The organism is Coprococcus sp. OM04-5BH, from assembly GCF_003482105.1.
GTDB lineage: Bacteria > Bacillota > Clostridia > Lachnospirales > Lachnospiraceae > Coprococcus.
In genome coordinates this window covers 1-57,671 of the sequence record NZ_QULM01000002.1, presented here as the reverse complement: position 1 = coordinate 57,671, position 57,671 = coordinate 1, and the positions used below count along the sequence as shown (strand labels likewise).

Here is a 57,671-nt window from a genome sequence, read left to right as displayed (position 1 = left end):
CCTTTATCATGTCAGGATTAAGATAGTATCCTGCTGGAGCCTGGGTCTCCTTAAGGTAATAAGTACCTGTCCTTAATATACCTGAGTATACATATCCGTCGTTTCCTGCAAATACACTTCCGCTTCCATAGGTTTTCTTTGACTCCCAATATCTGTCATGGACCTGCCTGCTTACAAACATTCTCACATTATTACCGTACACATCCTTCGCCATCTCCCTGCAGTTGCTGTCATTGTATAATATATAGCAGCCGCTGGTCCTGTAATCACTTCCTGCATCGTTTACAGGCTGTCCATTTTCGGAATCTGTCTTTTTAATGCCAAACCTTCCCACATCTGAATACTGGTCTTCCACTTTTATACTGCCGGTATCCTGAAACAGCTTGTAAACTGTCTCATTAATCTTATATCCCTTTGGAGCCTTTATTTCCTTCATGTACAAGCAAGCTCCGTCTGAAAGTAAGTCTATATAAAACTGTCCCTCAGAATCGGTCACATACTTTTTGAGAAGTGATCTATTGCTGCAATCGTTCTCTGAATATACACCAAACTCAGCTCCCGGAAGCTTAACATCCATTACAGCCTTTCCGTAAAGTCCACATTTATTTACTTTGATATGATATACTTTTTCCTTATAATTTCCGGTAATAAGTCTCTGGTTTTTCTCGTTGGGATTTTTCCAGTAGTAAACCGAGCAGCTATTTCCGGAATTAGCTGCAGTAACTATCTCTCCTATGTATTTCTTCACGGCCTGTCCGTCAAGCATAGTATCATTCCCCAGTATATCTACAGCAGCCTTATAATAATTGTTATAGTACTCGGCATATTCCCTGGTATGGATATCCTTCGGTGTCTTAACTCCACTGCTGTATACCCAGAAAAATAAAGACGCTGCAGCATAGGCATTGTCATTTCTGTTGTTAAAATACCAGTAGTAAACTTTTCCATACACATAATTTCCTGCGTCCTTCTTATAACAGGAATATTTGTCCCCGGCCCGTGCACGCATACCGATATCTATGCAAAAAGCCTCTGTGTCCCCTGTCTCAGACTTCATGATAAGCTTATTGATCCTTCCATGATAATTGCAGCCAAGGGCAGACATGCTATCCTTAAGGCTTTCTGAGGATATGGGCACTACCTCTGATATAATGGATGTTCTGCTTGTATCTGATATACTTTTTATCCCTGACGCATCACTTCCTGTGGCTACAACAGGGCTCTCAGGAATATACCTTATGTCCGGCGACATGCCACTGTAGATATCCATAACTTGATCCGCCTTGGCATATCTTACTGACAATTCAGACATAATATCTTCCATGGTATTACCACCGGCTTTATATGCCTTTAAGTCCTCCAGGGAAAGTCCATAATATATGCTTCCCCAGAAGAAATGATCAAGATCGCCACCATTATCACCATACCGGATTATCTCCTCCAGTGACTCACCATCGTACTCACGCATATCTTTGTCATCATCTTCTCGCACATCTTCGCCGTCGTATGCCGGCTTATCTTCACTGATATATTCTGTTTTATCTTCATCGTCTTTGGCTTGTTCATTACCGAAAGATACCTGTTCCTCCTCTGTTTCAGCCTCCACCGTAAGGCTCGCAGGAATATATAATGTAATAATGGAAATACATACGATCAGGGAGATCAATGCTCTTAATAGTTTGGATTTTTTTAATGAACCTGTTTTTACTGAACTGGTTGAATGTTCTTTCATATTACGTTCCTCCATATTTTGAACATCAGCCCATTTAAAATTTAATAAAGGGCTGACACTTAATGTCAAGTTCTCAGATAAAACCTGACACAATCACTTGAAATATGGATGAAAACCTGTAATCTGTTCAGTTGTATGAAACCAGCGACCGCCGTCGCCAGCTATAAAGAATGTTGTGAAGCCTATTGTATACTATTTTGATTTGACATATGTTACACAAGTATAAAAAATCAGTAAAATAAATTATCTATCATGTAAAAAAAGAGCCCCAACACCGCTCCCATAAAAATGGCAGCTGATGTTGCGACTCATATATTAATGTGCTTATGCTTCTTAATAATTCCTAATCTCGTAATAAGGTATTACAATGCTTGTTCCGCTTACAATATCTGATGAAGTAAGACCGTTAATGCTCATAACCTCATCTATGTACTGGTTCACTGAGCTGTACTCTTCTGTCATATGATCCTCTGCGATACTCCAGAGGCTGTCGCCTGACTGTATTGTGTAGCAGGTAAAATACTTCTCGCTGGCGTTTCCTGCCTTTGATCTGCTCTTGGTACTTCCTGCAAAGAATATTATTCCAAATGCAAGTGCAAGAACAGCAACTGAAAATACTGTAACCTTTCTTATTCTTGCTCTGCGTCTCTTCATTACTCTGTCATGATATCTATGTCCTGTTGCCTTTTTTGTTCTGTTCATATCTGCCATAATCGTCCCTCCGCTTTAGTGTACTGTGATAATTTCAATACCTATATAAGATCAACTCTTTAAATGTGTTCGCGAACATTCGTTTGTTTTCATGTTATGATTATATAACCCGAACATTCGTTTGTCAATATTTTTTCAAACGTTTGTTCTTTTTTCTTTGCATTAATAGAACACATGTGCTATACTTGTTCATATAAGGATGAATTATCCACCACGAGGAGGAATACATATGGGCACAGGAAAGCTTACAGACAAGCAGACAGAGATTTTGGAATTTATAAGAGAAAAGATACTGGCGAACGGATATCCACCATCAGTAAGAGAGATATGTCAGGCAGTGGGACTTAGATCTACATCTTCAGTTCACTCTCATTTATCACAGCTTGAGGAGAAGGGATACATAAGACGTGACCCTACCAAGCCAAGAGCCATTGATATAATTGACGAGGAATTTGCTCTCACAAGAAGAGAGCTTGTGAACGTACCTATAGTAGGAACAGTTGCAGCAGGTGAGCCTATACTTGCAACAGAGAATATTACAGATTACTTTCCTATTCCGCCTGAATTTCTCCATAATACCAATAAACAGACCTTTATACTCAAGGTAAAAGGTGAAAGTATGATAAACATAGGAATAAACAACGGAGATCTGGTTATTGTTGAGCAGTGTAACACAGCGTCAAATGGTGATCTTGTGGTGGCTCTTGTGGATGACTCCGCTACTGTTAAAACCTTCTACAGAGAGAACGGTTATATCAGACTCCAGCCTGAGAACGACGCAATGGATCCTATCATCGTGGAATCCTGCGATATCCTTGGAAAGGTCATCGGGCTGTTCCGTTCATACCGATAATAACCACAGCGATAAAACACGCTTTGCGAGTTTTATCCGCTGATTAGCAGTCGTCAAATGCAAACACGCAAGCGTGTTGCGCTTGACTCGTTGCTATAACAAAAAAACAACCCTGAGACGAACCTTGCTATTGTAATACATTCGTTCATCTCAGGGTTATTTTTGTACTATCATTTACTAAAGTATCCGGACTTCCATACCATTATTATGGTTTTCTAACATATCTTCTTGCTGTATTTCCAGAATATAATTTGATTTTAATAAATAGACTTATCCGGATTTTGCTGTGATACCTTCTTGAACTTGTCGAAGTTCTCCTTAAAGAGCCCCACAACCTTTGGATCAAAGGATCTGCCGCTTAAGGATACGATCTCATTGTAGGTTTCCTCAAGGCTCCAGCCCCGCTTGTAATATCTCTCTGACGTCAGGGCATCAAATACATCACATACCGACATAAGACGGCTTATATAGGCAATCTCCTCACCCTTCATACCAAGATATCCTGTGCCGTCCCATTTCTCATGATGCTCCTTGGCGATTATCCTGGCTATCTTCATGATCTCTCCCGGACACTTCTCAAGAAGTGCATCACCATAGAGTACGTGGCTCTTCATAATGGCAAATTCCTCATCGGTAAGTCTTCCCGGCTTATCAAGAATCTCTTCGGGGATCATCAGCTTTCCTATATCGTGCATCATGGCTGCTGTCGAAAGCATATCCACATACTCTTCATCGAAGCCTGACGCTTCTCCCAGTATCTTCATGTACTCGGCAACTCGCTTGATATGCTCACCGGTATACTTGGATTTGCTCTCTGAAAGCTCTGCAAATGCAAATATAAGCTCTTTCTGGTTACTCTTCATTTCCTCCGAGCTTGAGATTATGTTCCTTAACATATCGGAATTTCTTGCCACAATAAAATATGCCACAAATGACAGGATACATATTGTAAGAACACATGGAAAAATGGTGAACAACATCTGATCGTTTATATCGTTATATATAGGCGCCACGGTGAACTCAGGCAGATAAAAATTATAAAGATTTGCCGCAAGCACACCTATTATGGAGAACAGGGACGCATACAGCACCAGTGTCCTGTTATAATACAATGAAGAAATCAGTATAGGGAATATCCATACAACCAGACATGTATGGGACAGGATACTGTTCATAAGAGTACAGTCTATAACAGCAATGGCTATTACGATGTACTTTATATGGGTACTCTTATCATACTTAAGAAAATCTATGACAAATGTGGGTATGAACGCAATAACTGCTGCAGCAGACATGACATATGAAAGGACTACCCTGTTGCAGTTACCGCTAAAAAAAGAAAAACACCACAGGGCAACAATAAGCACTATAAAAATCCTCATACACTTTGAGGCGATATGATTGATCTTTATATAATTGTTGTCAAGTAATGTTTTCTCTCCCATGTTCCATAACTCCAAGAACTATAATTCAGATATATCCACGTACTTCCCATCACTCCAGATACGCTCAATGTCATAGAACCTTCTGGCCTCATCTGAGAATATATGAATGATTATATCATAATAATCCAATAAAATCCATCCACCTTCTGAATATCCCTCAATACTTTTTGAAAGAAATCCTGCCTTACCCATTTCTTCCGTAACAGCATCGCACATGGCCTGGACCTGGTTCTTATTTGTACCGTCAGCTATGACCATATAATCAGCTATGGATGATATCTTCTTTATATCAAGGATCTTTATATCATATGCTTTCTTATCATCAAGGGCTTTATAAGCCGTTTTTAACATATTTATTGCGTCTGTCATATTATCCCCTTTTTTTAACATAATACTCATAAGTCTTCACAGACATTTCATCGGTCTGAGCAGTTGATGTTTCAAGATATGAAAGGGTATTCTTTAAAATATGCACTATACAGGTATCTATATCTGTAAATGCTTCCTTTCTTATCTCCGCAATCTCATTTAACGGACGTCTGTTAGGCTCAATATAATCTGCAACAAATACTATCTTTTCAAGAACGTTCATATCCGGCTTACCGGTAGTGTGAAACTCTATTGCAGATAATATATTCTCATCTGTAACTCCATACTTTGTTCTGGCATAATAGGCTCCAAGCTTTGCATGGAGAAGCTCAGGATTTTTTTTCTCCACATCAGATACAGGAAGTCCCAGCTTAGTACATCTGGCAATCTTCTCATCGCCGGTCAGACACTTGGCACAATCATGCAGAAGTCCTGCCGTAAGTGCCTTTTCCACGTCAGCACCATAAACCATGGCAAGACAGCCTGACACATATTCTACACCAAGAGAGTGTTCGTACCTTTTCTGCGTAAGCTTCTTCTCAAGCTTTTCTCTCATTTCTGTTCTATCCATTGTAATCTTCCTCTTTTCCGGTCAAAAATCCAAGTCATATAAATAGTACATATTCTCATCCCTGATACAGGTGATTGTCCATAATATAGGAATATACTCCTTCCGGCAGGCTATCCGACATATCTTTACCTGATTTTATGCCCTGCCTTATCTCACTTGAGGATACGTTTATATTATCTATCCTGGCGATCTGTATGTCTATACCTGAAAATATAGCTTCAAGCTCCCTGATCTTTTCATAAAGACTGCTATAGTCAAGATCATCCCTTATAGTGATCACCAGGGTTGCAAGGCCTGCAATAACCTCAGGCTTCTTCCATTTTTCAAAATACATGATGGAATCCGCCCCCATTATAAAATACCAGTGTACCAGAGGGTACATTTCATGGAGCATCGTCAAGGTATTTGCAGTGTATGTATACCCGGACAGCTTCAATTCGAAATCCGACGCAAGAATAGCCTCATGCCCCATACAGGCTATATCTGCCATGGCAAGACGATGCCTTCCCTCAACGATTCCATGATTTTCCTTGTAATCCGGCAGGTTGTTTGGCATTATATAAACTCTGTCCAGATTAAACTGCTTAAGAGCCTTCATTGCCAGCTCCATATGTCCTATATGGATGGGATTAAAGGTTCCTCCAAGGATTCCTATATTTAATGTCTGTTCTCTTGATATATCCATCTTACTTACTCTTAGGAAGCTCTATCTTTTTCTTGTCCTTTGATTCCTTGTAGAACACTATCTTTCTGCCTATTACCTGTACAATCTCTGATTTTGTACGCTCGGCGATTATAGCTGCTATCTCTCTTGGATCATCCATACAGTTCTTTAAAACATTTATCTTAACCAGCTCCCTGGCTGCCAGTGCCTCTGCCACGGAATTGGTGAATTCCGGCGTAAGGCTTGCTTTGCCAAGGCTTAAGATAGGCTCAATATTCATAGCAAGTCCCTTAAGATATGCTCTCTGCTTACTTGTCATAATCAATACTCCTTACTTATAGTAGTCAAGTTCCAGGAAGTACATCTTAACTGTATCTCCCTCACCTATTCCCAGATCCTCTAACTGCTTTAATATACCATTATCTCTTAAGAACTTCTGGAAGAAATCAAAGCCCTTCTCAGATTCAAGATTGGTATAACCTAACATCTTTTCTATACGAGGTCCTTCAACAATATATACGCCCTCTTCCTCATCGGACTTTCGCACCTCAAACGGAAGCTCAGGATCATCCATTGTTGAAAGGTCTATCTCTGCTTCAAATTCATTCACATCTGCAGGTGCCTGCTTAACCAGGTCATTTACATACCAGAGAAGCTCCTTGACTCCCTTTCCGGTCACTGCAGAAATTGGGAATACCTTAACACCCATCTTGTCCTCAAACTCCTCACGGAGCATGGTGATAACAGTGTCATAGCCTACCTCGTCAAGGACGTCAATCTTATTTGCAACTATAACTGTAGGGCGGTTCTCAATATCCTTATTATACTTCTTTAGCTCCTCGTTGATGACCTTTATGTCCTCAATAGGATCCCTGCCTTCAACCGAAGCGGCATCTACTATGTGCATTATGACCTTTGTTCTCTCAATATGTCTTAAGAACTGGAGTCCCAGACCCTTGCCTTCAGCAGCCCCTTCAATGATACCCGGAATATCTGCAATGACAAATCCGTTCTTGTCCCCAAGGTCAACCACACCCAGGTTCGGTGTAAGGGTTGTGAAATGGTACTCTGCGATCTTAGGTTGTGCATTTGTAACACGGCTTAAGAATGTGGACTTACCTACGCTTGGAAATCCCACAAGTCCCACGTCTGCTATACACTTTAATTCAAGCTCAACTGTAAGCTCCTTGGCAGGCTGTCCCGGCTGGGCATACTTTGGTGCCTGCATGGTAGCAGTTACATACTGTCTGTTACCACGGCCGCCGCGACCACCCTTAAGAAGTATCACCGGCTCCTTCTTGTAAGCCATATCCATAATGACCTTACCGCTTTCTGCGTCCTTTATGACTGTTCCGGGTGGAACCTTAAGAACAACATCCGCTCCGTTGCTGCCGTGACAATTACGCTTTCCACCGGCTTCACCGTCTTCTGCCCTGTACTTGGTCACATGACGATAATTTGTAAGGGTGTTCATACCTTCATCAACTACGAACACTACATCGCCGCCGTTACCGCCGTCACCGCCATCAGGACCGCCGTCAGGCACATATTTCTCACGACGGAATGAAACATGTCCGTCGCCGCCCTTGCCGGCTCTGATATATATCTTAGCTCTATCGGCAAACATTGCATTTACCTCCTTAATATTTTGTACAATATAGTAAAAAAGACCGGAATATTTAATACTCCGGTCTTGATAATAGCCTGTTAAAAGCCATAGGCATCACAGATTACTCACTTACAACTGGGTAAATTGAAACCTGCTTCTTGTCTCTGCCCTTTCTCTCGAATCTTACGATTCCATCAGCTGTTGCATATAATGTATCATCTCCACCGATGCCTACGTTAACACCTGGATGAATCTTTGTACCACGCTGTCTGTATAAAATGTTACCAGCCTTAACGAACTGACCGTCAGCTCTCTTGGCACCAAGTCTCTTTGACTCGGAATCTCTACCGTTCTTAGTAGAACCTACACCTTTCTTATGAGCGAAAAACTGAAGTTCCATCTTCATCATGATCTCTACACCTCCTTAAAGGTTATCAAAATATAATCGCCGTAGGACTCTTCAAGCCCCATCATACCACATCTGAACAGCCTTAATATTATAAGTGCCGTATCTGATGGCTCTCCGTGAAAATGAAGTGATATGTACCCGGTCTCCTGATGGAAGTCCGAATAAAAATCGTCATCACACTGCTCCTCAATGGAGTTTATCACAGTAATGGTAAGTGCGGAAACTGCACTGCATACTATATCCATTCCCGGATCCGCATACTCAGCATGTCCACTGACCTCAAAGCCTACAACATTCTTATTACTGTCTTCAAATAACGATACATTTATCATATTAACAAATTAAGCGTTGATCTTCTTGATCTCAACCTTTGTATATGACTGTCTGTGACCATTCTTCTTGTGGTAACCGGTTTTTCTCTTATACTTGTAAACGATTACCTTCTTTGACTTTCCGTCACCTACAACTGAAGCTGATACTGTTGCGTTAGCAACCTTATCACCACATAAAACGTCTGAATCAGTACTTACTAAGATAACATCATCAAAAGTAACTTCGCTTCCTGCCTCTGCATTAAGCTTCTCAACCTTGATAACATCTCCTTCAGCTACCTTGTACTGCTTTCCGCCTGTTGCTATAATTGCGTACATAGGGTTATCCTCCTTAATCAAACTCGCCAGTTATGGTGTTGCATGAGCAAACTTATACCTCACTGTGCGGCATACTCATATAATCTAACATCCAATAAGACATTTGTCAACAGTTTTATATCATTTCTTTCAGGGATTTTCTGATTTTCTTTCTGGTGAGCTCTACCAGTCCCAGCTTAGTTATGTCAACAAACTTTGCAGGTACGGAATCCTTTTCCAGCTCCTCTGTAAGGACATTTTTTATATTGTTCATATACATCGGATCCTTCATGTTAATGAAATCTATTATTATGATCCCAGACAGATTTCTGAGCCTTAACTGCCTGCAGCATTCATAGGCAGCTTCAAGATTTACCTTATAAAGGTTCTCGTCAAGGCTCTTTCCCTTAACTGCCTTTCCGGTATTCACATCAATTACCACCATGGCCTCTGTCTGTTCTATTACAAGATACGCTCCTGACTTTAGCCACACCACAGGCTTTAATGCATTTTCCAGGTTCTTGTTAAGGTTATACACTGCCTTAAGAGAGCAAATACTGTCATCATAGAATGTAAGCTTCACATCAGTAATGTCATGCTCCAGAAAATGCTCATTAAATTCATCATATATATCCTTATTGTCAGTAACCACTTCTTCTAAACCGGCACCTCTTTTTGATATAAAGAAGTTAATATATTCATTCTCAGGCCTATAAAGCAGGCTGTAGAGCTTCCTTGTTGCAGCAGTGTCAATGATGGTTCTAAGCCTTTCGTTTAATTGCTTAAGCTCCGGGATCACCGTATTAATATCAGCATTCTCTGCTGAGGTTCTGAATATACAGCCGAAGCCCTCTGAAAGTACCCCAGCGGCAGCAGTCTTAAACTCATCCCTGAGCTTCTTATCCTTTATCTTGTTTGATACGCCTATATTGCCGCTTAAATTTACTATCAGATATTCACCCTTAATATTCAGATCGGCACTTGCCACAGGGTTCTTGGTCTTTATGCCCTCCTTGCTTATCTGTATAAGAAGCTCGTCTCCCACCTTTGGTGTTGTCCTGTTTCCGTGTGGGCTTAAGAATATATGCCTGTTGTCATCCATGCTGTAATATGCAGGCTTGTCTCCACCGTAATTAATGAAACAGGCATTAAGATTATTTACCACATTTGCCACCTTACCCACATATATGCCTCCAAGGGATGATGCCCCATCAGAGCAGGACAGTTCCTTAAGCTCCATATCCGAATAGAATGCCGACACTATTTTTTTGCTGTAATCAGTTATGATCAGTTTGTTCATATTAAGTCACTTTCAATCACTAAAATCTTGTTCCTGCCATGTAAAGTGGAACAAGCTCTCCCCTATCATCATCCATATATGTCTCAAGCCGGTGGATATGGTAGTCAAAAAAGCTGTAAGTAACCCCTGCAGATGTACACAGTGCCTGCATAACAAGGTCAGGCTTCAGGTTATACACGCTTCCTGTACTTAACAGCATGTATATCTTACCATCCCTTACCTCAAGCTTCATGATTCCGGGCTTGATATTTTCCTCACGTTCACTTTTCTTGGTCTTCTTGAGAATGATTATCTCCGGCTGTGCCATAAAATCCTCCACAGCATTAAGCAGCTTATCTTCCTTGTCATTTCCTTCATTAAAGGATATTACATAGTCTGAGGCAGCTACTACCGACATGGAATTTCCCGCATTATCAGGAAGAAGCACAATCTCAGACACCCGCATTTCATCAACGGATACGGCGTTTAAGGCATTTATCATGTCCTCCGAGGTGGTTATCTCGTCAAACTCACCGTCGAAATATTCGCCGTCAGATGTAACTCCCATGGCAAGGGGAGCTGCAAATGATATTATCTGGTGAGGTGAATATCCCTTTGAGTAGGAAACCTTTATACCTGCTCTTCTTATCTCCTTCTGAAAATATCTCATAACATCAAGGTGTCCGATAAAACGAAGATTCCCAAGCTTTGAGTATTTAATTCTGAGCTTCAAAACAGACACCTCCTCCGTATCTTGCGGCACCACAACCGGAACATTTCATTCTGCAGTTAGGTGTAACCTCTTCATTTACGGCACGATGCCATTCATTCTTCATGAAATTCTTGGTCACTCCGATATCTATAAAATCCCATGGAAGGATCTCGTCAAGGCTTCTGTCCCTGTATACATAGAAGCCTATATCAATGCCGTGTTCCTCCATTGCCTTGTCCCAGTTCTCCTTGTGGAAATACTCCGTCCAGGCATCATATATCTGTCCCTTCTTATATACATCATATATAACGTCGCACAGCTTTCTGTCGCCTCTGGCAAGCAAGCCCTCAAGGATGGTTATGTCAGCCTCATGATACTGGAATTTCAGGCTCTTGTGGTTCTTCTCGGTCTTAAATCTGTCCTTTACATAGTAGGCTCTCTTGACAAATTCCTCAGGTCTTATCATAGGTGCCCACTGGAACGGGGTAAATGGCTTCGGGACGAAGTAGGAAGCTGACGCAGTCACCATTACTCGTCCGTTTCTCTCCTCCTTTGGAACATTTGCAAAGTAAAGCTCTGTGATCTCCTCGGACAGATCTGCTATGCCGCCGATATCGTCATAGGTCTCCGTAGGAAGTCCCATCATGAAATAAAGCTTAACCTTGTCCCAGCCTCCCTTGAATGCCTTTAAGGCTCCGCCAAGTATATCTTCCTTGGTGAGACCTTTGTTTATGACGTTTCTGAGTCTCTGGGTTCCTGCCTCCGGTGCAAATGTCAGTGAGTTCTTCTTTACATCCTGTATCTTGCTCATTACATCAAGTGAGAACTCATCAATTCTTAAGGATGGCAGGGATATATTCACATGGTTGTTGTTCATCTGTTCAATAAGACAATCTGTAAGCTCGGGAAGACCTCTGTAGTCACTGGAGCTTAGAGAGCTGAAGGTAATCTCCTCCTGTCCGGTATTCTTAAGCATCTCCGTGGCGTAATTCTTTAAGACCTCCACGTCCTTAGGTCTTGTTGGACGGTATATCATTCCCGCCTGACAGAACCTGCAGCCCCTTATACAGCCTCTCATTATCTCAAGGACAACTCTGTCCTGAGTCACCTTCATAAAGGATACCACAGGCTTTATAGGATATACTGAGGAGGACATGTCCTTTACCACCTGCTTCACTACTTTTGCAGGAACTTCATCATACATCGGTTCAAATGATTCTATGGTACCATCCTCCTTATATGTCACCTCATAAAGAGATGGCACATATAAGCCCGGTATGTTAGAGGCCTTGATCAGGAACTCTTTTCTTGTCATTTCTGAGTGCTTGTATACCTTATAAAGATCAAGCAATGCGTCATAGGAGGTCTCTCCCTCACCGATATATACAATGTCGAAGAAATCTGCTATAGGCTCAGGATTATAGGCACATGGACCGCCGCATATGACTATGGTATCTCCCTTCTTTCTGTCCCTTGACCTTATAGGTAAGCCTGACAGATCAAGAATCTGAAGTATATTGGTGTAGCACATCTCGTACTGAAGTGTTATTCCAAGAAAATCAAAATCTTTTATGGGGTCCTGGGACTCAAGGGCAAATAAGGGTATATCCTTCTCCCTCATTATCTTGTCAAGATCCGGCCACGGTGAGTACACTCTCTCACACCAGGTATCCTCTCTTCTGTTAAACATATCATATAGTATCTGTATTCCCAGATGAGACATTCCAATCTCATATACATCAGGAAAACACATGCAAAATCTTATATCTATATCTTCCAGACTTTTCATTACACTGTTGTACTCACCGCCTATATATCTGGCAGGCTTCTCAACAGACATAAGTATCTCGTCCGATAAAGCTAACTTTCTCATTAATTAAAAATATCCTTTTCAAATTCTTTTCAGATTCAAATATTTTTCCACATAATCGAACGTCAGCCCACTCCGTAACCGGCAGGGCTGACGTATGATCTTGCAGTATATATTATCAAGCCTTATGCTTAATTCTTAAAGCTGTGGATAGGAGCAGGTATTCTTCCGCCTCTGTTGATGAACTTATCGCAGGCAAACTGATTTACAGGCATTATAGGTGCATAACCTAAGAGTCCGCCAAATTCAACTGTATCGCCTACTGTCTTGCCTATAACAGGTATAAGTCTTACTGCTGTGGTCTTCTGGTTGATCATTCCAAGAGCCATCTCATCAGCAATGATACCGGAAATAGTTGTAGCCTTTGTATCACCCGGAATTGCTATCATATCAAGACCTACTGAACATACGCAGGTCATAGCCTCAAGCTTCTCCAGTGTGAGAGCACCTGCCGAAACAGCATCTATCATTCTCTGATCCTCACTTACAGGTATGAAAGCACCGCTTAATCCGCCTACATATGATGAAGCCATAACTCCGCCCTTCTTAACCTGATCGTTCAACATAGCAAGAGCTGCTGTTGTTCCAGGGGCGCCGGCATACTCAAGACCGATCTCCTCAAGGATTTCACCTACACTGTCACCTACTGCAGGAGTTGGAGCCAGGGAAAGATCTACGATTCCGAAAGGAACGTCAAGAAGCTTTGAAGCCTCCTTTGCCACCAGCTGACCTACTCTTGTAACCTTAAATGCTGTCTTCTTTATTGTCTCACAGAGAACCTCGAAGTTCTCTCCTCTTACCTGCTCAAGGGCACTCTTAACGACACCCGGACCGCTGACACCTACATTTATGATACAGTCAGCTTCTGTAACACCGTGGAATGCACCTGCCATGAACGGATTATCGTCAGGGGCATTACAGAACACTACGAACTTACAACATCCAAGGGAATCCTGTTCCTTTGTAAGCTCTGCTGTCTCAAGGATCATCTCACCGATAAGCTTTACAGCGTCCATGTTTATACCGGTCTTTGTGGAGCCTACATTTACAGAACTGCACACAACATCTGTAGTTGCTAAAGCCTTAGGTATGGAACGGATGAGAAGCTCATCTGCAGGAGTCATTCCCTTACATACAAGGGCTGAATATCCACCGATGAAATTAACGCCCACCTTCTTGGCAGCCTTATCAAGAGTTTCCGCAAGCTTAACAAAATCATCAGTTGTCTTACATACAGAACCGCCCACTAACGCTATAGGTGTAACGGAAATTCTCTTATGTACAACAGGTACGCCGTACATCTCTGAAATCTTCTCACCTGTGGCAACAAGGTGCTCTGCCTTTGTTGTTATCTTCTTATATATCTTATTACAAGTATCCTCCACATCTGCACCTACGCAGTCAAGAAGACTGATACCCATTGTTATGGTCCTAACATCAAGATTCATCTTGGAAACCATTGCATTCGTCTCCAAAACCTCATTTATACTGATCATATCTTTCCTCCGGTTATATATTATAATAGTGATTAGATTCTGTGCATTGATTCAAATATTGATTCATGCTGTATCTTGATCTGAACACCGATTTCCTCACCGATTTTATCGAGGTCAGAAGCGATTGCAGCTGTTCCCTTTGAAGACTTCTCAATATCTACTACCATCATCATATTGAAGTACCCCCCGACTATTGTCTGAGTAATATCCAGTATATTGATCTCATTGTCAGCAAAGTATACACACACCTTTGCAATAATACCTACAGAGTCCTTACCTACTACAGTTACAATTCTCTTCTTCATGAAAGCATCCTCCATTAATTCTTTGAGTAATTTATTTAAACTTAAAATTAATTAGTTTCTATAATATGTCCCGGCATATCTCTTCTGGCAACACATAAGCCAAAATCTCTTACGTCATTACTGAAGCTGTTTCCTGCCATCTCAAGCTTGACAGTTTCATAGGCAAGCTCCTCGAAGTTATTCTCCTTGCTAAGATGACCAAGCAATATGCCCTTGATATGATCATTGAGCAGTTCCTTTATGAGCTGACCTGATCTTTCGTTTGACAGATGGCCGTGGGATCCAAGTATCCTCCTCTTAAGGTAATAGGGATATGATCCCGCCTCAAGCATTCTCACATCGTGATTGGCCTCAATGACCATTATGTCTGAATTTTTCAACTTGTCAACTATATAATCGTCATAATCTCCCAAATCTGTTGCAATGGATATCTTTTTCCCATCATTTGACATGGAATAGCATACCGGATCATTTGCGTCATGCCATATGGCTGTAGGATCCACAGATATGTCATTTATCTCAAAGACCTGATCCGGTGATACGGTACGATAAAGTTCTTCATCTATCTGTCCCAATGTTTTGTTGGCTGTTATGCCCTCTATGGTCCCCCTTGTGGCATATATGGGGACACCGTATTTCCTGGCTATTATCCCAAGCCCCTTTACATGGTCTATATGCTCATGGGTTACAAGAACACCATTTAACTCTGATGGCTTTATGCCTATCTCCCTAAGTCCGTTTTCTATCTTTTTTCCGCTTACCCCTGCGTCCACAAGGATATGTGTATCTGAATTTCCGACGTAATAGCAATTTCCGCTGCTTCCGCTGGCTATACTTAACAGTTTCACAAAATATACCTCTTTAGTATTCTGACAGGCTATATCTGTACAAGCCTCATGCTGTCTACGAACACATTATTGAAGTGTTCATTTGCGGCAAGATTTATATATTCTGTCTTTTTATTATTTCTGATGATATCTTCTGTTATGTCTGATCTGAATAACATTAGATATGAGCCTGCCAGGGATGTGTTTCCTGAAATCTTTGTCTTTCCCGAGAAATATCCCGGGAACATCCCAAGCCTTATGGCCTTGTCTGTATCCAGATGAAAACCAAATCCACCTGATATATATATATTCTCAATGTCCGAAACGGACACACCGGCTTCTTTTATGAGGGTACATATGCCCCCTGCTATGGCAGCCTTTGCAAGAAGAAAATCGTGCACCATGTCCATTGTGAGAACATTGTCCCCGGTCAGTGGAAGGCCCTCATCGAAATACTCAGGGCAGATGATACCATTTTCATCTATCTTACCGGATCTCCTGTAGAGATCTATATAGTCAAATAATGTAGAACCATAAAGTCCTCCGCTGAAGGCTCCCTCAAAGGCAGGTCCGCAGGCTGTGGATACTGCAAATCCCCCATCCCTGCCGGCAAGAAGTATCTCGCCATTTGTTCCAAGATCTATGAGCAGCCTGTACTTTTTACTGTCATAGAGTCCAAGCGTCGCTGCACCGGAGGAGATATCTCCCCCTACAAATGCGCTTATCTCCGGTGCAATATAATACGGGATCCCGGAAAGGCTGACACCACCGGTTCTGCTATGCCCCAGTATATCCGACACGTCCTCTCCGTGATACATTATTTTTTTTGTTTTAAAGGGATATGAAGCAAAACATTCCGTTCCGGTTCCTACCAGGATATAGGTCATTGCCGTATTGCCCGAAAAGCATATCCTGCTGATCTCGGTATCAGATATACCTGTCTTTTTTATAAGCTCATCTACACCCTTTAATATATCTTCTGCCACCATGTTATGGAGCAGTTCAAGTCCCGATGCCTCCGCCGCAAGATTAATACGGCTTACCACATCGGCCCCGGTTGCAGTCTGTGAATTGATAGTCTTATATACAGAAGCCCTTGAACCGTCACTAAGCTTAATAAGCTCCATGGCTATTGTGGTGGTTCCGATATCAACGGCTATTCCATACCCCTGCGGCATTTTGCTGTCACCTGCAGCTATTGCATCTTTAACAATCCCCGGATCAACTGAGTGATCTGCCAGAATATTTGTTTCCTTTATATCCATGTATATCTCAATATCTTCCGTAACCTCATACCGGCAGCTCTTCACAAACTGTCCCTTGTTTGTTATAAGCACGTTACATGCGTTACATCTTCCATTTCCTCCACAGTTTCCCTGAAAGAAATATCCGTTGTCACACAAAAGCTTATACAGGTTGGTCCCCGGCTCGCAGGATATGCTGTTTTTCTTATTCACAGTTACTATGCACATAAATATTAATAAATTCCCTTGGTCATTACTTCCTTAGGCTTATATCCTTTCTCTGAAAGAGTATTGATTATAAGCTGCTTGTGCTCAGATCCGAAGGCCTCCATTGTAATAATAAGTTCAACGGCAGAGCTTCTGTTGATAGATACGAACTGGTTGTGCTCCAGCTTGATGATATTACCGTTAAGATCAGCAATAACCTTCGATATGTTCATAAGAGCACCCGGCTTGTCAGGAAGCAGTGTTGATACGGTGAATATTCTGTCTCTTGCAATAAGTCCATGCTGTACTATTGAAGAGAAGGTGATCATATCCATATTTCCGCCACTTAATATGCTGACGACTTTCTTTCCCTTGACATTAAGGTGCTTAAGAGCCGCTACTGTAAGAAGTCCCGAATTCTCCACAAGCATTTTGTGGTTCTCTAACATGTCAAGGAAAGCAACTATAAGTTCACTGTCCTCAACAGTTATTATGCCATCTATATTCTTCTGTATATATGGAAATATCTTGGTTCCCGGTGTCTTAACTGCTGTACCGTCTGCTATTGTATCAACCGATGGAAGAGTTGTCACCTTCTTATTCTTTAAGGACACCTGCATACAGTTGGCACCGGCAGGCTCAACACCTATTACCTTGATGTTAGGATTCATCATCTTGGCAAGGGTAGACACACCTGTGGCAAGTCCGCCACCGCCGATAGGAACAAGTATGTAATCAACAAACGGAAGTTCCTTTATGATCTCCATGGCTACTGAACCCTGTCCTGTTGCAACGTCAAGATCATCAAACGGATGGATAAATGTATATCCCTTATCCTCTGCAAGCTCTAATGCATATGCACATGCCTCGTCATATACGTCTCCGTAAAGGATAACATCAGCTCCGTAGGATTTTGTTCTGTTTACCTTAATAAGCGGTGTTGAAGCAGGCATTACAATAGTAGCCTTAACTCCGTATGCCTTTGCTGCATAGGCAACACCCTGGGCATGGTTTCCTGCTGACGCTGTGATAAGTCCCTTCTGTCTCAGTTCATCACTTAATGTGCTGATCTTGTAGTATGCACCTCTGATCTTGTATGCACCTGTAAGCTGCATGTTCTCAGGCTTGAAATATACTTTGTTTCCTGTCTGCTTGCTGAAATATTCGCTTTCAACAAGATTGGTAGGAAGTACAACCTTTTTTATTATCTCATACGCCTCTTCAAATTTCTTCAATGTAAGTTCTTCAGCCATGTTTTTTCTGTCTCCTTCACATCCATAAGTACTCTGTCATTCATGTTATATTTTTCTAGGATTATTCTTCTCATATTCCTATTTTATTTCATCTCCCATGAGAATATCCAACTCACTTCTGTCCTCATCAAAATCTGCAAACAATGCGTCTACATATGCTGATGGGTCAAATCTCTGGAGATCACTGATCTTCTCACCGATTCCGATAAACTTAACCGGAACATTAAGCTCCTCCTGGATGGCAATGGCAATACCGCCCTTAGCTGTTCCGTCAAGCTTCGTTATGACTATACCGTCTATCTCTGTTACATTTGAGAACTGTCTTGCCTGCTCTAAGGCGTTCTGACCTGTGGTTCCGTCAAGGACTATAAGGGACTCCACATGGGCATCCGGATAGTCTCTTCCTATTATCCTTCTCATTTTGGCGAGCTCATCCATAAGATTTTTCTTGTTATGGAGTCTTCCTGCTGTGTCTATAAGAAGAATATCTGTATTCCTCGCCTTGGCAGCAGCAACTGCGTCATAGACAACAGCGGAAGGATCAGCCCCCTCGCTGTGGGATATCATATCAACCTCTGCTCTGTCTGCCCATGTCTTAAGCTGATCTATGGCAGCAGCTCTGAAGGTATCTGCGGCAGCTATAAGAACTCTCTTGCCGGCTCTCTTATACTGGGCAGCTAACTTTCCTATGGTTGTAGTCTTTCCTACACCATTTACACCTATTACCAGCACAACTGTCTTCATGTTCTCAAAATCATATGCTGATTCCTCTACCATCATCTGATCTCTGATTATATTGATGATAAGCTCCTTGCAGGCAGCAGGATCCTTTATCTTTGCTTCCTTTACACGCTCCTTAAGGTTCTCTATTACCTTCTCGGTGGTCTCATAGCCCATATCTGCCATGATAAATGTTTCCTCAAGCTCCTCATAGAAATCATCATCTATCTTTGAGGCTCCGAATACCGAAGCAAAGCTCTCTGCAATATTGTTTCTGGTCTTTGTAAGACCGTCCTTAAGTCTCTTAAAGAAACCTTTCTTTTCTTTTTCTTCTGCCATAACCTGTTCCTCCTTTATCTGGGTCTGATACCATTAAACATATCTGTCAAAATAAATATGTATCTTATTTGTCAAGGTCTCCCTCGATCATATTAACTGAAACAAGTGTTGAAACACCCTTTTCCTGCATTGTTATTCCGTAGAGGATGTCCGCAGCCTCCATGGTACCCTTTCTGTGGGATATAACAATGAACTGGGTGTCCTTTGTAAGTCTGTTCAGATACTTTGCAAATCTTCTTACATTAGAGTCATCAAGTGCCGCCTCTATCTCGTCAAGGAGACAGAAAGGTGAAGGCTTAAGACTCTGTATTGCAAATAACAGTGCAATGGCCGTAAGGGATTTTTCTCCACCTGACAACTGCATCATGTTCTGCAACTTCTTTCCCGGTGGCTGAGCGATTATCCTTATTCCTGTTTCAAGAAGGTTTGTATCATCCACCAGCTCAAGCTCTCCCTTTCCACCGCCAAAGAGCTCCTTGAACACCTTGTCGAACATGGTCTGTATCTCTTTAAACTTAAGGGCAAACTGCTCCTGCATTGCCTTGTCAAGATCATTTATAACGGAAATCAGGTTATGCTCCGCAGCCACAATATCGTCATGCTGTCCCTTTAAGAATTCATATCTTTCCGATACTTCCTTGTAGTCCTCAATGGAATTAACATTTACGTCCCCAAGAGACTTTATCTTAGACTTTATGGCTCCAATCTCCTTCTTAAGGGAGTTTAGATCCTGAAGGTCTTCGTCAAACATAGGAAGGGCACTGCTGTAAGTGATCTCGTACTCCTCCCACATGTAATTGTTCAGGGCGTCGGACTTCTCCGTATTCTTCTCAATAAGTGAATTAAGCTTGTATGCAGCCTTTTCAAGACCGCTTATACTTTTGCTCAATTCTTCTCTTCTGTTGAAGAACTCCTTATTTCTGTTTATATTCCCTTCCCTGTCCTTATTATAGGACTCAAGCTTTTCTGAATCCTGCTTAAGGACGGCATTGTTATCCTCAATAAGCTCTTTGTAATGGGTTATATCCTCATCCAGCTTCTTGATCTCCTGGGATTTCTCCGTAAGCCTTGACATATAGTCTTCCTTTTCTCTTGTGTAGGAATCTATGTCCTGCTTAATCCTTGAGATATTGCTGGTAATAAACTCTTCCTGCTGAGTGATGGCATTATTGTCTACCAGAAACGTCGATACCTTTTCATTTGCTCCGGTAAGAGCCTCCCGCTCTTTTGCTATCTTCTCTGTCAGCTCATTTATACGCTCCTCACAGGACGCCTTGGCATCCTCATGCTTCTTACTGTCATCATAAAGTTTACTTTTATTACTGTTTATCTCGATAACCTGATTGTTTAACTCATTTATCTCCTTCTGGATAGACGAGAAAGCATTATTGGACTCTGATAATCTTGAGGATACCTGCTCTATATTAAGAGTGAGGGTATTCTTCTCAATATATGCCTTCTGGAGGTATACATTAAGGCTGTCGATCTCCGCTCTGAATGACTCTCTCTGGGTCTTTAACTCCTCGTCAAGCCTTGATGCGTCAAGGGCAGTCTTGTTAAGCTTGTTGATAAGCTGCTTTAATTCATCAAGCTCTCTCTTTCTTCCAAGAAGATTACTGTTATTCCTGTAGGCTCCACCTGTAAGGGAACCGCCCGGATTAAGAAGCTCTCCCTCAAGGGTAACTATCCTTAAGGTGTGATTATATTTTCTTGCAACAGCCAGGGCGTTATCAATATTATCCGCAACGATTATCCTGCCAAGAAGGTTCTTCGCCAGTGGCTCGTACTTCTTATCCACTGTAACAAGCTCTGAGGCAACCCCGATCACACCTCGCTCAGACAGTACCTCGCTTCTTACAGAGCCTCGGTCTGAAATATTATTAAGAGGTAAGAAAGTGGCACGTCCCAATCTGTTATTCTTAAGATATGCTATCATCTTCTTGGCTGTGGTGTCATCCTCTGTAACGATATTCTGGATACTTCCTCCAAGGGCTGTCTCCACAGCTATCTCATAATCCCTATTTACAGATATAAGATCGGCAACAACTCCAAGTATACCCGGATTGTTCGTTTTTTGTTCCATAACCTTCTTGATACTGTTGCCGTAACCGTCATACCGCTCGGTTATGTTCCTTAAAGCCTCACGCTTTGACTTGGTTGCCGAAAGTCTCTCGTTGGTGTTGTGGATGAGAAGTCTGTTTTCCTTGTTTCTCTCCTGATTGTCGGCAAGCTGCTTCTCTACTTCATTAAGTCTGCTTACCTTCTCCTCGATCTGAGCTTCAAGGGTTTCAAGGTCACTGTTTAACTTGTTATATTCCTGACGGTCGTGGGCTTCATCGCTCTTAAACTGGAGAAATCTCTGGTTAAGCTTAGTCTTCCTGAAATTAATATTTTCAAGCATGGCATCATATCTGCCCACTTTAGCCTTAACAGAACCGCTCTCGCTGATATACTCTATGATATCACTCTTGCAGTCCTCGATCTCCTGCTCCATCTTTTCTATGTCAGCACTGATCCCGGCACTCTTTTTCTTTGCTTCTGACAGGTCATTGTCTGAGGCATTCTTCTTCTCAAGAAGTCCGTTCTTCTGATCTATGTATGAGAGTATGGCAGCCTTGCTGTCCTCTATCTGTTTCTCCAGCCTTTTTATCTGATCATTAATATTCTCATCATTCATCCTGTAATTAATGATCTGCTGATCAAGGATACCTATATCACCTGTAAGCTTCTGATTTTCCATTTCCTTTTCATGGATATCATTCTTCACAGACTCAATAAGCTCATTTAATTCCTCGATGGTCTGTTCTATCTTCTCATACTCTTCCTTGGTAGAATCGTACGCCTGATTTTTCTCCGCCAGATCGTCATTTATTATATTAAGATCCGCCGTCTGCTTCTCGATACCTTCCTTGATTTCTTTTTCTTCTATAAGATAAGCATTTATATCAAACTTCTTTAATTCTTCTTTGTAAGCAAGATATTTTCTCGCCTTCTCGGACTGAGCCTTAAGGGGACCAACCTGCTTCTCTAACTCGTAGAGTATATCATTCACACGGTTGAGATTATCTCTCTCCGTCTCCAATGACTTCTCTGCGGCAAGCTTATTCTTCTTAAACTTAACTATACCAGCAGCCTCATCAAAAAGCTCACGTCTCTCCTCCGGCTTACCGTTAAGTATCTTCTCGATCTGTCCCTGTCCGATAATGGAATAGCCTTCTTTACCTATACCTGTATCAAAGAACAGCGAATGTACGTCCTTAAGTCGGCTTACGGTTCCGTTTATGAGGTATTCACTTTCTCCGGAACGATATACACGCCTTGCCACCGTAACCTCATTGTAATCCACAGGTAGACTGTGGTCACTGTTGTCAAGGGTGATTGCAACATAGGCAGAGCCCTGTGGCTTTCTAAGCTCAGTTCCCGAAAATATTACATCCTCCATCTTGGAACCTCGGAGACTCTTGGCACTCTGCTCACCAAGAACCCATCTCACCGCATCACCTACGTTACTCTTACCTGAACCATTAGGACCTACTATACATGTGATACCATGATTGAATTTAAAGACTATTTTATTTGCAAATGATTTGAAGCCGTTTACTTCTATGCTTTTTAAATACATTGTTAATCCTGCTTTTTATTTATTGTTAATAGTGCATTATATGCCGCCGTCTGCTCTGAAGCCTTCTTTGAGTGGCCCTTTGCCACTGCAAGCTGAATGCCGTCAAGCCTTACCTCGGAACAATACTCCTTGTTGTGATCGGGACCATTCTCGGAAATGAGATTATACTCGAGAACACTGCCCCTGCTCTGGGCATACTCCTGAAGCGTGGACTTGGCGTCATAAAACAACATTTTTCCTTCTATATCATTTAACAGGAATGTTCTGACATATTTCTTCGCAGGCTCTATGCCTCCATCAAGATATATGGCTCCAAGCACTGCCTCAAAAAGGTCACACATTATGGAGCTTCTGTTCCGCCCACCAGTGAGCTCCTCACCCTTGCTGAGTCTCACATAATCTCCATATCCTATATCCCTTGATACCTGGGACAGGGTAAACTCACACACAAGGCTCGCTCGGAGCTTTGTAAGCTGTCCCTCTGTATAATCAGGATATTCCTTATATAGATATTCACTTACTATGTATTCAAGTATGGCATCTCCCAGATACTCACTTCTCTCATAGGATTCCACCTTGTTTATCTTCATGTCATTGGAATATGACTTGTGGATAAGGGCTGTATCCAGATAGGATATATTATTAAATTTATAATTTAATCTGTTCTCTAACTGCTTTAAATCTCTTGCCGGCATTATTCTGCCTCACCGCTTATATTGCTTGATATTTTGTTAAGTACCCCGGTCTCATTAAATGTAATACACTGGAATATGGCACTCTTAACCTCTTCGTTGTGAGAATTGCCATGGATCTTTATAACAAGTCCCTTAAGGCCAAGAAGTGGCGCACCACCCTTTGTTTTGGCATTAAATCTCTCCTTAAGTCCCTTAAGTGAGCTGTTTATAAGTGCTCCACCGATCTTACTCTTAAATGAAGACATGATGGCTTTCTTTATCTCTGACAGAAGCATTTTGGCAAGTCCTTCATAGAGCTTTAAGATAACATTTCCCACAAACGCCTCACATACTATAACGTCTGCAGCACCATTAGGTATCTCTCTTGCCTCTATACTTCCAATGAAATTAATATCCTTACATTCCTTTAATAATGGATAAGTCTCCTTAACCAGGGCGTTACCCTTTTCTTCCTCATCTCCGATATTTACTATGGCAACTCTCGGATTTTTGATCTTCTCTATGTTCTCCATGTAGATAGATCCCATCTTGGCAAATTGTACCAAGTGCTCCGGTCTTGCGTCTACATTTGCACCGCAGTCAATAAGCAATGAATATCCTGTGGTTGTAGGGAGTAACGGAGCCAGGGGTGATCTCTTGACACCCTTGGCACGTCCCACAAGAAGCTGTCCTCCTGCAAGAATGGCACCTGAGCTTCCTGCTGATATAATGGCGTCAGCTTCACCGCCCTTAACCATGTTCATTCCAACTACAAGGGATGAGTCCTTCTTCTGTCTTATTGCTGTAACAGGAGCGTCATGACATGTGATCTCCTCTGTTGCATTAACAACTCTTACTTTATTCTTATCATACTGATACTTAGCCAGTTCTGCATTTATCACATCTTCTTTTCCTGTGAAAATGATTTCTGCCTTTGCACCTTCATTTATAGCTTCAACAGCACCTCTTATGATCCATTCCGGAGCATAATCTCCGCCCATAGCGTCTACAACAATTCTGGTATCACCCATTTTTCTATCTTCCTCCTCAACCGGTATAAAAACCCATTTAAACATACAAAGTCATTATATGTTTAAATTAAATCAAAGTCAATTCATATGAAAATTTATGCCTGTATAATTTTATCGTTATATAACAACGATATAACGTCTTTGCAAGTTTTATTCGCTGACCAGCAGTCGTCAAACGCAATCATATATGCTTGTTGCACTTGACTCGTTGCACAATAAAATAAAGGGCCACGACATGGTCGCAACCCTTTATTTTATAAGTCTGAAAATTATTCAGCAACAGAGATAATCTCTTTCTTGTTGTATGAACCGCAGTTCTTACATACTCTGTGAGGAACCATTAATTCTCCACACTTGCTGCACTTTACTAATGCAGGAGCTGTCATCTTCCAGTTAGCTCTACGCTTATCTCTTCTTGCCTTTGAACTTTTATTCTTTGGACAAATTGACATTCTTCTTACACCTCCTCTAATTTTTCAAGATGTTTGCAAAAACTGATAATCTAGGATCAGGAACTGAATCATCACATGAACACTCTTCATAATTATGATTAGCACCACACACTTTACACAATCCCTTACAATCAGGTCTGCACAGGATCTGTACAGGAACCAGACTCATAAGTTCCTTTTCAAGTAATATATCCATATTGATGCAACAGTCTTCCAGATAATTTAATTCGTTAATCTCATCAATCTTATCAGTTTCAAATATAGCCATGTCGATTAATTCATCAATCTCTACATTGAAATCTTTTTCTATCTCATCCAGACAACGGTCGCACAACATCTTTAATGTTATAACCGCTTCACCTATAATATGAGCTTTGCGCTTTCCTTCGTTGGAAGCTGTAAGCTTAAAGGACTCCGCCTTGCTGACAACATATACGTTACCATTAAAGCTAAATTCATTTAATCCTACCTCTACATCGAAGTCTTTCACAAGTCCTTCAGTTGATAAAACACCAGATAAATCAATTAACATAATATCTCCTAAAAATCGCACATTGCATATTATACATATATAAAAATTATTTGTCAACGATATTTTTCTAAATTATGTATATTTCTACAACAATTTATATGTATCTGAATTATTTGTATCAATTACTTTACAAGTGCTACGGTTTCTCTGGCAATGGCAAGTTCCTCATTTGTAGGAACAACCCATACCTGAACCTTCGAATCGTCAGTTGAGATAAGAGCTTCCTCTCCTCTTACTGAATTCGCCTCATTGTTTAAGTTAATTCCAAGGAATCCAAGATCCTCCAGTGACTTTTCTCTTACATATGCTGTATTCTCACCGATACCGGCTGTAAATGCAATTCCGTCAAGACCGCCCATAGCCGCTGCATAAGCACCTATATATTTCTTAACATTGTAGCAGAACACATCAAGGGCAAGCCTGCACCTGTCATTTCCCGCTTCCATTCCGGCAGTCAGATCTCTGAAATCACTTGATACTCCAGAAAGACCGTACACTCCGGATTCCTTGTTAAGGATGTTATTAACCTCTTTAATAGAAAGATTTTCTTTCTCCGCTATAAAATCTATAATGGCAGGATCGATATCTCCTGAACGGGTTCCCATAGGAAGACCTGCAAGAGGTGTAAGTCCCATGGTTGTGTCCACTGACTTTCCGCCCTTAACTGCTGATATACTTGATCCATTCCCGAGATGACACACAATAAGCTTAAGGTTCCTTATATCCTTACCCATAAGCTCTGCCAGTCTCTTTGATACAAATGAATGGCTTGTACCGTGGAAACCATATCTTCTTATCTTGTATTCCTCATAATACTTATAAGGAATACCATATGTATAAGCCACATCAGGCATTGTCTGATGGAAGGCTGTATCGAAAACTGCCACATTAGGTGTGCCCGGCATAAGCTTACGGCAGGCATCAATACCTATAAGGTTGGCAGGATTATGAAGCGGTGCAAGATCATTGCACTCCTCTATAGCCTTGATAACCTCATCATTTATCACAACCGACTGGGCAAACTTCTCTCCGCCATGTACAATTCTGTGGCCACAAGCATCAATCTCATCAAGTGAACCTATGGCTCCGGTCTCAGGATCAACCAGTGCGTCAAGAACATACTTAACCGCAGCCTTATGGTCAGGCATATCAAGATCAACTGTATACTTTTCCTTACCCGTAGTTGTATGTGTAAGTCTTCCGTCTATTGTTATTCTCTCACATAAGCCCTTGGCAAGTACCGACTCTGTAGCAGAATCAATAAGCTGATACTTAAGTGAAGAGCTTCCACAATTAATAACTAAAACCTTCATTTCCTATCTCTATCTCCTTTAAACCATTACCAATTATCGTAAATTCTACTTTAAATTCTCTTTCTTAGGAATGATCTTCATTGTTCCATTCTCACGAGCCTGTGCCTGGATAGCTGTTATGGCAACAACACCTACGATATCGTCTGCACAGCATCCTCTTGAAAGGTCATTGACAGGCTTTGATATACCCTGTGTAACAGGTCCATAAGCCTCAGCCTTTGCGAGTCTCTGCACAAGCTTATATCCGATATTGGCTGCGTCAAGGGACGGGAACACAAGGACATTGGCATGTCCTGCCACATCACTTCCCGGAGCCTTAGCAGCAGCAACCTCAGGTACTATCGCTGCGTCTGCCTGAAGCTCACCATCAACCACAAGATCAGGATATTCAGCCTTAACGATCTGTGTTGCCTCAATAACCTTATCTACATCAGGATGTGTAGCACTTCCCTTTGTTGAATGTGAAAGCATTGCAACCATAGGCTCCTCATCCACAAGAAGCTTAAATGACAATGCTGACTGCTCTGCAATGTCCGCAAGTTCTGACGCCGACGGAGTCTGGTTAAGACCTGCGTCCGAGAAAATAAATGCACCATTTGCCCCCATGTCACAGTTAGGAACTATCACAAGGAAAAATGCTGATACTATCCTTGTACCAGGTGCAGTCTTAAGTATCTGAAGGGCAGCTCTTAATACGTCTGCTGATGAATTGATAGCTCCGGCAACCATTCCGTCTGCATCTCCAAGCTTAACCATCATACAGCCAAAGTATAAGCCGTTATCTCTGAGAAGATGTGCTGCCTTCTCCTCGTTCATTCCCTTCTTTCTACGAAGCTCTACAAGCTTCTCTACATACTCGTCAAATCTGTCGAAGTTAGTAGGATCAACAAAACTTGCCTTACTTAAGTCATTTTCTCCCGCTCTGCTTAAGATTTCCTCTTTATTTCCAACTAAAATTACATTTGCAATATCTTCTTTGATTACTTTAGCAGCAGCCTCGATTGTTCTGATGTCTGATGTCTCCGGAAGAACTATAGTCTTCTTGCTTGCCCTGGCTCTTGCTTTTAACTGTTCTACAAAACTCATACCTTCTCCTTTCATGGTAATAACCTGTACGTTTTTATTCATATTGTATGCCCGAAATCGGCACACGCACTAAGCTCAGTTTACTACAGCCACACCAATATCTCAAGGCTTGTATACAAAAAAATTGTGTTTTTATTAGTACATTCCCACCATCATCTGTCGAATATTTTCTTCTGTCTGAAAGCGATCTCCTGAATTGTCGATCATCAGGTCACAGTTATCTCTGTAGTACTTCTCAGGATTCTGGGAACGGATCACTGCAAGAGCTCTTTCCCGGTCAAATCCCCTGTATTCCATAAGCCTGTTTATCCTTATTTCAACAGGGGAATACACATATACCATGTGATCACATAAGCTGCTGTAACCCTCCTCTATGAGAAGTGCCGCCTCAAGAACCACAAGCTCCGTTCCCCTGTTCCTTCCCTCATCTATTATCCTTAATATCTCGTCTCGTATGACAGGATGGCTGAGCTCGTTGAGCTTTCGAAGCTTGTCCTTATCCGCAAATACTATACCTCCAAGCTTCTTTCTGTCGATAGTGTCATCTTTCCCTAAGATATCTCTTCCAAAATACGATACTACATTATTGTATACAGCCCTTCCAGGCTCCATAAGCTCATGTCCCAGCCTGTCTGCCTCTATGATCTCTGCATTGTAGTTTTCCTTCAATATATTAAGCACCAGTGTCTTACCGCTTCCTATCCCACCGGTAATCCCAAGAACCTTCATCATTTTCTCCTTGATCATTTATCAATTCTTATATCGCAGGATCTATGCCCACATTTATTACAATATTTCCAATCAGCTCTGGTCACCATTACTTGGCATCATACCAGTTATCCCCGGTCTCCACATCCACAGAGAGCGGCACCTGAAGCTTTGCCGCATTCATCATTTCTCTGGTAAGTATATACTTCACCTGCTCTATCTCGTCCTTTGCAGTTTCTATCAGAAGCTCATCATGTATCTGTAATATGAGTTTTGACTTAAGTCCTTCGTTCTTAAGGGCTGAATTCACATTTATCATGGCGATCTTTATTATATCTGCGGCAGTACCCTGTATAGGTGAGTTCATGGCAACCCGCTCACCGAAGCTCTTCTGCATAAAGTTAGATGATGACAGCTCAGGCACAGGTCTTATCCTGCCAAACATAGTCTTCACATAGCCGTTTTCCTTGGCGTGAGCAACCTGCTCATCAAGGAATTTCTTTATGTCCTTATAGGTGTTGAAGTATGCTTCTATATATGAAGCTGCCTCTTTTCTTGATATACCAAGATCCTCACTCAAGCCAAAAGCACTTATGCCATAGACTATACCAAAGTTTACAGCCTTTGCATTTCTTCTCTGAAGGGATGTGACCTCATCTATGGGCACATTAAATACCTGGGAAGCTGTTGTGGCATGGACATCCACATTATGAAGGAACGCCTCCTGCATAACCTTGTCACCTGACATATGGGCAAGAACCCGAAGCTCGATCTGGGAATAATCCGCGTCAACGAACACGCAGCCCTCCTTAGGCACAAATGCCTTTCTTATCATACGTCCAAGCTCTATCCTCATAGGGATATTCTGGAGGTTAGGCTCCGTTGAGCTTATACGTCCCGTTGCTGTTATGGTCTGATTAAAGGTTCCGTGTATCCTTCCGTCATCCGATATATAATTTGTAAGTCCTATGGCATAGGTAGAATTAAGCTTTGTAAGCTGGCGGTATTCCAGAATATCGTTTATTATAGGGTGCTCATTTTTTATCTTATCAAGCACATCCACACTGGTGGAATAACCTGTCTTGGTTTTCTTGCCGCCCGGTATCTGCATTTCCTCAAAGAGAACCTGTCCAAGCTGCTTAGGTGAGTTTATGTTAAACTCCCTTCCCGCATAATCGGTTATCTGCTTCTGGAGAACTTGTATACGTTCCTCAAGCATATGACTGTAGTTATCAAGCTCATCACGTCTTACCAGAACTCCCCTGCTCTCCATATCGTAGAGGCAGTATACTGTCCTCATTTCTATCTCATCATAAAGATAGCGGCAGCCCTTTTTATCTATCTCCTCAAGTATCCTGTCACAGGCTGCATAAGGCACTAACGCCTTGTATGCCATGCATTTATTAAAGTCATCATTTGCAAATGAGAATATGTTCACCGCTTCCTTACCTATAAGCTCTTTCTCCGAAACCAGTGCAACATCAATGTAATCCCTTGCAATGTCGTCATAATAATAGGTATCCGCCAAAGGATTTAAAAGATAGGCGGCAACCCCTATATCCCTGACGCTCTTCATATTCTCGATGAAATGTACAAAATGTAAAGCCTCCTTCAGATCAAGTGTAACAAGCTCCACTCCACCCTCTGCAAGCTTTATAAGTTTATCTGTAATGTATTCCTCACGCACATAGCCGAAGCACTGAATTATATACACAGTATCAGCCATGCATGAAATCGTAAGTCCCAACATTTCATCATCCCCATGGATAATATAAAAGCCGGCCCTTCCTGTATTTTTCACTTCTGCAAATACCTGCTCGGCCTTCTTCTCATCAAGAACCATAACTATATCCGGTGAAAGCTCAGTCTTTTTCTCAGAGAAATCAAATCTCTTAAGGATACTCTTTAACTCCAGTTCATTAAAGAGCTTGTAGGATTCCTCGTTGAACATATTGTCTATCAAACAATCAGCAGGACCACAGTCAAGCTCACAATCAAGCTTAATTGTGGCAAGCCACTTGGAAAATATCGCCTGGTCATAGTATTCCCTGAGGTTTTTCTGGGCAAGAGCAGGCTTTATTTCATCAATATGTTCGTAGGCGTTCTCTATGGAGCCGTATGCAGATATTATCTTTGATGCAGTTTTCTCACCGATCTTCGGAACTCCCGGAATATTATCTGAAGTATCCCCCATGAGCCCCTTCATATCTATAAATTCCTCAGGTGTAACTCCATAATTCTCTACAACATCCTTGCTGTAATAGTTCTCAACTGTGGTTCCGCCTGTCTTTGTCTTAGGTATCCTTACCAATATCCTGTCGGTTGCAAGCTGCAGGAGATCCCTGTCACCTGACACAATAGTCACGTCATAGCCCTTAGCTTCAGCCACTCTTGACATTGTACCTATGATATCATCAGCTTCATAGCCAGCATGTTCAAGTATCCTCACATTCATCGCAGTTAAAATCCTCTTCATAAGAGGCACCTGCTCCCTGAGCTCCTCAGGCATAGGCTTTCTTGTGCCCTTATACTCCTTGAACCTCTCATGTCTGAAGGTCGGGGCACTCATGTCAAAAGCAACACACAGATGATCCGGCTTCTCCTCATCCATAATCTTAAAAAGTATATTTAAAAATCCAAGTACCGCATTGGTATGGATTCCTCTGGAATTTGTCAGATCCGGCAGTCCGTAGAAGCCTCTGTTTAATATACTGTGTCCGTCAATTATAAGAATTTTACTCATATTATCTACCCATTTTCTCCTTTATCTGCCCCAGTTCCCGGAACATCATGCTCTCCTGTCTGTGCCTGATTATACTCTCTTACCTTTTTCATGAACTCCAGGCTTCTGTTTTTTTCCACAATTTCAGAATCATCTTCCTCATTATACCTCTTCATGATCTCCAGATAATGCTTCGTCTGAGCTTCCTGGCACAGATATGGTTCAAACATATCGTCCGAAAATGTATCACTGAAATAATAATCTCCCTGTGATTCAAGTTTGGAATTCTGTTCATAGCTGTATACCCTGTCAAGAGCCTCCTCATAAAGCCATACAAGAGCGCACAATATCACAGTAAGAAACACCACAAGTGTAGACGTTGCAATACGTTTCGCCGTAGACATCCTTACCATCTCGTAATCAAGTTTGTTATTAAGCTGTTTTCTGAAATCCCCGGAGATATTCTCGCCATCATCAAGCTGTTTCATTCCAACCACAAGGGTGTAATATATCTCCAACTCCTCTGCACAGTTATCACAGCTCTTAATGTGCTTAATAAACTCCTTGAGCTCGTCATCAGGGAGATCATTATCAATAAACGCCATTATCTTTGACTGGGCTTCTAAACAATTCATTCCTGTCACCTGTATTGCATCAATAGTTGATCTGCAAATATCTTTTTCGCTAATTTATTCTGTCAGTTCCGTCATCTACAGTGTTGACTATCTCCCGGATAACAACATAATAAGGCTCTCCCTTTTCAGGCATTACCTGTACTCTGTCACCCACCTTATGGCGAAGCAATGCTTTACCCATAGGAGACACATTACTTATCATGCCGTTTAACACATCACCCCTTACAGTGGTAACGATCCTGTAAGTCTCTTCCTCATCGTCGTCCTCGAAATATACCCGTACAGTATTATTTATACCAACCTCATCATCTGCTGAATCATCCGATATAACATGTGCTGTACGAACCATCCTGTCCAGGTATCTTATACGCCTTTCATTGGCATTCTTGTCCTTCTTAGCTGCATAATACTCGAAGTTCTCACTTAGGTCTCCCTGGGCTCTTGCATCCTTAACAGCCTCAAGCTTCTCCTTTCTTACAACAACCTTTCTGTATTCTATTTCTTCTTCCATCTTCTGGATATCTTTCTCCGTCAACTGGTTAAACATATCTGTTCATTCCTTCTTAAACACAATCTGTAAATAATATATGATGTGAAGTATCCGTATTCTCCGGGCATCACATTTTATATATTATATCATCATTTATAATAATTTACACCTACAAGATATCTTAAATATCTTCCAAGCATCTACGCTTATACATTATTTCTTATCTGTAAGATCAATATATAAGTCGGCGTAAAATTCTCCGGTATCGCTTAATATAAAAGGGACATGGCAGTCATACAAAAAATCCTGTCATGTCCCTGTTTTCGTTTTATATTATCTACAACCTGATATTAGTTGTTGATGAGCTTGTCTGACTCGTTGTTCCAGCTGTAGAGTGCTCTGATCTGCTCTCCAACCTTCTCTGATGGATGCTCTGAAGCAAGCTTTCTCATAGCCTTGAAGTGAACCTGACGTCCTGCAGGTGACATATCAAGTAAGAATTCCTTAGCAAATGTACCATCCTGGATGTCCTTAAGAATCTGCTTCATAGCCTTCTTTGTATCCTCTGTGATAATCTTAGGACCTGTGATGTAATCACCATACTCAGCTGTATTGGAAATTGAATATCTCATTCCTGCAAATCCTGACTGGTAAATAAGGTCAACGATAAGCTTCATCTCGTGGATACACTCAAAATATGCATTTCTTGGATCGTAACCAGCCTCGCAAAGTGTCTCGAAACCAGCCTGCATAAGTGCACATACACCACCGCAAAGAACTGCCTGCTCACCAAATAAGTCTGTCTCTGTCTCTGTTCTGAATGTTGTCTCAAGAACTCCGGCACGAGCACCACCGATAGCAAGTGCATATGCAAGAGCCATATCAAGAGCCTTACCTGTTGCATCCTGCTCTACAGCTACAAGACAAGGTGTACCCTTTCCTGCCTGATACTCTGAACGTACTGTGTGACCAGGAGCCTTAGGAGCGATCATTGTAACATCAACATCCTTAGGTGGCTTGATACAACCGAAGTGGATATTGAAACCATGAGCGAACATAAGCATGTTACCAGCCTCAAGGTTTGGCTCGATGTCCTTCTTGTACATATCTGCCTGTAACTCATCATTGATAAGTATCATGATAATATCAGCTCTCTTAGCTGCCTCAGCTGCTGTATATACTTCAAATCCCTGAGCCTCTGCCTTTGCCCATGACTTGCTGCCTTTATAAAGACCGATAATTACATTGCAACCTGATTCCTTAGCGTTAAGGGCATGTGCATGACCCTGGCTGCCGTAACCGATAATAGCGATTGTCTTACCATCTAATAAAGATAAATTACAATCTTCCTGATAATAAATTTTTGCTTCTGACATAATTTTGTCCTCCTATTATGTATAAATCACATATATAATATTAATTATCCAAATGGATAACAATAAACTAACCTCTCACAAGCCCTGTAAGTCCTGTTCTTACAAGTTCTACGATCTCGAAGCCATCAAGAAGCTTAAGGAAAGCCTCACACTTTGATGTGGTTCCGATAAGCTCAATTATAAGTGAGCCCTTTGATACATCAACAATATTGGCTCTAAATATATCTGCAATAGAGATGATATCCTGACGGGAATCCTTCTCAGTCTTAACCTTAACAAGAACCAGCTCTCTGCATACTGATTTTCCCGGTTCAAGCTCCACGATCTCAACAACATCCTCAAGCTTGTTTAACTGCTTTGATATCTGGACAAGACTGGCATTGTCTCCACTTGCTGCAACAGTCATTCTTGAGTAGGCTGGATTTTCTGTAACTCCAACAGTAACACTGTCTATATTATATCCTCTTCTACTAAATAATCCTGACACTCTGCTAAGTACACCTGATGTGTTCTCCACAAGCAGTGATAATACTATATTTCCCATCTAACAGTACCGCCTTTCAAATCAAACTAAATAATAATATACTAACTAGCGAATTTAGTCCAACCATTATTATAATTAGGTTGCTTCACCTTGTCAATTTGTATTTTATTTTATCCATATATAATATGGCATATGGTCTATTTTCCTCTGTCTATTCAATATTCAACAATTTTTTTACAAGCACTACAGAATCTGCCGCATCCTTTGAATATCCGTCTGCACCGATCTCATCAGCATAGCTCTGGGTTATAACAGCTCCGCCTATTACAACCTTTATGTCAAGATTTCTTTCCTTAACAAGATTTACCACATCCTTCATTCTTACCATGGTGGTTGTCATAAGTGCAGATAAACCGATCAATGAAGCATTTTCCTTAACCGCCATGTCAACGATCTCTTCAGCAGGAACATCCTTGCCCATGTCTATAACATTAAAGCCGTAGTTTTTAAGCATAAGCACCACAAGGTTCTTTCCTATGTCGTGAATATCACCTTCAACAGTTGCAATAACCAGAGTCGGCATGGCAACACCGTCATTTTTCTTAGGAACCAGCGGGCTTACGATATTTATTGCCATTTCCATGGTCTCCGCACTGGCAATAAGCTGTGGCAGGAAGTATTTCTTCTTCTCAAACAGCTCACCAACCTTGTTTATTCCCGATATAAGATCATCGTTTATCATTTCTTCGGGATTTCTTCCGGAAGCCAGCTCCGCATTTACATGTTCCACGATGTTTCGCTTGTTTCCCTTTACCACATCTACAAATATCTGGCTTCCCTGTATATCATTATCACCCTTTGGTGCGTCTGATGCAGGGGACGCAGATACCGCCCTTACGTTATTTATGTACTTAACATCCGAGCCTTCCTTGTTGAGAAGCATATCTGTGGCATACGCAGAGTTCATAAGTAATGCCTGGGACGGATTGGCAATAGCCATCGTAAGTCCCTTTGATATTGCCATTGAAAGAAATGCAGCATTGACAAATGTCCTCTCAGGGAGACCAAAGGAAATATTTGAAAGTCCGCAGATAGTTGCAAGTCCCATGTCATGACAATACTCTATGGTCTCTAATGTGGCAACAGCGGCATTTTTCTGGGCTCCGACTGTGGCAACCAGTCCGTCCACCACTATATCTTCCTTGGTAAATCCATCGTTAAATGCTTTAAAAAGTACCGCATTGATATTTGCCTCTTTTTCATTTCTGTCCTTAGGAAGACCCTCATCACTTAACGGAAGCAGGATAAACATGGCACCATATTTCTTGGCAATAGGAAGTATCTCCTTTATCTTAACCTCCTCAAGGGATATGGAATTAATAAGGGCACGTCCCGGATATGTCCTGAGGGCAGCCTCTATAACCGACGGATAACTTGAATCAATACAGAGCGGGAGATTTACAGCCTGGGACACCTCACCAACAACCCTTAACATCATTTCCTTTTCGTCAATTCCGTTCATTCCCACATTTATATCAAGGATGGACGCTCCCATCTCAACCTGCTCCTCAGCCATGCTCATAACCAGATCAAGCTTTCCTTCCCTGAGTTCTGCCTGAAGCTTCTTTTTACCGGTAGGATTTATCCTTTCACCAACCACCATAAATGGTGCGTCAAGCTCTATAAACTGGGTGGCACGCTCTGATGATATACATCTCTTATGTTCGGTGCTAACCTGTGGGATCTTCATGGTGGCAGCCATATCCGCAGCAGCTTTTATATGGGCAGGTGTTGTTCCGCAGCAGCCACCGATCATGGAAGCTCCCGCCTCTATAAGTACCTTCATATCCTCGGCAAATTCCTCCGGAGTCATGACATACACGCTCTTGTCATTCACAAGCTCCGGCATACCTGCATTAGGCTTTGCAAATACCGGTATAAATGCAATGCTCTTCATATCGGCAACTATACCCTTCATCTTATCGGGACCTGTTGAACAGTTTACACCAATGGCATCTACTCCCAGGTTCTGAAGTACATTTACCGCTGTGACAGGATCTGTTCCAAACAATGTCCTGCCATCCTCGTTGTATGTAAGACTCGCCATTATAGGAAGATCACATACCTCCTTGCAGGCAATAACTGCCGCTCTGGTCTCTGCAAGGCTCATCATTGTCTCAACAACTATAAGGTCTGCCCCTGCGTCATTAAGTATCCTTATCTGTTCCTTATATACATCCACAAGATCTTCAAACACGAGATTTCCCATAGGAGCAAGCTGTTTTCCTGTCATGGTAATATCCCCTGCAACATATCCGTGTCCTGCCAGCCTTACAGCTTCCTTTGATATGTTCACAAGCTCTGTGTTCATGGCAACTATGTCATCTTCCAGCCCATACTCTTCAAGCTTTATACGGTTACATGTAAATGTGGGTGCATAAAGTATATCTGTACCTGCGTCAAGATATGCCTTCTGCAGATCAAGCATTATGCTCTTATTCTCAAGGATCCATTTCTCAGGGCACACTCCCATAGGCATTCCCGCCGCCATAAGGTTTGTTCCTGTGGCTCCGTCAAGTATAAGTATCTTCTCATCAAAAAGCTTTCTGAATGTTTTCTTGTCCATATATTTCTATCCTTTTAGTGAATTATTTTTTTATTCTAAAATTTTATGTATTTGCCTCAAGGCCTGTATCCACAATAAGGTCACTGCCGTCTGCCGCTGTTGTGGCCAGAAGATCACATCTTTCATTCCCCGGGTGTCCGTTGTGTCCCTTTACCCATATAAAGGTCACTTCATGCTGCTCCTTAGCCTTAAGAAGCCTGAGCCACAGATCCTTGTTCTTGACCGGCTCATTCTTACCACGCTTCCAGCCCTTCTTTATCCAGCCATCTATCCAGTGCTCATTAAATGCCTTGCACAGGTACTGGCTGTCGGAATAAAGGTTCACCCTGCAAGGTCTGACCAGTGCCTCAAGTCCCACTATAGCAGCCATAAGCTCCATGCGGTTATTGGTGGTCTTGACATACCCCTGGCTATATTCTCTGGTGTGAACCTGTCCCTTAGCGTCTGTGTAAGACAACACAGTACCATAGCCACCGGGACCATTAGGATTTCCTCTTGCGGATCCATCTGTATATATAATCACATCATTCATCTGTCACTATCTCCATCTATTCTGTTTATTGACGCCAGTATAAGCTTCTTCAGCTTATCAGAAGCAGTGTCTCCTGTCTTTATTATATCCTCGTGGGACAGCACTCCTCCAAGACCTGCCGCCTTATTGCATACCACTGATATTCCTGCAATCTCCATTCCCATATGTTTCGCTGCAATGGCTTCACACACTGTACTCATGCCCACGGCGTCTGCACCTATAAGTCCGTAAAATCTTATCTCCGCCGGTGTTTCATACTGGGGACCTGTAACCTGAAGATACACTCCCTTACGGAGCTTTATTCCACATTCAGCTCCCGCTTCCTCAAGTATATGATTGATCCTGCCGCTGTACACCTCTGTCATATCAGGAAATCTCGGTCCAAGCTCTTCCTTGTTCTTTCCTATAAGGGGTGACGGAATAAATGCGGAAATATGATCTGTAAGTATCATCATATCTCCCGGATCAAGCTCACCTGCTATGCCTCCTGAAGCATTTGTCAGTATCAACTTACCTGCCCCAAGCAAGAACATGGTCCTTACAGGCATAACGCACTGCTCCATGGAATATCCCTCATAATAGTGTACCCGTCCCTGCATAACCACCACCGGCACGCTATCTATATGACCGAATATAAATCTGCCCTTATGTCCTGCCACTGTAGAGCACGGAAATCCCGGAATATCCCTATAGGGAACGCAAACCATATCCTCCATGATATCCGCCGCATCACCAAGACCGCTTCCAAGCACCAGACCGATTCTTGGAACAATATCTATCTTTGTTTTTATATAATCTACTGCTTTCTGCAATGTATCTTCCATGTCAGCCATCCTTCCATCAAAGCTCCCGCCATATCGCCCTGACCGTTGCCATAACATACACAATATGCCATACATACCTATTATGTAGCTGCCAGGCCATATGCCATACCATATACCGCTTTATATGAAAATACACATCATAAAAATGATGTGCACCTCCATAAATAATATAAAACGGAGATGGAGAGATTTGAACTCTCGCGCCGGTTACCCGACCTACCGCATTTCGAGTGCGGACCCTTCAACCACTTGGGTACATCTCCTGATACAGGACACCGGATCTCTAAAACCGATGTCATTTATACAAGGTCTACCAGTAAAGTATTACCGGCATACCTGCATATGCATTATTGTAAATAATCCCCGCCTTGCTTAAAGGCAGATTAACGCAGCCATGAGAACCGCCGTTCCTGTATATGGAACCGCCGAATTTTGAACGCCAGGTTGCGTCATGTAATCCGATACCTCCGTTAAAAGGCATCCAGTAATTTACATGGGAACGATAATCAGCTCCCTCAAGATATGTATCATAATCCTTGTACACTATAGAATATATACCATCCGGCGTGCCGTGTCCATCAGAAGTACATCCTGTGACACAGGCGGTGTCTGTTACAAGCTTGCCGTCAACATACATGTATACATGCTGATTTGACAGATCTATCTCTATATAAGAATTACCTATATCTCCCTGACCGGTGTAGGCAGCACCTGTTCTTGAAAACTCAGGAACAAGAGTCACAGTCTTATGGGCATTTAATGCTTCGTATATCTGTTCAACCTCAGCCTCCTGATCTATACGCCATCCGTATTTCCTTCCATGCTGGGTCAACTTCCTTCCGTCTGTTGTGACGAACTCACGGTCAGTATCTACAGTATCGTACTTTTCTGCCATTTGTGCAACATATTTTTTTATTTTTTCTCTGTCAAATTGCCATTTGTCCTCATCATAGTATATCCAGTCACCAAATTCTTCACTGGTAAGCTCAAATGAAACCCTGTCTATCTGGAAGGTTATCTTCATGGCAAGGTATCCCTTCAAGGTATTATAAGTCGATACAATACCGGCATCATCCGACCTTATCTCCGCAGGGATATAGCACATATTGTCAAGAAGGTTAAAATGCTCGGCTCTGTTATTCAGAGCCTTCTCCACTCCATCAATAAGCACATCATGATCTATAACAGTGCTCTGGGTCTCAGGTATTATGACAGCCTGTCCTTTTTCTATCACAACATAGGCATTATCAGCCTTCTTCATATTTTCCTTATCCATGAAATCAAAACCTGCTATACACTTCGCAAGCTTATCCCTGTCGTAGTCCACCTTATACCTTACGGCATAATCCTTCCTGTCATTCAACATAACAGGCCACAGAAACAGGCTCTGATTGTTCCTTATGTTATCCGAACCGTAAGATACGGTAATATTCATATTGATATCTTCCGGATTTATGATATAGGACTTTCCGTCGGCGGTACATATGCACAGACTGTATGAATTTATATAATTATTTACACCTCGATCCAGCTCACTAAAACTGTCAAACGACATCTCCACGCCATCAACAGTAGTATTAGGCATCATATAAAACTTAAAGAATATACCTATTGCTATATATAAAAGTATGGCAACTGCCGCAACAGTGATCCCGCATATAGCTGCAATACGTTTGATTGCCCTGACTCTGTTTTTCTTCTTCTCCGCCTTATCAAACAGATCTGTCTGAACGTAGACATCCTCCTCCAGATCCTGCATGAAAGTATCCTCAATTTTCTCTTCTGAATTACTTACATCCATTCATTTACCCCTTTATACCAACATCGCCCAATTTATTTTTTCCCTTTATACTGACACTACACCAATTATCTTTTGCCATTTATCTTCACCATAACAAGATCAGGCTTATTAAACACCCTTATCTTGATGGTATGGCATCCAAGCCCCGCACTTACGATCATTTTTCTGTCTCCTATACTGTACAGGCCCTTATAGTATCTGGGGAACAATTTTATAGCAGGAGACACAATGCCCCCAAGAAACGGAAGTATCATCATCCCACCATGCACATGTCCCGACAACGAAAGGTCGGCTCCCCAGTCGGCATACTCAGGAAAATAATCAGGATTGTGGGCTATAAGTATATCATAAGTCTCACTGCCTGCAGGGCCTATGGTTTCCTTTATATAGCGGTCATCCATATAGGTCTTCTTAAATCTCTTATAATATATCCTGTCCATGTCAAGACCGTATATCCTGACATTATACTCCGGGATATATATATCTTCATTAATAAGCCATAGGGCTTTTTCCTTTGTTCCTTCGTACAGGTCCTTCCACAGGCTTCCGTACAGCTCCGTATCATTGGAAGTCCTGAGTTCATGGTTTCCCTTGCCTATATAGACCTTATATTTATCCGCCAGTTTATTTATAAGATCAACTGCCACGTCGGGTCTCTGTCCCGGCTTACCAAGGATCAGATCCCCTGCCACAATAATGAACGCAGGCTTCTGACCATCTATCTTTTCGATAAGCCTGCTGTTATTTTCTCCAAATTCCGCAGAATGAAGATCAGCGATCACTGCAAATCTTATATCTTTCTTCACCTTATCGGAATGTATGGTATATTCCGATACACCTATGCATCTGTTTTCCCTGAGGCTTTCAGCCGTTACAAATAAAACAGCCACAACTACCAAAACAACGATCAACCAAATTACAGTCACGTATATTCTCCCGGTATATTACTTCCTTATTATGTGTTCAAACATGGTCTGCATGCCATACATGTAGGTCTTCTCACCCACGGCTTCACCTGTATTCACTGCCACCATGCCTATAGTCCTGTCACCTACCGTATACTTCACATATCCGATACAGTCGCCCTTTTTTAACGGAGCCTTAAGCTCATCATCATAAAGCACCAGCTCCTTTTTAACATCTTCTGCTTTTTCGCCGTTAAGCAGCACTGCGTTAAAATCTGACACTGAAGTTATTTTAACATATTCCCTGTCTCCATTTAATACTTTTATGTCATTTTTTTGTAAAATTTTTTTATCTGTGTAAGCATAACATCTGGCAAATCCATAGTCCAGAAGCTTTGCTGCGTCAGTGTTTCTGTTTTCCTTGGTGTCGGCTCCCATTACCACCGCAATAAGCTTAACTCCGTTTCTGTTGGCAGTGGCACTGATACAGTAATGGGCAGTGGAGGTATAGCCGGTTTTAAGTCCGGTGGCTCCCTGATACTGCCTCAAGAACTTATTTGTATTTACCAGACCAAACTCCTTTTCTCCTCTTCTGGTCTTATGTATTATGGTGTCCGTCCATATTGACGTATAATTAAATATATCCGGATATCTGGTGATAAGCTTCCTCGACATTATAGCAATATCCCTGGCCGTGGTCTCATGCCCGTCTGCATCAAGACCGCAGGCATTCTTAAATGTGGTATTCTCCATCCCCAGTTCCCTGGCCTTATTGTTCATATCTGCCACAAATGCCTCCTCGCTTCCGGAGGTAAATTCCGCCATGGCAACAGCGGCATCATTACCCGAGGCAATTATGATACATTTGATCATATCTTCAACAGTCTGCTGTTCATTTGCCTCAAAAAAACACTGTGAACCACCCATGGAGGCAGCATGTTCACTTACGGTCACTATATCCTCCAATGTGTACTGCTTATTCTCTATGGCCTGGAATACCAGAAGCAGTGTCATAACCTTTGTTACAGACGCCGGCTTCATCTTGGCATCTGCGTTCTTCTCATATATCACTGTCCCCGACTCCGCCTCCATCACTATAGCTGATGGGGAACCAAGAGTAAGTTCTTCCGTAGTTTCCGCCCTGACATTCAGTATGCTGCCGGATAATATGACACAACAGCAAAGTACAAATGAAACAATCTTATTAAACAAATGTCTCTCCACCTTTTTAATTTTATAGAGAACAAACCGATATTTAGGAAAATATATCAGTTTATATATTATATTAGTCCATTAAAAATTTTATACTTTTATAACTCTTTTCATTCTGCTATAATACATATCAGAAATTTACTGATAAGGAGAAACTAACTATGAGCATGAAATTGATCAAGCGGGTTCCTACAGGTGACGAAATAAAGGAACTCTACCCTCTTTCTACTGAGCTTAAGAAGATCAAAGCCGCAAGAGACGAGGAAATCAGAAAAGTATTTACCGGAGAAGACAATCGATTTTTATTTATCATCGGACCATGCTCTGCAGATAACGAAGAAGCTGTATGTGATTATTTAAACAGACTTGCAAAAGTCGCTGATGATGTTAAGGATAAGATCCTTGTCATCCCAAGAATCTATACTAACAAGCCAAGAACTACCGGTGACGGCTACAAGGGAATGTTACACCAGCCGGATCCTACAAAGGCTTCAGATATGCTTGAAGGACTCTATGCCATAAGAAAAATGCACATAAGAGCCATCAAGGAGACCGGTCTGACCGCTGCAGATGAGATGTTATATTCAGAAAACTGGCAGTATGTTGACGATATACTTTCATATGTTGCCATCGGTGCAAGATCTGTAGAGGATCAGCAGCACAGACTTACAGCGTCAGGTATGGATGTTCCTGTAGGTATGAAGAACCCTACAAGCGGTGATTACAATGTAATGATGAACTCATGTATTGCAGGCCAGCACCCACACACCTTCCTGTACTCAGGCTGGGAGGCACATACAGACGGCAATCCTCTCACACACTGTATCTTAAGAGGTGCCCTTAACAAGCACGGACAATCAATATCAAACTACCACTATGAGGATTTACGTCTCCTTGCCGATACTTACCAGAAATTCAACCTGGTAAATCATGCATGTATCGTAGATGCCAACCACAATAACTCAGGAAAGAAGTTCGCTGAACAGCCAAGGATCGTCAAGGAAGTTATCCATAGCTGTAATTATGACTCTGAGATCAGATCACTGGTTAAGGGTGTTATGGTTGAAAGCTACATTGAAGATGGCAACCAGCCTGTAGATGGTGGCTGCTATGGTAAGTCCATTACTGATCCTTGTCTTGGATGGGACAAAACAGAACGTCTTTTAAAGGAAGTCGCTGATTTACTGTAAAAAAAAGAGAGCCTAGGCTCTCTTTTTTTTATTTATTTTTTATTACCGATGAGCTATTCTGTTCTTCCACTCACCGGCAACCATTGTAAGTACCATTCTTCCGAGATTGGCATCTCCCGGCATTTTAATCTTTCTTGTAGCGTACGCATAGGCCGGATCAAGCCTGCCTGTTATTATCTTATCCAGTGTCGCAGGTGTAACTATCAACATTACATCTCTTTCTTTGTAATCTCCCTCATGGACGCTCATATGTCCGTCCTTAAATTTAAGATAGAAATTACTCTCACTGTTGTCCCCACCAATAATATCAAACTGGAAATAAGATTCCTTATCAATGCAATCAAATACTGCACCTTCTGAAACGCGCTCAAAAACTTTCTTGCATTCATCCAGAGTCATACCATCCCCCTCTTTATATCTTACAGGAATTCGAAATCTGCTTCCTCTTCTCCGTCACCGATAAGAACCTGATTACGCTTTACATTCTCCTCGATCTCACCTACGAAGATTTCCTCTACTTCTTTCTCATCCTCTGTCATTGCACTCTTTCCTGCAAATGCCTGTGGCTTCGGCTCTTCCTTAGGCTTCATCTTGAGCTTCGCAGGCTCCTCAACAGTCTGTGACTTCATTTTGAGCTTTGTGATAGGATCTGCGTCAAATGCTGATGTGTCAACCTTTACATCACTTGTGCTTCCTCCATTAGCTCTGAGTTCTTCCATCTCTGCCTTAAGCTTTGCAAGCTCAGCCTTGGCATTTGAAAGCACTTCATTTGCCTTCTTCTTTGCGTCATTGATGATCTTGTTAGCCTCAGCGTTTGCTGCATTCTGCTCCTTCTTGCTTCCGGGAGCTGCCTGCTCTAACTGCTTCTCAAGCTCGTAGATCTTAACGCTGTTCTCCATAAGTGACTTCTTTGAAATTTCATTCTCATCAGCAATTGCCTTATACTTTGTCTGAAGCTCAATATACTCTGTGCTGATTTCTCTGACAAAACTGTTAACCTCGTCCTTATTATAACCAAACAGTCCCTTTTTAAAGGTCTTTGACTCTATCTGTTCCTTTGTTAACATTTCGTAATTCTCCTTCTTCGTAAATTATATAGTTCTAGCATAACCTAAAAAATATTATATAAATAATTAGTATTTTTTTCAAGAATTATTAATTAAATTTAACAATATTTTGCTGTAAAATATTATTTCCAGTCATCACTGTCCAATAAAATAGTAAATGGACCGTCATTTAACAGAGAAATCTTCATATCGGCGCCGAATTTTCCCGTCTGGACATCCGGAATCTGCTCTCTGCAGGCAGATATGATGTACTCATACATACTGTCAGCATAGTCCGGCTTGCCGGCATTGATAAAGGATGGCCTGTTTCCCTTTCTGCAATCTGCGCAGAGGGTGAACTGTGACACGATCAGCAGGCTTCCTTTCACGTCCTTAAGACTTAAGTTTGTTTTGTCATTTTCATCCTGGAATATCCTTAAGCCCACCAGCTTCTTCACAAGCCTGTCCGCATCCTCTTTTGTATCACTGTCAAATACTCCCACAAATACCAGGAGTCCCTTATCTATACCTGATATCTGCTCTCCCTCCACACATACCTCTGCATGGCTTACTCTCTGTATAACAAATTTCATATTATCCCACTTTCTCTATCAGTCAGCGATACTTATTGCTTCTACGGCAACGCTTCCGCCTCTTATTACCTCTATCCTGTTAGGGAATGTTTCCTTAAAAAGCTTTATGGCATTGTCATTCTTATCCTCTGTCTGGACACACTCCACAAGGATACTGTTCCTGTTGTAGTCGGCAATGTTGTATCCGAAGGCATTGGCAATCCTGAACACCTCATCCTTGTCTGCACTGCTGCAGCTGTTTACCTTTACAAATAATACCTCTCTCTTATGGATAGGTATATCTGTGTAGTCAACCACCTTTATAACCTCAACGCTTCTGTTTAACTGCTTCTTAACCTGTTCAAAGGTCCTGTCATCACTGGTGAAGCTTATTGTCATTCGTGACACCGTGGGATCCTCGGTAACTCCAACGGTTATACTGTCCATATTGTATGATTTACCTGAAAATAATCCAGATATCCTGGCCATTACACCTATCTCATTTTCAACATAAAGGCATATCCATCTCTTCTTCATTATCTATATCCTCCATATTTTTAAACTAACTGTTTTCTCTAACCTGCCAAAAGCTTTTACCACATAGTCCCTGCCGGCTCTTAACAATCCATGATCATCTGGTCAAGGGACTTTCCGCCCGGAACCATAGGGAATACATTTGCAGCAGGATCGATATATGCCTCGATTACTGTAGGGCCGTTCTTGTTCTCCCTAGCCTTTGTAAATGCAGCTCTTAACTCTTCTTCATTTGTAACTCTTATACCAACCGCATCATAGCTTTCTGCGAGCTTAACAAAGTTTGGTGTATACTTTGGACAGCACTTGTCAGGATTCATACAATCCCTGTTGCAGCTTCTTCTGTATCTTAAACATGTACTGCTGTAACGCTTGTTGAAGAACAGCTCCTGCCACTGACGTACATTTCCCAGATATCCGTTGTTGAGGATCACAAGGGTAACAGGTAGCTCGTAGGAAACTGCAGTTGCCATCTCCTGTATGTTCATCTGTACTCCGCCGTCACCTGATATACATATTACATCCTTGTCCATATTTCCAAGCTTGGCACCTATGGCAGCAGGGAAACCGTATCCCATTGTTCCTAGCCCGCCGGAGGTAAGAAGCTGCTTGTTCTCATCTATCTCTATATACTGGGTAGTCCATAACTGGTTCTGACCTACATCTGTTGTGATGATGAGGTTATTGTACATTTCATTAATGGTCTTGATGATCTTTTCAGGAGTAAGTCCGCTGTAGGAATTCATGTTGATAGGATGTTCTTCCTTGATCTTCATTATCTCTGATACCCAGTCGGCTATGTCAAGCTTCTCTGCATACTTGAGCATTTTTGTTATGGCAACCTTGGCGTCTGCAACAATAGGTATATCAACCTTGATATTTCTTGAGATTGACGCCGCATCTATATCTATATGGATTATCTCTGCATTCTTTGCAAATGTATCAATGGTACCTGTGATCCTGTCATTAAATCTTGTTCCTATGGAGAACAGGACATCACATTCCATGATAGCCTTGTTTGAAGCAAGATTTCCATGCATACCGATATTGCCTACATACAAAGGATGGTTGGTAGGGATAGCCCCCTTACCCATGATGGTTGTTACAACCGGTACTCCGGTAAGCTCTGCCAGCTCTGTCATTTCCTTTCTGGCATGGGCGATATTTACACCACCACCAATCAGGAATACAGGTCTTTTTGCGTTCTTTAACTTCTCAAGAGCCTTCTTTATCTGTCCCGAGTGAGCCCCCTCTGATGGCTTGTAGCCACGGATATTTACCTCTGTAGGATACTCGTCACTTCCCATGGCAATCTGTATATCCTTAGGGATATCTACAAGTACCGGTCCCGGCTTTCCTGTCTTCGCAATATAAAAGGCATTCTTGATGATCCTTGCAAGATCCTCTCTCTTTCTTACTGTAACTGCATACTTACATATACTTCTTACAATTCCTACAGTATCAACCTCCTGGAATGCGTCATTACCGATGAGATTTGTAGGAACCTGTCCTGTAAAGCATACAAGAGGTACGCTGTCGAAGTTGGCTGTTGCAATACCTGTAACAAGGTTTGTTGCACCCGGGCCTGATGTAACAAGACATACGCCAACCTTTCCTGTAGATCTTGCATATCCGTCTGCCGCATGAACAAGTGCCTGCTCATGACGAGGAAGTATCATATCTATCCCCTCTGCGTCATATAAAGCGTCAAAAAGATCAATAGCTGTTCCTCCCGGATAAGCAAATAAAGTCTCAACATGCTCTTCCTGTAAAGCCTTTACAAACATTTTTGCTCCACTTATTTCCATAACTTTTCCTCCAATTCTTGTTAAACAATAAAAAAATCCCAAGCAACATAATGCTTAGGACGAAAATTCCGCGGTACCACCTAACTTCAGGAAAACCTGCTCTCATACAGTACAATAGTAAACTCTAAGATATACTGTTTTCCTGTAACGGGGAATACCGTTGAAGCCTACTTGGTACAAATACCGTTCAGTTCACTGCTCGAGGGCTACTTCCACATATCCTGGATAAAGATTTACACCACCATCTTCTCTCTGGGATCCGGTTATATATGTACTCCTCCCTGTCACTGCATTTACCAATACAATTTCGTATATTTTACCACAACATACGTCATATTGGCAAGAAAAAAAGAATATAATATAAACAAAAATTTCAGGAAATAACTATGTGCTCAATCGCCGGTTTCTTTAATCCTAATATAATTCCGGATCAGGAAAAATCCCGCCGGATCCTTACAGCCATGAATAAGTGCCAATGTCACAGAGGTCCTGATGAGGAAGACATAATCCAGGCAGGTGGCTGTGGCATGGCTCATACAAGACTGTCCATCAGAGATATCTCCAGGGGACACCAGCCAATGAAGATCAATAAAAATGGAAATAATTATTACATAGTCTACAATGGCGAGATATATAACCATAAGGAACTAAAAAACAAGCTTACTTCAAGGGGCTACAGCTTCAATACAACCTGTGACACAGAAGTACTTCTGAATACTTTCATATGTTTCGGTCCTGATTATTTTGAAAATGTAAATGGTATATTTTCCTGTGCCATATATGACGAGTCAGAAAAAAACGTATACCTGTTCAAGGATCATTTTGGCGTAAAGCCGCTTTTCTATACTATCTCAAAGGGAACTCTCATATGGGGCTCTGAAATTAAGGCTCTGTTCTGCTATCCCGAGATCTCCCCGGAGATAGATGATGAGTCATTGCGTGAATTAACAGGCCTCGGACCTGCCAAACTAAACTATTCGGGTGTATTTAAAAACATACATGCGGTAAAACCCGGGCACTATATTAAATACAGTAAAAAAGGCTTCCTTGAGGCACCATTTTTTACCTTAAAAACCAGATATCACTCTGATACATATAATGAAACTGTAGAACATACCGGGTATCTTGTAAAGGACGCCATTCTTAAACAGATAGTCAGCGATGTTCCCATCTGTACCTTCCTGTCCGGAGGCTTGGACTCTTCTATTGTAAGTGCTGTATGTGCGGACAAATTAAAGGAAAACGGTCAACAGCTTTCTACATTTTCCTTTGAATTTGCTGAAAATGACAAGTACTTTAAATCTAACAGTTTCCAGCCTACCCTGGATAAGGATTACGCTGCATTAATGGCGGTAGATCTTGATACGGACCACAGGATCCTCACTATAACCTATGAAGAAACATTAAATGCTCTGTATGAATCCGTACTTTCAAGGGATCTTCCTACCATGGCTGATGTGGACTCTTCCCTTCTTCTTTTCTGCCGTCAGGTATCAAAGACTCACAAGGTGGTCTTAACCGGCGAGTGTGCTGATGAGGTGTTCGGCGGATATCCATGGTTCTATCGTCCGGAGCTCCTTAACGTGGATACATTTCCATGGATGACAGATATGTATTCAAGAACTGCTTTGCTTAAAGACTCATTGATAGAAAAATTGGATATAAAAACATATGTAAAGGACACATACAACACTATTGTAAATAAGATTGCGGTTCTCCCTGATGAGTCAGCCGAAGCCAAGTCCAGAAGGCGTATCGGCTACATTAACCTGTACATGTTCATGGCTACCCTGCTTGAAAGAATGGACAGAACCAGCATGTGGAGCGGGCTTGAGGCAAGAGTGCCATTTGCAGATCACAGGCTCATAGAGTATATCTACAATGTTCCATGGGAATTTAAGTACCGGGACGATACCGAGAAACACCTGCTCCGTACCGCCTGCAGGGATATCCTTCCTGAATCCATCTTTAAAAGAAAGAAGTCCCCTTACCCTAAGACATACAATCCATTCTACGAAAAGGCATTAAACGCAATATTTACAGATATCATAAATACCCCATCGGAACCGGTAAACAAGCTTATAGACAAAGAAAAAGCAATGAGGTTCATGAACTCCACCATGGATTACGGCAGACCTTGGTATGGTCAGCTTATGGCGGGACCTCAGCTCATTGCTTACTATATCCAGATCAATTACTGGTTGAAAAAATATGATGTTAATATAATTTAGTCATCCGGCAAGTGTCAAAAAAACTCATTTCATCAACAAAAGCCACAATCCTTTCGGGCTGTGGCTTTTTTTCGCTGTCACATCATATATATATCGTATATGAGATCATTTCCTGCAATTCTTATACAAGTACCGGTTCGATCTGCTTTCCCTGCATTGCCATCTCAATAGTATCCGGGATGAGCTTGAGATTGGCGATAAGGGAGTTAGGCTTCTTCACCGGATCATCCTGGGCAAATGGAACAAAATAAATATTCTTCATATTCATTAAGAGTCCGATATTCTTGAAGTTAATGCCCATAGCGTCATTTGTGGATATAGAAATGATAAGTGGCTTGTTGTTTCTCAGGTGAGCCTTGGCTGCCATCAATACGGGAGAATCCGTAATACCATTTGCAAGCTTGGCAAGGGTGTTTCCGGTGCACGGAGCTATGACCATGGCATCAAGATACCCCTTAGGGCCAATAGGCTCTGCACCCATTATGGTATCTATTATCTTGTGGCCGGTTATTTCTTCTATATCCTCTCTCATTTTCTCTGCAGTACCAAATCGTGTATCATATGAAGCAGCAGAATTTGAAAATATAGGAACTATGTCGCCAAATACCTGCTTCATTTCTCTTATTTCAATCTTTACTTTATCAAAAGTACAAAAGGAACCTGTTATTCCGATACCTATTGTGTACCCTGATAAATCCATATATTTCTATCCTTTCAACATCAGTGCCTCTCCCAGAAGCCTGCCTGCTGTCTCCGGGCTGTATTTTCCCGGAATACCAAGGCTGTGTTTATATTTAAGTCCCACCTTGTCACAGAAGGCGAAATCTGTGCCGCCGGGCATAGAGGCAATATCTATTATTATGACATCAGGAGAGAACTTTTCCAGAACCTGTCTGTCAAGAATCATTGCCGGAATTGTATTAAAGCAGAAATCAAATCCATCATATGGCTTTTTTCTGTACTGGTCATCAAGAAGCATTGAAGCGATCCCCTTTTCCTCGGCCTCCGTACATGACTCTTTTCGTCTTGCCAGCACCGTTACGTCTGCACCCCACGCCTTAAGCCTGTCACATATTGCTTTACCACAGGCACCGTATCCGGTCACAAGACATTTAGAGCCTTCTATATTGATACTGCTCATTAACGCAGCGTCTAAGATAGCTCCTTCAGCAGTGGCAACACCATTTCTGTTCTTGATCCAGTCATCTGTCATAAAATCGTACACCTCAATGTCATGCTCATAGCAAAGCTTATGAACAGACTCCGGGATCTTGCTTCCGGATAACAACTCTGAGTTGGTGATGAGATACCTGATATCTTCCACATCAATACCACCATCGCTTCCTATCACTCTGCCATCCTTTCCAAGCACCGGAGTAGGAAGCACAAGACAGTATTCGTCTGCTTCCTTCGATATATCCTCAAGCCGTGCTAATTCATCTATAACAACGGGCATATAATCTTTTCTGCTAGTTTCGGTTATACTTACATCCGAAGGAAGCTTTGTTCTGTACATGTATACATTTTTACCTGACTCCTTCAGATAGACAGCCATATAATAATTCCTTACATCTCCGCCAACAACTAAATAGGTCTCCATATGATCCTCCTGATTATTTATAATATGCATATATAGCTACAAAAGTGTATGTTCATATATAATGTCAAATATATTTCCGTAATTTCTCTCATATACATTCCGGGTACTTGTAATGTCCTGCCTGTATACCTCACTGTTACCTATATACACTATGACACAGCCAAGACGCTGTCCCCTTTTTATCGGTGCCTTAAGATCACTGTACAGCACCACCTTATATTTTATTTCCTCATCATCGGTCATGTTGAGATCACACGTTATGTAAACTTCTTCGTACATAGACGATACCGTCTCCCCTTCCTCGTCCATGCCGCTTCCTATGTCAATATCATATATATTTATATTCTTTTCAAAATGCACTGTGTGCATATTATCTTCCACATATTTGATTATTTTCAGTGAGTCCTCCCATTTGTGGTTTTTGTCTGGAGGATATCCTGAATTTAAAAGTGAAAATACATACCTGTGTCCGTCCCTCTCAAAGGCTCCCACATAACAATAGCCTGCGTCACAGGTAAATCCTGTCTTTCCTGACAATACATCATGGGACAGTTTAAGTAGATTATTGTGATTATTTACAGTGAAGGATCTCTTCTTGCTAAGATCCGTGAAAGAATGGGTTCCGGTGCCGGTAATGGCGAGAAAATCCTCCCGGCTGTCAGAATAGCTTATACAGTACCTCATTATCTGGGCAAGATCATAGGCAGAAGTTCCGTGAAATCCGCCATCGTTTGTGGCGTCAAGACCATTTGCAGTGACAAAATGTGTATTAACCAGTCCAAGCTGTCTCACCTTATCCATCATCATATCTGCAAATTCCTCCGTGCCCCCTGCCACATGCTCTGCAACGGCAACCGCCACATCATTGTAGCTCTCAAGCATCATGGCATACAGAAGATCTCCCAGGCGGTACTCTTCGCCACTTTTCACATCCATATTTACCTCAGGCATGGATGCCGCATAGTCAGATATGACCACCTTATCATTAAGATCACAGCTCTCAAGGGCTATTATACAGGTAAGTATCTTGGTGGTTGAAGCATTTGGCTGCCTGTTATCACTGTTCTTGCCACATATGACCCTGCCAGTCTCACCATCTATCAGCACTGCACTCTCCGCATATAAGGAAAAGGGAAAATCTTTAATTTCCCCTTCCTGTGCCTGAATTATTATATTATTTTTTAATGCTGCAGATATCAGGATAACCGCCATGGTCAATGCCACGATCCTGTACAATATCTTATGTATGCAAAATAAACGCATGTATAAAATATCAGTCTTCAATAATGCCTCCACATTATTCCTGTTCTACATCCACATTCAGAGTAAACTCTGCCTCCTTGGCTGCTTCAACCTTAAAGTCTTCGATCTTATCCGGCGCTATAACCGGCAGATCATCCTTGGACTCAACTCCAAAACACCTTAAGAAATCCTCTGTTGTACCAAATAATATTGGTTTTCCCGGAGCATCAAGCCTGCCCACCTCAGTAACAAGATTGTATTCCATAAGCCTGTTGATGGCATGGGAACATGACACACCTCTTATGGCTTCTATCTCCGGTCTGGTGATAGGCTGCTTGTAGGCGATTATGGACAGAGTTTCAAGGAGAACATCCGTAAGGGTATGCTTCTTAGGCATATTCACGACTCTGCTTAACTCACCATAATATTCATTTCTTGTGCACATCTGATATGAATCCTCAAGCTTCACTATCTTTATTCCACGCTTGCAGCTGTTATATTCCAATATGTACTGATCGACCACCGGCTCCAGCTCCTTAACCGGAACATTAAGGGCAACTGCCAGCTCCTGTACTCCCACGGACTCTCCCACCGAGAAAAGCACCGCCTCTATAACAGAGATAATATAGTCATAGGATAAACTGTTTATGCTTACCAATTTGCTCTCCTGTGAGTCATCTTCTCCATTAATTTCAACATTATTATCACCTGCCGGAATATCCTCACTATTATCTGCTATGTTGTCAGCAGATACAGTCTCGTTGTCGTTAATAACATCTTCGTTGTCTGTTATATCCTGGTTTTCTTCAATATTTGCCATATTTCTTTTCCTATTCCTGTGGATTATCTTTATTACAGCTCATCCTTTGAGTCTATTATTATATCTCCAAATAATTCATCCTGCCTTATTGTAATGGCTGATATCTTCATCAGCTCAAGGATAGCAAGAAATGTCACTATGACATTCATCTTTGAAGGCTGCATCTCAAGAAGCGTCCTGAAATTAATTCCGTTAAGTCCTCTCACCTGTTCCCTGACTTCAGCCATTTTATCTTCAAGGGATATCTCTTCCTTCTCTATGGTCTTGAATTTACTTCTTACAGGGTCAAGCTTGTCAACCTGCTTCCTCATTACTGACTTGAATATCTCATTCAATTTCTCAAGGTCAAGTCCCAGACCGCTTACCAGCTCATAAGGATCTATCTCCTCGTGGTAGTTCTTAACCTCCGCCGGTATGGACGCTCCCTTGTAGAGATTTTTCTCGCCGTCAAGCTCCATATCCTTAAGCTCACAGGCAGCATATTTGTACATTTTATATTCAAGAAGTCTTCTGACCAGTTCGTCTCTCGGATCTTCTTCCTCCTCGCTTACCTCCTCATCCTTTGGAAGGAGCATTTTGGATTTGATCCTTATAAGGGTTGCAGCCATAACCAGAAACTCACTCATAACGTCCAGATCTTCCTCTTCCATATTATTGATATACTCAATATACTGATCTGTGATGGTCACAATAGGAATATCAAATATCTGAACCTTGTTCTTTTCAATTAGATGAAGCAGAAGATCCAGGGGACCCTCAAATACATTTAACTTCACATCTAATGCTGCCATATTACTTCTCCATTTCAGTTACGTGTCTCAGACCTTAAAGCATTCCAAGAAAATGCTGTTTCCCAGGTTCTCAAGGCCTGCCTCCGTATTATAGCATTATCAAAAATAATTGGCAACATTCTCGTATTTTATATGATAATGCAGACCATACCGCCGTTGCTGTCATTTACGATCTTCTCCATAGTATCCTGAAGCTTCTGCTTGCTGGCGTCATTTATCTTCTCTGACTTGGAGCTTATGCCGTCATCCACAAGATTCCATATTGTCTTGCCGAATACATTTACATTCCAGATATCTCCATCATCATTCTTGCTGTTATTTATGTACTCAATAAGATCGTCAGCCTGTTCCTTGGTTCCGACGATAGGTGCCACCTCCGTGGTTATATCCGCCTTTATCATATGGATAGACGGTGCTGTAGCTTTTATCTTTATTCCATACTTATTTCCCGTCTTTATTATCTCCGGCGGATCAAGAGATATCTCATCCTTCTTCGGCATAACATATCCGTATCCGGATGCCTTCACAGCATTTAAAGCTTCAAGGATATTCTTACACAGCAACCTGTTCTCCGACAGCACCTTGATCTCATTTAAGAAATCATACTCATTACCTACCTCTGTTCCAAGCAGAGCACTGAGCATTTGATAGTAACACTCACTTTTTACATCAACTCTTATTGAACAGTTTCCTGTGGCAAGATCGATGTTGTCAATAATATATTTGTTTACATAATTATTTTCCGGTAAACTCATATTATTTATGTCATTTATGCTGCAGGAATTTTTCATTATGTACACAGCATTTTCAATGACTGATTTCTTGATCTCATTGTCATCAGGGGAAATCTCCAGCCACTTTGGTATGTAGAAATTATATGTAGCAACCGGGAACGCATAAAGAATATTTGTGAATATCCTATTAATGTCATCCCTGGTAAGCAGCTCACAGTTTATTGCCATGACCTGGCAGCCATACTGCTCCTTTATGCTCCTCTGCAGCATGATACATTCCTGGGATGACGGCGTTGCTGAATTTACGATCACTACATAAGGCTTTCCTATATCCTTCAACTGCTTTATTGTCTTATCGCAGGCAGGCATGTATGCCTCCTTGCCTATCTCCCCGAAGCTTCCATCGGTTGTGACCACGATCCCTATGTTTGAGTGATTGTTTATGACCTTGTTGGTTCCGATCTCTGCCGCCTTTGAAAACGGTATATCGTAGTCAAACCATGGAGTGCTGACCATCCTCTCATTTCCATCCTCATTGTTTCCTGCGGCTCCATCCACCATATAGCCCACACAGTCAATAAGCTTTACCTTCACAGATATCTGATCATTCAGTCTTATATTGCAGCCTGTCTTTGGTATGAACTTAGGTTCAGTGGTCATTACGATCTTACCATTTGCAGATTGGGGCATTTCATCTATGGCAACCTCCCTGTCCTGTTCACTTTCTATGCCGGGTATCACCATAAGCTCCATAAATCTCTTGATAAATGTTGATTTACCGGTTCTTACAGGACCTACGACACCGATGAACATTTCTCCGTTGGTTCGTCTGCTTATATCGCTGTATACGTCATATTCCTTCATATATACCTCCATATATTTGTAGCCCACTATTACATATAAGAATATATGCCGGCGGCAGACAAAAAAGAACCACACCCTATGTATCATAAAGTGTGGTTCTGTAAGTAATATCAATATTTACTGTTCCTGACCATCAGACCATCAGATCACCGAATCATCTCTGATCATTTCTGTTCATCTAAAACTGGAGCAGATGCATTAAAAGGCGAGCTTCGTTCGCGGGCGTCTGCGTGCTTCATAAGGATTCCTCCCACCTTCGGTGGGTCCCTCCTTATGAAAATTATCGGTTCTGATTACTCAAGGTCAATTAATTTATGAATTACTCTTTTCCTTTTTCTTCTTAAAGATAAGTCCTCCTGTGATACCCATACTTACAAATAATATCACAACTGCTCCGGCAAGTGGAGTATTATCTCCTGTCTTTGGCTTATCCGGATTTGTTGGCTTGCCAGGCTTATCCGGCTTACCAGGTTCGGTTGAGGTCTCAGTAGTCACCTCAGTAGAAGTTTCTGTGGTGGTCTCTGTGGTGGTCTCTGTGGTTATCTCTGTAGTATTCTCATCTGTATCACGTTTTATCTCATCATACATAACAAGAGTCTTGTTCTTAACAGCTCCATTATCCTTGTTGCGGCTGTTCTTTGCACCGCCTAAGATCACAATGTTTCCGTTAATATCAACTGTGAATAATATGTCATCTGCAGGATAATATCCCTTAGGTGCATTTTCCTCTGAAAGTATATAATGCTCACCGGCAATAAGATCCGCACCGCTTCCTGCAAGACCTACGGTAAACTCCTTAAGTGAGCTTCCGTCTGTATTCCATGATGCTACCTCATCGCTCTTATTACCATCTGAATCTACCTTGTATACAGCAAGTCCGGCGCCCTTTACCTGAGCCTTACTGTTAAGATCCTGCTTATCAACATTGATCTTCTCAATAATGAACTCATCTTTAAATGAAGCTCCGTAAGTAAGAACTATCGGTGAACTGCTGTCTGCCTGACTCTCTGTATATCCTGTGTCTCCGATAGTCACTGTATACACCGCATCGTCAAGCTCATAACCTGCAGGTGCCGCTGTCTCCTTAACATAATATGTCTTGCCATATGTAAGACCTGTGAATATACATTCACCATTTACTGTCACTTCCTCAGCAACTACATTTGTGAACTGGTCATCATCATAAATTGTAAATGTTGCTCCATCAAGAAGATCACCGTTTCCGTCCTTCTTCTCGATCTTTATTGCTCCCACAAGCTGTGTATTCACAACTGTAAGTGCCTCCTGATTTACGATTACTTCCCTGGCACTTGTCTTATCTGTTATAGCACTGATATGACTGTAATCATTGTACACATCTGCAAATGTTGATGTATAAACATCCGTGTCTGCAGGAAGCATATAGCCTGCAGGTGCTGCTGTTTCAGTTATCTTAACCTCATCTGTATCATTATAAAGCTTATTTCTGTACGCATCTGTAACAGGTATGTTGTAGAAGTATACATATCCGTCAGTCTCTGAAGCTACTGTACCAATCTCCGCACCTGCTATTGTAAGCTTAAAGTTTGCTCCCAAAAGAGCATTTCCTGCCTGATCGGTTTTCTTAAACTTAAGGCTTACATACTCAATAGGATATACGGTTAATGTATCCTCAACTGAGATCTGTACCTCTGTCTTGCTGTCTATAACAACCTCTTTATACTCAGTATTAAGATCATATCCGGCAGGTGCTGATTCTTCCTTCACATAGTATGTTCCATATGGAAGATCTGTAAATCTTGCAACACCGTTTACTGTTGACGCTTTTACTGCTGTTCCGTTTACTATGTACGGTGCGTAAGCATTGCCATTCTTAACATAGAGTCCGAATACTGCTGTTCCGCTTGTGATAACTGCCTGTGTATCTGCGTCCTTCTTGGTTACCTCAATGCTTCCAAGAGAAATATCATCGTAAAGTACAAGTCCTGTAT

54 protein-coding genes, 1 tRNA gene and 1 other annotated feature (1 of these 56 running past the window's edge) are annotated in these 57,671 nt (G+C 41.7%); of the genes, 3 read left to right on the top strand and 52 right to left on the bottom strand.

The annotated features are described in order from the left end of the window. Together DXB54_RS05755 and DXB54_RS05750 are read right to left on the bottom strand one after the other, a co-directional pair. Positions 1 to 1,732, bottom strand: partial view of a prealbumin-like fold domain-containing protein gene (locus DXB54_RS05755; RefSeq protein WP_118694540.1) — the 5' end (the start) only. It extends 2,912 nt beyond the left edge of the window; only the first 1,732 of its 4,644 coding nucleotides appear in the window; it begins with the start codon at positions 1,730 to 1,732; its stop codon lies beyond the left edge, outside the window. Between the two features lie 333 nt (positions 1,733 to 2,065). Then, complete coding sequence (locus DXB54_RS05750; protein ID WP_021937725.1) at positions 2,066 to 2,443, bottom strand: LysM peptidoglycan-binding domain-containing protein; 378 nt, start codon at positions 2,441 to 2,443, stop codon at positions 2,066 to 2,068. A 229-nt stretch (positions 2,444 to 2,672) separates the two neighbouring features. Between DXB54_RS05750 and lexA the strand changes: the two genes are divergently transcribed. Beyond that, a complete protein-coding gene (gene lexA, locus DXB54_RS05745; protein ID WP_021937724.1) occupies positions 2,673 to 3,296 on the top strand; it encodes a transcriptional repressor LexA in 624 nt (207 codons plus the stop codon). A gap of 257 nt (positions 3,297 to 3,553) precedes the next feature. On the opposite strand, the gene DXB54_RS05740 is transcribed toward lexA, so the two are convergent. The 38 genes from DXB54_RS05740 to DXB54_RS05555 all read right to left on the bottom strand — a co-directional run bounded on the left by DXB54_RS05740 (position 3,554) and on the right by DXB54_RS05555 (position 42,269). Beyond that, on the bottom strand, positions 3,554 to 4,741 hold the full coding sequence (locus tag DXB54_RS05740) for an HD-GYP domain-containing protein (protein ID WP_118694539.1): 1,188 nt from the start codon (positions 4,739 to 4,741) through the stop codon (positions 3,554 to 3,556). 18 nt (positions 4,742 to 4,759) lie between these two features. After that, on the bottom strand, positions 4,760 to 5,110 hold the full coding sequence (gene rsfS / locus DXB54_RS05735) for a ribosome silencing factor (RefSeq protein WP_021937722.1): 351 nt from the start codon (positions 5,108 to 5,110) through the stop codon (positions 4,760 to 4,762). A gap of 1 nt (position 5,111) precedes the next feature. Then, positions 5,112 to 5,681, bottom strand: a complete 570-nt coding sequence (gene yqeK / locus DXB54_RS05730) for a bis(5'-nucleosyl)-tetraphosphatase (symmetrical) YqeK (RefSeq protein ID WP_021937721.1) — start codon at positions 5,679 to 5,681, stop codon at positions 5,112 to 5,114. Positions 5,682 to 5,736: 55 nt separating this feature from the next. Continuing rightward, on the bottom strand, positions 5,737 to 6,366 hold the full coding sequence (nadD, locus tag DXB54_RS05725) for a nicotinate (nicotinamide) nucleotide adenylyltransferase (RefSeq protein ID WP_021937720.1): 630 nt from the start codon (positions 6,364 to 6,366) through the stop codon (positions 5,737 to 5,739). A gap of 1 nt (position 6,367) precedes the next feature. Continuing rightward, positions 6,368 to 6,664: a ribosome assembly RNA-binding protein YhbY gene (gene yhbY / locus DXB54_RS05720; protein ID WP_021937719.1), complete on the bottom strand. Its 297-nt coding sequence runs from the start codon at positions 6,662 to 6,664 to the stop codon at positions 6,368 to 6,370. A 12-nt stretch (positions 6,665 to 6,676) separates the two neighbouring features. Beyond that, entirely contained in the window at positions 6,677 to 7,972 is a 1,296-nt protein-coding gene (gene obgE / locus DXB54_RS05715) for a GTPase ObgE (protein ID WP_118694538.1), read from the bottom strand. A gap of 103 nt (positions 7,973 to 8,075) precedes the next feature. Beyond that, on the bottom strand, positions 8,076 to 8,363 hold the full coding sequence (gene rpmA, locus DXB54_RS05710) for a 50S ribosomal protein L27 (RefSeq protein WP_021937717.1): 288 nt from the start codon (positions 8,361 to 8,363) through the stop codon (positions 8,076 to 8,078). 5 nt (positions 8,364 to 8,368) lie between these two features. After that, on the bottom strand, positions 8,369 to 8,695 hold the full coding sequence (locus DXB54_RS05705; RefSeq protein WP_118694537.1) for a ribosomal-processing cysteine protease Prp: 327 nt from the start codon (positions 8,693 to 8,695) through the stop codon (positions 8,369 to 8,371). A gap of 9 nt (positions 8,696 to 8,704) precedes the next feature. Further along, entirely contained in the window at positions 8,705 to 9,013 is a 309-nt protein-coding gene (rplU, locus tag DXB54_RS05700; protein ID WP_021937715.1) for a 50S ribosomal protein L21, read from the bottom strand. A gap of 115 nt (positions 9,014 to 9,128) precedes the next feature. Next, positions 9,129 to 10,292 (bottom strand): ribonuclease E/G, encoded by a 1,164-nt coding sequence (locus tag DXB54_RS05695; protein WP_118694536.1) that lies wholly within the window; start codon positions 10,290 to 10,292, stop codon positions 9,129 to 9,131. A gap of 19 nt (positions 10,293 to 10,311) precedes the next feature. Next, positions 10,312 to 11,013: a TIGR03936 family radical SAM-associated protein gene (locus DXB54_RS05690; protein ID WP_243104760.1), complete on the bottom strand. Its 702-nt coding sequence runs from the start codon at positions 11,011 to 11,013 to the stop codon at positions 10,312 to 10,314. Then, entirely contained in the window at positions 10,988 to 12,856 is a 1,869-nt protein-coding gene (locus DXB54_RS05685) for a TIGR03960 family B12-binding radical SAM protein (RefSeq protein WP_118694534.1), read from the bottom strand. The genes DXB54_RS05690 and DXB54_RS05685 overlap by 26 nt, the downstream gene beginning before the upstream one ends. Before the next feature lie 128 nt (positions 12,857 to 12,984). Further along, a complete protein-coding gene (locus DXB54_RS05680; RefSeq protein ID WP_021937711.1) occupies positions 12,985 to 14,349 on the bottom strand; it encodes a PFL family protein in 1,365 nt (454 codons plus the stop codon). Between the two features lie 32 nt (positions 14,350 to 14,381). Continuing rightward, the gene (locus DXB54_RS05675; protein ID WP_021937710.1) at positions 14,382 to 14,654 is read right to left on the bottom strand and encodes an ACT domain-containing protein; all 273 of its coding nucleotides are present in this window, start codon (positions 14,652 to 14,654) and stop codon (positions 14,382 to 14,384) included. Positions 14,655 to 14,701: 47 nt separating this feature from the next. Further along, complete coding sequence (locus tag DXB54_RS05670; protein ID WP_118694533.1) at positions 14,702 to 15,502, bottom strand: MBL fold metallo-hydrolase; 801 nt, start codon at positions 15,500 to 15,502, stop codon at positions 14,702 to 14,704. A gap of 29 nt (positions 15,503 to 15,531) precedes the next feature. Then, positions 15,532 to 16,953, bottom strand: coding sequence for an ASKHA domain-containing protein (locus tag DXB54_RS05665; RefSeq protein WP_118694532.1), 1,422 nt, complete (start codon positions 16,951 to 16,953; stop codon positions 15,532 to 15,534). Between the two features lie 5 nt (positions 16,954 to 16,958). Next, positions 16,959 to 18,185, bottom strand: coding sequence for a threonine ammonia-lyase (gene ilvA / locus DXB54_RS05660; RefSeq protein WP_118694531.1), 1,227 nt, complete (start codon positions 18,183 to 18,185; stop codon positions 16,959 to 16,961). Between the two features lie 78 nt (positions 18,186 to 18,263). Beyond that, positions 18,264 to 19,244, bottom strand: a complete 981-nt coding sequence (gene ftsY, locus DXB54_RS05655) for a signal recognition particle-docking protein FtsY (protein ID WP_021937706.1) — start codon at positions 19,242 to 19,244, stop codon at positions 18,264 to 18,266. 64 nt (positions 19,245 to 19,308) lie between these two features. After that, complete coding sequence (smc, locus tag DXB54_RS05650; protein ID WP_118694530.1) at positions 19,309 to 22,866, bottom strand: chromosome segregation protein SMC; 3,558 nt, start codon at positions 22,864 to 22,866, stop codon at positions 19,309 to 19,311. Positions 22,867 to 22,868: 2 nt separating this feature from the next. After that, positions 22,869 to 23,561: a ribonuclease III gene (gene rnc / locus DXB54_RS05645; protein ID WP_021937704.1), complete on the bottom strand. Its 693-nt coding sequence runs from the start codon at positions 23,559 to 23,561 to the stop codon at positions 22,869 to 22,871. Further along, positions 23,561 to 24,571, bottom strand: a complete 1,011-nt coding sequence (plsX, locus tag DXB54_RS05640; RefSeq protein WP_021937703.1) for a phosphate acyltransferase PlsX — start codon at positions 24,569 to 24,571, stop codon at positions 23,561 to 23,563. The genes rnc and plsX overlap by 1 nt, the downstream gene beginning before the upstream one ends. A 269-nt stretch (positions 24,572 to 24,840) precedes the next feature. After that, complete coding sequence (gene rpmF / locus DXB54_RS05635) at positions 24,841 to 25,023, bottom strand: 50S ribosomal protein L32 (protein WP_021937702.1); 183 nt, start codon at positions 25,021 to 25,023, stop codon at positions 24,841 to 24,843. A gap of 16 nt (positions 25,024 to 25,039) precedes the next feature. Further along, positions 25,040 to 25,555, bottom strand: coding sequence for a YceD family protein (locus DXB54_RS05630; protein ID WP_118694529.1), 516 nt, complete (start codon positions 25,553 to 25,555; stop codon positions 25,040 to 25,042). A gap of 122 nt (positions 25,556 to 25,677) precedes the next feature. Beyond that, positions 25,678 to 26,868: an acetate/propionate family kinase gene (locus tag DXB54_RS05625; RefSeq protein WP_118694528.1), complete on the bottom strand. Its 1,191-nt coding sequence runs from the start codon at positions 26,866 to 26,868 to the stop codon at positions 25,678 to 25,680. Positions 26,869 to 26,913: 45 nt separating this feature from the next. Next, complete coding sequence (gene pta, locus DXB54_RS05620) at positions 26,914 to 27,954, bottom strand: phosphate acetyltransferase (protein ID WP_021937699.1); 1,041 nt, start codon at positions 27,952 to 27,954, stop codon at positions 26,914 to 26,916. Between the two features lie 135 nt (positions 27,955 to 28,089). Further along, positions 28,090 to 28,701, bottom strand: a complete 612-nt coding sequence (gene coaE, locus DXB54_RS05615; RefSeq protein ID WP_243104759.1) for a dephospho-CoA kinase — start codon at positions 28,699 to 28,701, stop codon at positions 28,090 to 28,092. 70 nt (positions 28,702 to 28,771) lie between these two features. Then, on the bottom strand, positions 28,772 to 31,405 hold the full coding sequence (gene polA / locus DXB54_RS05610) for a DNA polymerase I (RefSeq protein WP_118694527.1): 2,634 nt from the start codon (positions 31,403 to 31,405) through the stop codon (positions 28,772 to 28,774). 5 nt (positions 31,406 to 31,410) lie between these two features. Continuing rightward, positions 31,411 to 32,019 carry an anti-sigma factor family protein gene (locus DXB54_RS05605; RefSeq protein ID WP_021937696.1) on the bottom strand — a complete coding sequence of 203 codons (609 nt, stop codon included), beginning with the start codon at positions 32,017 to 32,019 and terminating at the stop codon, positions 31,411 to 31,413. A 49-nt stretch (positions 32,020 to 32,068) separates the two neighbouring features. Then, complete coding sequence (gene greA / locus DXB54_RS05600) at positions 32,069 to 32,566, bottom strand: transcription elongation factor GreA (protein ID WP_118694526.1); 498 nt, start codon at positions 32,564 to 32,566, stop codon at positions 32,069 to 32,071. A 293-nt stretch (positions 32,567 to 32,859) separates the two neighbouring features. Continuing rightward, positions 32,860 to 33,885, bottom strand: a complete 1,026-nt coding sequence (gene ilvC, locus DXB54_RS05595; protein WP_118694525.1) for a ketol-acid reductoisomerase — start codon at positions 33,883 to 33,885, stop codon at positions 32,860 to 32,862. A gap of 67 nt (positions 33,886 to 33,952) precedes the next feature. After that, the gene (gene ilvN / locus DXB54_RS05590) at positions 33,953 to 34,429 is read right to left on the bottom strand and encodes an acetolactate synthase small subunit (protein WP_021937513.1); all 477 of its coding nucleotides are present in this window, start codon (positions 34,427 to 34,429) and stop codon (positions 33,953 to 33,955) included. A gap of 151 nt (positions 34,430 to 34,580) precedes the next feature. Beyond that, positions 34,581 to 36,995 carry a homocysteine S-methyltransferase family protein gene (locus DXB54_RS05585; protein WP_118694524.1) on the bottom strand — a complete coding sequence of 805 codons (2,415 nt, stop codon included), beginning with the start codon at positions 36,993 to 36,995 and terminating at the stop codon, positions 34,581 to 34,583. Positions 36,996 to 37,038: 43 nt separating this feature from the next. Then, on the bottom strand, positions 37,039 to 37,527 hold the full coding sequence (gene rnhA / locus DXB54_RS05580; protein ID WP_021937511.1) for a ribonuclease HI: 489 nt from the start codon (positions 37,525 to 37,527) through the stop codon (positions 37,039 to 37,041). Then, a complete protein-coding gene (locus tag DXB54_RS05575) occupies positions 37,524 to 38,351 on the bottom strand; it encodes a purine-nucleoside phosphorylase (protein WP_021937510.1) in 828 nt (275 codons plus the stop codon). Before DXB54_RS05575 ends, rnhA begins: the two co-directional genes overlap by 4 nt. A gap of 175 nt (positions 38,352 to 38,526) precedes the next feature. After that, positions 38,527 to 38,614 (bottom strand) — tRNA-Ser (locus DXB54_RS05570). Positions 38,615 to 38,661: 47 nt separating this feature from the next. Further along, positions 38,662 to 40,152, bottom strand: a complete 1,491-nt coding sequence (locus DXB54_RS05565; protein WP_118694522.1) for a L,D-transpeptidase family protein — start codon at positions 40,150 to 40,152, stop codon at positions 38,662 to 38,664. Positions 40,153 to 40,217: 65 nt separating this feature from the next. Then, positions 40,218 to 41,078 carry a metallophosphoesterase gene (locus DXB54_RS05560; RefSeq protein ID WP_243104758.1) on the bottom strand — a complete coding sequence of 287 codons (861 nt, stop codon included), beginning with the start codon at positions 41,076 to 41,078 and terminating at the stop codon, positions 40,218 to 40,220. Positions 41,079 to 41,096: 18 nt separating this feature from the next. Next, complete coding sequence (locus DXB54_RS05555) at positions 41,097 to 42,269, bottom strand: D-alanyl-D-alanine carboxypeptidase family protein (RefSeq protein ID WP_243104757.1); 1,173 nt, start codon at positions 42,267 to 42,269, stop codon at positions 41,097 to 41,099. A 161-nt stretch (positions 42,270 to 42,430) separates the two neighbouring features. On the opposite strand from DXB54_RS05555, the gene DXB54_RS05550 reads away from it, so the two are divergent. Next, positions 42,431 to 43,459, top strand: a complete 1,029-nt coding sequence (locus DXB54_RS05550) for a 3-deoxy-7-phosphoheptulonate synthase (protein ID WP_021937506.1) — start codon at positions 42,431 to 42,433, stop codon at positions 43,457 to 43,459. Between the two features lie 42 nt (positions 43,460 to 43,501). Here DXB54_RS05550 and DXB54_RS05545 read toward each other — a convergent pair whose 3' ends face one another. The 5 genes from DXB54_RS05545 to ilvB form a co-directional block, all read right to left on the bottom strand. Then, positions 43,502 to 43,858, bottom strand: a complete 357-nt coding sequence (locus tag DXB54_RS05545; protein ID WP_021937505.1) for an SCP2 sterol-binding domain-containing protein — start codon at positions 43,856 to 43,858, stop codon at positions 43,502 to 43,504. Positions 43,859 to 43,878: 20 nt separating this feature from the next. After that, positions 43,879 to 44,526, bottom strand: coding sequence for a DivIVA domain-containing protein (locus DXB54_RS05540; protein ID WP_021937504.1), 648 nt, complete (start codon positions 44,524 to 44,526; stop codon positions 43,879 to 43,881). A gap of 122 nt (positions 44,527 to 44,648) precedes the next feature. Beyond that, entirely contained in the window at positions 44,649 to 45,098 is a 450-nt protein-coding gene (dtd, locus tag DXB54_RS05535) for a D-aminoacyl-tRNA deacylase (RefSeq protein ID WP_021937503.1), read from the bottom strand. Between the two features lie 18 nt (positions 45,099 to 45,116). Continuing rightward, positions 45,117 to 45,614 carry an acetolactate synthase small subunit gene (gene ilvN, locus DXB54_RS05530; protein WP_118694521.1) on the bottom strand — a complete coding sequence of 166 codons (498 nt, stop codon included), beginning with the start codon at positions 45,612 to 45,614 and terminating at the stop codon, positions 45,117 to 45,119. Between the two features lie 80 nt (positions 45,615 to 45,694). After that, positions 45,695 to 47,419 carry a biosynthetic-type acetolactate synthase large subunit gene (gene ilvB / locus DXB54_RS05525; RefSeq protein WP_021937501.1) on the bottom strand — a complete coding sequence of 575 codons (1,725 nt, stop codon included), beginning with the start codon at positions 47,417 to 47,419 and terminating at the stop codon, positions 45,695 to 45,697. A 52-nt stretch (positions 47,420 to 47,471) separates the two neighbouring features. After that, positions 47,472 to 47,716: a binding site (T-box leader), on the bottom strand. Positions 47,717 to 47,805: 89 nt separating this feature from the next. Between ilvB and asnB the strand changes: the two genes are divergently transcribed. Continuing rightward, positions 47,806 to 49,650: an asparagine synthase (glutamine-hydrolyzing) gene (gene asnB, locus DXB54_RS05520; RefSeq protein WP_118694520.1), complete on the top strand. Its 1,845-nt coding sequence runs from the start codon at positions 47,806 to 47,808 to the stop codon at positions 49,648 to 49,650. A gap of 121 nt (positions 49,651 to 49,771) precedes the next feature. Here asnB and DXB54_RS05515 read toward each other — a convergent pair whose 3' ends face one another. From DXB54_RS05515 to DXB54_RS05485, 7 genes are all read right to left on the bottom strand, one after another. Then, positions 49,772 to 50,350, bottom strand: coding sequence for a dipicolinate synthase subunit B (locus DXB54_RS05515; RefSeq protein ID WP_118694519.1), 579 nt, complete (start codon positions 50,348 to 50,350; stop codon positions 49,772 to 49,774). Positions 50,351 to 50,356: 6 nt separating this feature from the next. Further along, entirely contained in the window at positions 50,357 to 51,250 is an 894-nt protein-coding gene (locus DXB54_RS05510) for a dipicolinate synthase subunit DpsA (RefSeq protein WP_158578189.1), read from the bottom strand. A gap of 36 nt (positions 51,251 to 51,286) precedes the next feature. Continuing rightward, complete coding sequence (locus DXB54_RS05505; RefSeq protein WP_118694517.1) at positions 51,287 to 52,534, bottom strand: D-alanyl-D-alanine carboxypeptidase family protein; 1,248 nt, start codon at positions 52,532 to 52,534, stop codon at positions 51,287 to 51,289. A 13-nt stretch (positions 52,535 to 52,547) separates the two neighbouring features. Further along, a complete protein-coding gene (scpB, locus tag DXB54_RS05500; protein ID WP_118694516.1) occupies positions 52,548 to 53,312 on the bottom strand; it encodes an SMC-Scp complex subunit ScpB in 765 nt (254 codons plus the stop codon). Between the two features lie 32 nt (positions 53,313 to 53,344). Next, positions 53,345 to 54,103 (bottom strand): segregation and condensation protein A, encoded by a 759-nt coding sequence (locus tag DXB54_RS05495; RefSeq protein ID WP_021937495.1) that lies wholly within the window; start codon positions 54,101 to 54,103, stop codon positions 53,345 to 53,347. Positions 54,104 to 54,231: 128 nt separating this feature from the next. After that, positions 54,232 to 55,701: a stage IV sporulation protein A gene (spoIVA, locus tag DXB54_RS05490; protein ID WP_118694515.1), complete on the bottom strand. Its 1,470-nt coding sequence runs from the start codon at positions 55,699 to 55,701 to the stop codon at positions 54,232 to 54,234. Between the two features lie 312 nt (positions 55,702 to 56,013). Further along, positions 56,014 to 57,671: MSCRAMM family protein (locus DXB54_RS05485; protein WP_118694514.1), on the bottom strand; the 1,658-nt coding region annotated here is incomplete at its 5' end.

Coding starts and splice junctions, on each gene's coding strand:
- DXB54_RS05515 (WP_118694519.1), bottom strand. CDS start 50,350: ATGGATTTATCAGGGTACACAATAGGTATCGGAATAACAGGTTCCTTT.
- DXB54_RS05705 (WP_118694537.1), bottom strand. CDS start 8,695: ATGATAAATGTATCGTTATTTGAAGACAGTAATAAGAATGTTGTAGGC.
- lexA (WP_021937724.1), top strand. CDS start 2,673: ATGGGCACAGGAAAGCTTACAGACAAGCAGACAGAGATTTTGGAATTT.
- DXB54_RS05605 (WP_021937696.1), bottom strand. CDS start 32,019: ATGAATTGTTTAGAAGCCCAGTCAAAGATAATGGCGTTTATTGATAAT.
- rplU (WP_021937715.1), bottom strand. CDS start 9,013: ATGTACGCAATTATAGCAACAGGCGGAAAGCAGTACAAGGTAGCTGAA.
- DXB54_RS05740 (WP_118694539.1), bottom strand. CDS start 4,741: ATGGGAGAGAAAACATTACTTGACAACAATTATATAAAGATCAATCAT.
- plsX (WP_021937703.1), bottom strand. CDS start 24,571: ATGGGTGATACCAGAATTGTTGTAGACGCTATGGGCGGAGATTATGCT.
- yhbY (WP_021937719.1), bottom strand. CDS start 6,664: ATGACAAGTAAGCAGAGAGCATATCTTAAGGGACTTGCTATGAATATT.
- smc (WP_118694530.1), bottom strand. CDS start 22,866: ATGTATTTAAAAAGCATAGAAGTAAACGGCTTCAAATCATTTGCAAAT.
- nadD (WP_021937720.1), bottom strand. CDS start 6,366: ATGGATATATCAAGAGAACAGACATTAAATATAGGAATCCTTGGAGGA.
- DXB54_RS05675 (WP_021937710.1), bottom strand. CDS start 14,654: ATGAAGAAGAGAATTGTAACTGTAGTAGGTAAGGACTCTGTAGGTATT.
- coaE (WP_243104759.1), bottom strand. CDS start 28,701: ATGATCAAGGAGAAAATGATGAAGGTTCTTGGGATTACCGGTGGGATA.
- ftsY (WP_021937706.1), bottom strand. CDS start 19,244: ATGGCAGAAGAAAAAGAAAAGAAAGGTTTCTTTAAGAGACTTAAGGAC.
- DXB54_RS05585 (WP_118694524.1), bottom strand. CDS start 36,995: ATGGACAAGAAAACATTCAGAAAGCTTTTTGATGAGAAGATACTTATA.
- ilvN (WP_118694521.1), bottom strand. CDS start 45,614: ATGAAGAAGAGATGGATATGCCTTTATGTTGAAAATGAGATAGGTGTA.
- ilvC (WP_118694525.1), bottom strand. CDS start 33,885: ATGTCAGAAGCAAAAATTTATTATCAGGAAGATTGTAATTTATCTTTA.
- DXB54_RS05495 (WP_021937495.1), bottom strand. CDS start 54,103: ATGGCAGCATTAGATGTGAAGTTAAATGTATTTGAGGGTCCCCTGGAT.
- greA (WP_118694526.1), bottom strand. CDS start 32,566: ATGTTTAACCAGTTGACGGAGAAAGATATCCAGAAGATGGAAGAAGAA.
- ilvB (WP_021937501.1), bottom strand. CDS start 47,419: ATGGAAATAAGTGGAGCAAAAATGTTTGTAAAGGCTTTACAGGAAGAG.
- DXB54_RS05680 (WP_021937711.1), bottom strand. CDS start 14,349: ATGATCAGTATAAATGAGGTTTTGGAGACGAATGCAATGGTTTCCAAG.
- obgE (WP_118694538.1), bottom strand. CDS start 7,972: ATGTTTGCCGATAGAGCTAAGATATATATCAGAGCCGGCAAGGGCGGC.
- asnB (WP_118694520.1), top strand. CDS start 47,806: ATGTGCTCAATCGCCGGTTTCTTTAATCCTAATATAATTCCGGATCAG.
- ilvN (WP_021937513.1), bottom strand. CDS start 34,429: ATGGGAAATATAGTATTATCACTGCTTGTGGAGAACACATCAGGTGTA.
- polA (WP_118694527.1), bottom strand. CDS start 31,405: ATGAGTAAAATTCTTATAATTGACGGACACAGTATATTAAACAGAGGC.
- DXB54_RS05545 (WP_021937505.1), bottom strand. CDS start 43,858: ATGACTCTGGATGAATGCAAGAAAGTTTTTGAGCGCGTTTCAGAAGGT.
- DXB54_RS05575 (WP_021937510.1), bottom strand. CDS start 38,351: ATGGAAGATACATTGCAGAAAGCAGTAGATTATATAAAAACAAAGATA.
- rnhA (WP_021937511.1), bottom strand. CDS start 37,527: ATGAATGATGTGATTATATATACAGATGGATCCGCAAGAGGAAATCCT.
- ilvA (WP_118694531.1), bottom strand. CDS start 18,185: ATGGCTGAAGAACTTACATTGAAGAAATTTGAAGAGGCGTATGAGATA.
- pta (WP_021937699.1), bottom strand. CDS start 27,954: ATGAGTTTTGTAGAACAGTTAAAAGCAAGAGCCAGGGCAAGCAAGAAG.
- rnc (WP_021937704.1), bottom strand. CDS start 23,561: ATGCCGGCAAGAGATTTAAAGCAGTTAGAGAACAGATTAAATTATAAA.
- DXB54_RS05550 (WP_021937506.1), top strand. CDS start 42,431: ATGAGCATGAAATTGATCAAGCGGGTTCCTACAGGTGACGAAATAAAG.
- scpB (WP_118694516.1), bottom strand. CDS start 53,312: ATGGCAAATATTGAAGAAAACCAGGATATAACAGACAACGAAGATGTT.
- DXB54_RS05750 (WP_021937725.1), bottom strand. CDS start 2,443: ATGGCAGATATGAACAGAACAAAAAAGGCAACAGGACATAGATATCAT.
- spoIVA (WP_118694515.1), bottom strand. CDS start 55,701: ATGAAGGAATATGACGTATACAGCGATATAAGCAGACGAACCAACGGA.
- DXB54_RS05510 (WP_158578189.1), bottom strand. CDS start 51,250: ATGGAGACCTATTTAGTTGTTGGCGGAGATGTAAGGAATTATTATATG.
- yqeK (WP_021937721.1), bottom strand. CDS start 5,681: ATGGATAGAACAGAAATGAGAGAAAAGCTTGAGAAGAAGCTTACGCAG.
- rsfS (WP_021937722.1), bottom strand. CDS start 5,110: ATGACAGACGCAATAAATATGTTAAAAACGGCTTATAAAGCCCTTGAT.
- DXB54_RS05630 (WP_118694529.1), bottom strand. CDS start 25,555: ATGTTAATTGATTTATCTGGTGTTTTATCAACTGAAGGACTTGTGAAA.
- DXB54_RS05540 (WP_021937504.1), bottom strand. CDS start 44,526: ATGTTAACAAAGGAACAGATAGAGTCAAAGACCTTTAAAAAGGGACTG.
- rpmA (WP_021937717.1), bottom strand. CDS start 8,363: ATGATGAAGATGGAACTTCAGTTTTTCGCTCATAAGAAAGGTGTAGGT.
- DXB54_RS05665 (WP_118694532.1), bottom strand. CDS start 16,953: ATGTGCATAGTAACTGTGAATAAGAAAAACAGCATATCCTGCGAGCCG.
- dtd (WP_021937503.1), bottom strand. CDS start 45,098: ATGAAATTTGTTATACAGAGAGTAAGCCATGCAGAGGTATGTGTGGAG.
- DXB54_RS05625 (WP_118694528.1), bottom strand. CDS start 26,868: ATGAAGGTTTTAGTTATTAATTGTGGAAGCTCTTCACTTAAGTATCAG.
- DXB54_RS05565 (WP_118694522.1), bottom strand. CDS start 40,152: ATGGATGTAAGTAATTCAGAAGAGAAAATTGAGGATACTTTCATGCAG.
- DXB54_RS05695 (WP_118694536.1), bottom strand. CDS start 10,292: ATGAACAAACTGATCATAACTGATTACAGCAAAAAAATAGTGTCGGCA.
- DXB54_RS05685 (WP_118694534.1), bottom strand. CDS start 12,856: ATGAGAAAGTTAGCTTTATCGGACGAGATACTTATGTCTGTTGAGAAG.
- rpmF (WP_021937702.1), bottom strand. CDS start 25,023: ATGTCAATTTGTCCAAAGAATAAAAGTTCAAAGGCAAGAAGAGATAAG.